Source organism: Rhizobium sp. P1_B8, from assembly GCF_056406515.1.
The window spans coordinates 55,449-111,108 of the sequence record NZ_JBFTZZ010000003.1 but is presented as its reverse complement, the minus strand read 5'-3'; the positions used below and the strand labels follow the sequence as shown (position 1 = coordinate 111,108).

Here is a 55,660-nt window from a genome sequence, read left to right as displayed (position 1 = left end):
GACGCCTCGGCAGCGGCGATGACGGCGCCTTCAACCAAAGGCGCGTTGCAGATGGAGACGAGGGCCGCGCGCGGAAGGCCCAGCATTTCGATCGCCATCTCGCTGTTGGTCTCGGCGCCACCGAGATCGACGAAGACGGCGACGCCGGCATCGGACCATGCGGCCTCGATCGCTTTCAGGATGCCGCCGGCATCGGTGCCGAGGTCGCCGTGGACGTTGCCACCCGACCAGGCGAGCGGTACGCAGTCGCCGACCATCTGCCGCACCATGTCGGCGATCCCCCTTGCCACCAGCGGCGAGTGGGAGACGATCACGATACCCACATTTGCGGTCTTTCCATTCATTGCGGACGGTGCTCCCCGAGATAGCGGCAGATCGCCGTGGTCAGCAGCGCGCAGCTCGACGCGCCGGGATCGACATGACCGATGGAGCGGTCGCCGAGATAGGCCGCGCGCCCGCGCATTGCCTTCATGTCAGCAGTGCGGTTGGCGGAACGCTCGGCCCTGCGGGCGATTGCGCCGAGTGGCGAGCGGCTGGCAAGTGCCGCATGCACGGGATAGAGCACGTCGAGCAGGGTTTTGTCGCCGGCATGCGCGCGACCGCGTCTGGCCACGGCATCGATCGCCTGTTTCAGCACCTGCGAAAAATCGGCCTTTTCATCACTTTTGCGAAGCTCGCGGCCGATCTCCATCAGCAGCGTGCCGTAGAGAGGCCCGGCGGCACCGCCGACAGTCATCACCAGCGTCAGGCCGATCTTTTCCATGGCGTCGGGAAAGGGCAGGCTGGACAGGCTTTCGCCTTCGGCGCTCACTGCCTCGCAGCCGCGCCGCATGTTGGTTCCGTGATCGCCATCGCCGATGGCGCGATCGAGCGCGCAGAGATGATCGCTGTTTGCCGCGATCGTCGCGCGGCACACCTCTATCAATCCTGCCACAAGCACCGGTTCCGCCTGCACTGCCGTCCTCCCTGTCGCCGCGCCTCCCGCGGGCTTCTGAATTTCACGCCGGTCAGGCGAGGCTTGCCGCCACGCCGAACGCGCCGGCAACCGCGACGGCGCCGGGATCGGCGACACCCGCCAGATCCCTTTCGCCGACATAGGAGGCGCGTCCGGCTTTCGCCTTCATCATCGACTTCGTCGACTCCGCACCGGCTGCCGCAGCTCTTGCCGCGGCGGCGACATCGCCGGATGCGAGCGCCTGCAGGGCAGGCGACAACGCATCGACCATCGTCCGGTCGCCGACTCCGGCTCCGCCATAGAACGTCATCCTGTCGAGCCCGGCAAGAAGGGCTGCTGATATATCGGCTTTGTCAGCCATCGCCTTGGCCGCGGCGGTGAAGAAGATCGACAGCAGCACGCCGCTCGATCCGCCCATGCTGGTGCCGAGGATCTCGCCGAGCGAGGCAAGCGTTGCCGCCGGCCGGTCGAGCGGCAGCGTGTCGAGGCGGGCAAGCACACTGCGGGCGCCTGAGGCCACCGTCGAGCCGGTATCGCCGTCGCCGACGCGCCCGTCCAGCCGGTTGAGTTCGCTTTCCTGCGAGATCAGATGCTCGCAGAGCGCCGTGATGAGGCGCCGGTTGCGATCATTTTCTCCGGCCTTGCCGTTGGCGCCGTTCAATCCGGCTGATGTTCTCGGTGCGGCGACGATCCTGATCTCGTGGCGTTCGACGGCCGGCATCCAGGCGTGCGGCACGACCGCTGCCGTCAGCGCCGCCTCGCGCTCGGCATCCAGCCAGATCAGCGACAGCGAGAAACCGTTCATGTTGAGCGCGGTCATCATCGGTGCCGGGCCGATGATCAGCCGGACGCGGCGGCCAAGCGGCGAGGACAGCACTGCATTGGCGATGACGGTCATTTCTAGCGGCGGCACGGCGCCGAGATTGTTGATGAGAAGGGCGTGGCTTCCCCCTTCACGCAGCGTTGGCGACAGGCGTGCCACCATGGTGGCGACGATATCGGTGACCGGCTGCAGCGCGATGCGCTCGACGCCAGGCTCGCCATGGATGCCGAGGCCGAGCTCGCCTTCGTCCGCGCCGAGACGGTCCTCATGCGCCTGGCCGGGCACGCTGCAGGTGGACAGCGACACGCCGAGCGAGACGATGTCGCCGGCTGCTGCCGCGGCATGGGCCGCGACTGTCTTCAGATTCTCGCCTCGTTCGGCGTGATGGCCAGCGATTTTGTGGACGAATAGCGTGCCGGCCACGCCGCGCGGCTGGTTGATGCCAGGGATGGCGATATCGTCGGCGACGATGACCATCTCGACGTCGAAGCCCTCAGCGCGCGCCTTTTCGGCGGCAAGGCCAAAATTCAGCCGGTCGCCGGTATAGTTCTTGACGATCAGCAGGGCGCCCTTCGGGCCGGCGACGGCGCGGATCGCCGTCAGCACGGCATCGACGCTCGGCGAGGCGAAAATCTCGCCGGATACGGCCGCCGTCAGCATGCCTTTGCCGACGAAGCCGGCATGGGAGGGCTCATGGCCGGCGCCGCCGCCGGAGATGATCGCCACCTTCGACTTGTCCCAGTCCGCGCGCAGGATCACCTTGATGTCGGGAAAGCTGTCGAGGCGGGCCAGACGGCCATTGCTGCTCGTCAGAAGCAGACCGTCCAAGGCTTCGGTGACGATGTTTTCCCTGCGGTTGAAGAAGTGTTTCATCGATTGAGACCCGTCTGTTTGTTTTTCATGCCATCATCATGTCTGTTTGCCGGTCAGGAAAGGCGCTGTCCACCCGCGTCGAAATAAAGCGGATCGCGCAATGTCAGGCTGATCCGGTCGCCGGGCGCGATCGCCAGATATGGATCCGCAAGTGTGACGAGCTTGTGATTGCCTGCCCTGATGTGCAGATGGTTCTGGTCGCCGAGATGTTCGATCCAGTCGATTTCGGCATTGGCATTCTTGCCGACAATGATGTCGAGATGTTCGGTGCGCGCACCGATGGTCTTCGTGCCGGGCGGCGGCTGGCCGCCGGGCAAGAGGTCCGCAGGCAGTAGGTTGATGTGCGGCTGGCCGAGGCGGGCGGCGACATGCAGGTTGGCGGGATTGCCGTAGATCTCGCGCGGTGTTCCCACCTGCATCAGCCGTCCCTCGGCGACGATGCCGATCCGGTCGGCCATGGTCATGGCTTCCACCTGGTCATGGGTGACATAGAGCAGCGTCGAGCCGAGTTCCTTCTGGATGCGCTTCAGCTCCAGGCGCAGTTCGGCGCGCAGCTTGGCATCGAGCGAGGACAAAGGTTCATCCATCAGATAGATCGCCGGCCGGCGCACCAATGCCCGGCCGATCGCGACACGCTGCATCTCGCCGCCGGAAAGCCTGGTCGAGCGGTTCTCCAGCTTGTGGTCGATCCTGACCATGCGGGCGACCTCGCGGACGCGGCGGTCGATTTCCTCGGCGCTGAGTTTGCGGACCGGCGCCTTCAGCGGAAAAGCAAGGTTCTCGTAAACCGTCATGTGCGGATAGAGCGAATATTGCTGGAAGACGAAGGCGACGTCGCGTTCGGCGGGGGCTTCGGCGGCGACATTGCGGCCGCCGATTTCGATGCGGCCGCTATCTGGCTTTTCGAGGCCGGCGATCAGCCGCAGCGTCGTGGTTTTGCCGGCACCGGTCGGGCCGAGCAGCACGACGAACTCGCCGTCGCGGATCGAAAGATCAAGATCGGCCAGAGCCTGGGTGTCGCCGAAGCGCTTGGCGAGGTTCCTGAGGACGACATCAGCCATGCCGGGTCTCCTGATAGAGCGAGGACGGGACGGCACGGCCCGATGTGCAGTCGAAGAGCGCGAGTTTCGCCGGATTGAATTCCAGGCCGACCCTCTCGCCGATCTGGAAGCTGCGATTGGCGGGAACGCGGGCCTTGATCAGCCCGCCCGGGGTTTCCACAGCCACGACCTGATTGGTGCCGAGATATTCGCTGCCATAGACGGCGCCGCGGAGCCGCGAGGCGTCGCTGAAGCGGATATGCTCCGGCCGCACACCGAGCGCCAGCTCGCTTTCGGCCATGTCCTGATGGATCTCGGGAACGGCGACATCGACGCCGTCGAGCAGGATGGAGCGGTCGCCGCTCTTCAGACCCGAGGTGAAACGCATGAAGTTCATCGGCGGCGAGCCGATGAAATCGGCGACATACATGGTCGCCGGCTTTGAATAGATCTCCTGCGGCGTGCCGAACTGCTCGATGACGCCGTGGTTCATGACGGCGATCTTGTCGGCCATCGCCATTGCCTCGTGCTGGTCGTGAGTGACGTAGACGGTGGTCGCGTGGATGCGGTTGTGCAGTTCGCGCAATTCGTGGACCATGATCTCGCGGAACTCGGCGTCGAGCGTGCCGAGCGGCTCGTCCATCAGGAAGCATTTCGGACGCCGGACGATGGCGCGGCCGAGCGCCACGCGCTGCCGGTCGCCGCCGGCAAGGCCGGAGACCGAGCGGTTGAGAATATGGTCGATCTGCAGCAGGCGGGCGGTCTCTTCCACGCGTTGACGGATTTCGGCCTTTGCCATGCCCTGCGACAGCAGCGGGAAGCCGATATTCCTACGCACGTTCATATGTGGGTAGAGCGCGAAGAGCTGGAAGACGAAGGCGATGTCGCGGGCGCTGGCGCGGTTGAAGGTGACGTCCTCGCCGTCGAGATAGATCTTGCCACTGCTTGGCAGCTCGAGGCCGGCGATCATGCGCAGCGTGGTGGTCTTGCCGCAGCCGGAAGGCCCGAGCAGCGCCAGGAACTCGCCGTCATGGACGGTGAAGCTGGAATCTTGAACGGCGACGAAACTGCCGAATTCCTTGCGGAGATTTTCGATCCGGATGTCCGCCATGGTTCACTCCGGGAATTTCGAAACGATGATGAACATGACGGTGCCTGCAAGCAGGGTCACCAGCGAATAGGTGTAGAGCACCAGCAGGAAGGGCTGGAACAGCATCAGGAAGCCCAACCCGATCAGCACGGTCGCGATGGTTTCCATCGGGCCGCGGCGCAGGAGGAACGGACGCTTTGGGCGGGCGGGCGCAGGTGTTTCGATCAGATGGCTCATTTGCGGACGGCTCCGAAGGTGATGCCGCGCAGCAGCTGCTTGCGCAGGAGAATGGTGAAGACGAGGATCGGGATCAGGAAGATCGTCGTGCCGGCGGCGACCGCCGGCCAGTCCTGCCCGCCTTCGCCGATGATCGTCGGGATGAAGGGCGGCGCGGTCTGGGCCTCGCCCGAGGTCAGAAGGGCGGCGAAGGCATATTCGTTCCAGGCGAAGATCAGGCAGAAGATCGCGGTCGCGGCAATGCCCGTCGTCGCCTGCGGCAGTACGACCTTGCGGAAGGCCTGCAGTCTCGTATAGCCGTCGATCATCGCCGCTTCCTCGTATTCGCGCGGGATTTCGTCGATGAAACCCTTGAGCAGCCAGACGGCGAGCGAGACGTTGACGGCGGTGTAAAGCAGAATCATGCCGAGCGCCGTGTCCGACAGGCCGAGCTCGCGGTACATGAGGTAGATCGGGATGGCGACGGCGATCGGCGGCATCATGCGCGTCGACAGAATGAAGAACAGCAGGTCGTCGGCGAGCGGCACCTTGAAGCGGGAGAAGCCATAGGCGGCGAGTGTGCCGAGAAAGACCGCAAGGAAGGTGGAGCCGAAGGCGATCACCAGCGAATTGACGAAACGCGGGAGGAAGTTCGACGGGCCGGCGATCACCATGTTGCGCCTGCGCGTTACCTCGTCACAGGCGCCGACCGGCGCCGGCAGCGAAGCGATATAATCAGGCGTCTGCCGGGTGCGCGTGGTGAACAGGTTGCAATAGCCTTCGAGCGACGGCGTGAAGACGATCTTCGGGGGATAACTGATCGAATCCGGCGGCGACTTGATGCTGGTCAGGAAGATCCAGACGAGCGGGATGAGGGTGATCAGCGCATAGATGACGACGATGGTGCCGGCGATGCGCTTGCTGGAGAGGCTCGGTTCGACGACCGAATGGGCTGAGTTGGCGGCGCTCATCGTTGCTTCACCTTGTTCAGTGCCTTGACGTAGATGTTGGCGAGACCGAACACCGCGACGAAGAGGATGATGGCAAAGGCCGAGGCCCGGCCGGTCGCCCAGCTTTCGAAGGCGGCGCGTTTCAGCGTGATCGAGGCGACCTCAGTGACTGAGCCCGGCCCGCCGCCGGTGAGCAGCGTCACCATGTCGAACATCTTGAAATTCTCGATGCCGCGGAAGAGCACGGCGAGCATGATGAAGGGCAGGGCCATCGGCACGGTGATCGACCAGAACTGGCGCCATGGCGAAGCGCGATCGACCTCGGCAGCCTCATAGATATAGTCGGGGATGGAGCGCAGGCCGGCGAGGCAGATCAGCATCACATAGGGCGTCCACATCCAGGTATCGACGATGATAATCGCCCAGGGCGCCAGAGAGACATTACCGAGCATCTGGATATCCGATGTCGGGATGCCAGACACCATCGACACGGCATAGGCGAAGAGGCCGATCTGAGGCTCGTAGAGAAAGCGCCAGAAATTGCCGACCACGGCAGGCGACAGCATCATCGGGATCAGGATGATCGTCGTCCAGAAGGCATGGCCGCGAAACTTGCGGTCGATCAGATAGGCGAGCGTGAAGCCGATCACCGTCTGCAGCACGATCGTCCAGAAAACGAAATGCGCGGTGGTCTGCATCGCCTGCCAGATATCGGGATCGTTGAGGACGCGCTGGTAATTTCCAAGGCCGACGCCCTGGACCGGCGCATTCGGCCGGTTGGCGCGGTAATTGGTGAAGGAGAGGTAGACCGCCCAAAGCAGCGGAAAGATGTTGATCGCCAGCAGCAAGGTGATAGCCGGCGCAATGAACAGCCAGGCGATCGCCCTGTCGGAGAGGCCGCGGACGCGCCGGGCGACCGAGACGGGCGTCGCCCTTGCTGTCGCATCGGCTGCTTTCTCGACGATCGAGGAAGGGGAAATAGTCAAGTTTTCACCCGGTCTTTTGGGATATGGGAAATTTGGCGGCCCGGCTCGTCTGCCGATCCGGGCCGCCATCCTGCCGAGGATGGCGCGCATCAGGGATGCCACGCGCTAGATCTTGCCGTCGTCCTTGAAGACGTCGCTCCAGTCCTTCACCAGACCGTCGAGCGCTTCCTTGGCGGTGCCATTGCCAGCGACCACGTAGTTATGGACGCGCTTCTGCATGGCCTGCAGCAGCGAGGCGTAGCTCGGCTCGGCCCAGAAGTCCTTGACGATCGCCATCGAGTCGAGGAAGGCCTGGGCATAGGGCTGGCTCTTGGCAAAGCCCGGCGCATTGACGACGGAGTTCAGGCAGGAAAAACCGCCGAGTTCCCACCATTTGGCCTGCACATCGGGCTGTGCGAACCACTTGATGTATTGCAGGGCAGCATCGCGCTTGTCGGAGTAGGAGACCACCGAGATGCCCTGGCCGCCGAGCTGGGCGAAGTGCGCCTTTTCAGCCGGATTGGGGAAGAAGCCGATCCTGTCGCCACCGACCTTCTCGTCCTTGTAAAGGCCGGGCCAAGTGAAGGCGAAGTTCATCTGCATGGCGACCTGGCCGGATTTGAAGGCATCGGCGGATTCGACCATGTAGACGTTGGAGCTGCCGGGCGGTGTGCAGCAATCATAGAGCGACTTGTAGAATTCGAGGCCCTTGACCGCGTCGGCCGAGTTGACGAAGCCTTCCATGTCATAGGGCTTTTTCGGGTTTTCGTACTGGAAGCCCCAGTCGTAGAGGACGTTGGTCACGCCCATGGTGATGCCTTCGGAGCCGCGCTCGGTATAGATCGAGGCGCCGTAGACGGTCTTGCCGTCGATCTCACGCTTCTGGAAGAACTCGGCGATTTGCTTCAGCTCATCGTAGGTCTTCGGCGCTGCGAGATCCCGGCCGTATTTCGCCTTGAATTCCTTCTGCAGTTCCGGCTTCTCGAACCAGTCCTTGCGGTAGGTCCAGCCGACGACGTCGCCCATGGCGGGCAGCGCCCAGTAGTTCGGCGTGTTCTTCGGCCATTCCGAGTAGCCGACGACGGTCGCCGGCACGAAGTCATCCATCTTGATGCCTTCCTTGTCGAAGAAGTCGTTGAGCTTGACATAGTGGCCGTTCTCGGCCGAGCCGCCGATCCACTGGCTGTCGCCGATGATTAGGTCGCAGAGCTTGCCATGGGAATTCAGCTCGTTGAGGAAGCGATCGGCATAACTCGTCCAGGGAACGAATTCGAACTTCATCTGCGTGCCGGTCTTGGCGGTGAAATCCTTCGACAGCTCGACGAGCGCATTGGCGGGGTCCCATGCGGCCCAGCACAGCGTCAGTTCATCGGCTTTGGCGAGATTGGGCAATGCCGACGACATGACGAATGCCGTGGCCAGCCCCAATAGGGCTTTCGATGTTTTCTGCATAAGTTCCTCCCAGAACCAAAAGCCGGCTCCCCGCCGGCGTCGCATGTTCACCCACTTCAGAGAATGCTCACATGAACTCCTCAATCATCATGTTTAGCAATATGTTTAGTGATATCTATTTTTATAAACATTGCAAGCGCCAATCGTTGCTGCAATGCGACAAGTGTGGCGCCACATGGGCGGATATTTTTGGGAGCCGATCTTTTCGGCCGATCTCGAAAAATTCTTTGGCGAGCGTACCGATGCAGCGACATCTGGCCTCGCTGCGACATGGATCGCACGGTATGGACTGCGCGCCGTTCCTGTTTTCCCCGGAGCGGATCAAGCTTGGCCTCGCTTCGGCGGGGCCTTTTTCTTGAATCTTTTCTTTAGCAGCCCGTAATCCGGATGCATCGGGAATATTCCTGCGCAGTGCGAGATTTAGCCTTTCCGCCCGGCTGCAACGGGCGTATTCAGCCAGTGCGCGGCTTTCCATGTCCGCGCTCCCCGCGCGGCAGATCTCCGATCGGCTTCTTCCCGTTTCCCTGCCGCGTCTTCCGGAATTTCTATTGGCAGATCCATGACCACGGCAGAGACGAGCGAGAATGGGCAAGAGGCGGCGAGCGGCCGCCAGGCGAAGATCGTGGCGCTGGTCGTTGCCGTTTCCTTCTTCATGCAGATCCTCGACGGTACGATCGTTACCACCTCGTTGCCGCAGATGGCGGCAAGCTTCGGCGTGCAGCCGGTATCGATGAGCATCGGCATCACCGTCTACATGCTGACGATGGCCGCCTTCATTCCGCTGTCGGGCTGGCTCGGCGACCGGTTCGGTGCGCGCCGCATCTTCCTGATGTCGATTGCCGTCTTTACCGGCGCCTCGCTGTTTTGCGGGCTGTCCGGCAGCCTTGCGGAATTCGTGCTGTGGCGCGCCGTGCAGGGGGCGGGCAGCGCGCTGATGACGCCGGTCGGGCGTATCATCGTGCTGAAAAACGCCCGCAAATCGGAACTGGTCCAGGCGATCGCACTGATCACCTGGCCGGCACTGACGGCGCCGGTGATCGGCCCAGTGCTCGGCGGCTTCATCACCACCTATGCCAGCTGGCACTGGAACTTCCTCATCAACATCCCGATCGGCATTCTTGGCATCGCGCTGGTGCTGCGTTTCGTGCCGGAGCAGCGCGAGACCAATCCCGGCCGGTTGGATCTCATGGGCTTCGTCCTCAGTGCTGCGGGCCTGACCTTCCTGCTCGCTGCCCTCGAACTCTCGGTCAAATGGGACGGCGGGCTCTTGCCCGTCATATCAATGCTGGCGGCGGGCATCGTACTGTCGGTCATGGCGACGCGGCATTTCCTCGCCGTCGACAACCCGCTGCTGGATCTTTCAGCCTTCCGCATCCAGACCTTCTCGATGTCGACGCTGTCGGCGGGCACGGCCTGCCGGATGGCGATCAACGCGACGCCGTTTCTGCTGCCTCTGCTGTTCCAGCTCGGCTTCGGCCTGAGCTCGATTGCCGCCGGCACCTATCTGTTCGTTTATTTCCTCGGCAATTTCAGCATGAAGGCGGTGACGACGCCGCTGCTGCGCTTCTTCGGCTTTCGCACCGTGCTTGGGGTCAACGGGCTGATCGCGGCGCTTTCGATCGCCGCCTGCGGTTTTCTTTCGCCGGAGACGCCGCCGGTTTTCATCCATGCGCTGCTCTTTCTCGCCGGCCTGTCGCGGTCGATGGAATTTACCGCGCTGAACACGTTGGCCTTCGCCGATATCGGCCCGGCGCAGCGAAGCTCGGCCTCTACGCTGTCGAGCATGCTGCAGCAGGTATCGATGCTGCTCGGCGTGGCGGTGGCGGCGGCCGTGCTCAACATCGGCTCGGCTCTCAGGGGCGCCGACAATCCCGTTCTTGCCGATTTCCGCTGGGCTTTCGTCGCGGTCGGCGCGATCGGCGTCGTCTCGTCGCTGCGCTTTCTGCAATTGTCGGCAGAGGCAGGGGCCGAAGTATCTGGCCATCGGAAATTCCAGAAAAATTAGCTTATTGGCGGAACCAATCGAGTCGCTCAGCGTTCACGCATTTCATTTCAGGTTTTTCGTTTCCCATCTCTTTCAACGGCTTCCATGGGGAGCCTCCCCAGGCCAGGGTCATGTTCTGAAAATGCCGGCTTCCCGACATCCTCCTTCCGTGCCGCCTGCGACAAGAGCGAGGGATAACCGCTGTTTACCCCAGACGGCCAATGCAATACGACATTCTCATGCGGACGACTCGGACGCTTGCGGGCGGTCGTCGCTGCGAGAGAACGCCGGGAGACTGAATGAGCAATTCTAACGGCGATGCGGATGCCCTGATCCACATCCTCTATATCGACGACGACGAGGGGCTTGCCCTACTGATGCAGAAAAACCTGCGTCGGTGTGGCTTTTCGGTCGAGTGGGCCGAGAGCGGCGATGCCGGCCTTGCGAGACTCGGCGAAGGCGGTATCGACGCCGTCGTGCTCGATCATATCCTGGCCGGCGAGACCGGCCTCGACATTCTGCCCTGCATCACGGCGATGCCGGATCATCCGCCAGTGATCTATGCGACGGGTTCGGACGATACCAGCATCGCGGTCGCGGCGCTGAAGGCCGGCGCCGACGATTACATGCTCAAGGGGATCTCAGCCGATTATTTCGACCTGCTCGCGGCCGCGCTCGAACAGGCGCTGGAGCGGGCGCGTTTTCGCCGCGAGACGGCGCAGGCGCAGGAGGTGATCCGCCAGCAGCGCGACCTTGCCGAAATGCTGCTTGCCGAGGTCAATCACCGCATCGCCAACAGCCTCGGCCTCGTCGGCGCGCTGATCCGCATGCAATCCTCGATGACCAAAGACCAGGTGGCGATCGATGCGCTGCACGAAACGCAGATGCGCATCAACGCCATCGCCAGCGTGCACCGTCGGCTCTACACCAACCGGCAGGTCGGCTCGGTGCAGGTCGACGAATATCTGAACAGCCTGCTCACCGAACTCGAAGCCTCGATGCGCGACGACAAGCGGCCGCATCGGATCGTGCTCACCGCGCAGCCGGTCAACCTGGCGACCGACAAGGTGATCACGCTCGGGCTGATCGTCAGCGAGCTCGTCACCAATGCCTTCAAATATGCCTATCCGGACAGCGTGCCGGGCGAGATCCGCGTCATCGTCGACCAGACGGACGAGGCATTGCGCGTCATCGTCGAGGATGACGGCACCGGTTTCGATCCGTCGAGCCCGGCCAGGGGGACCGGCCTTGGTACACGCATTCTGACGGCCATGGCCGCCAGCTTGAAATCGGATTTCGCCTATGACCCCGGCCATGACGGAACCAAGGCGACGCTGGTGTTCTCATTGCATGAGGGGAAGTAGGGTATTCTCCGTTCAGTGCTGAGTTTGTCGCCATGCGGAACGCCGTTTGTCCTATCACTACAATAGTTTGCCGATGATACATCAAGAAACATGACGCCAGGGGAGGAACATGGCGACGATCCGCACACCGAAGGAAGTCTATGATTTCTGGTTCGTCAGATGCGGCCGGGAGCTGTGGTTCCGCGCGACGCCTGACCTCGATGCAGAGATCAGCACGGTCTTTCGCGATACTCATCTGGCCCTTGCCGCGGATGTTGGCGCCGAATGGCGGGCGGATGCGGAGAGCCGGCTGGCGGCTGTCATCGTGCTCGACCAATTTCCTCGCAACATCTATCGCGGCACGCCGCTTGCCGTTGCGACCGACGGGCTGGCGCTTCGCGAAGCCAAACTCGCGCTGGCATCCGGCGCCGACCGGGTGGTGGAGACCGCATGCCGTACCTTCTTCTACTTGCCGTTCGAACATGCCGAAGACCTTGGCGAACAGGAACGATCGGTGGCGTTGTTTACCGCCCTCGGCGATGAAGAATATCTCGATTATGCGATCCGCCACCGCGACGTGATCGCTGCCTATGGCCGTTTTCCGCACCGCAATGCCATGCTTGGGCGGGAGTCGACGGCTGGGGAGCGCGACTATCTTTCCAAGCCCGGCGCCGGTTTCTAGGCCTCTCCAGGGAGCTTCCGCCTTTCTGTCGCCTTTCTTTACTATGACAAGCTGGCATTCTACCTCGACGACAACCCTTCCGGAGGCGCTTTTGCGGCTGAGACCTATCCTGCTTCGCACCATTCTTCTGCTGACGCTGGCGGTCGCTGGCGCGCATTTCAAGGGTGCTGCGGCCTTTGCGCAGGAGCCACAGGCACCGGCGGCCGCGCAGGCGCCGCTTGCCGATACGCCGCTCGACCAGGCGACAAAGGAGATCGACAAGGCGAAGGTCCAACTGACGGCTCTTCAGGACGGCGTCAAGCAGAATGCCGACAATGACGATGCCCTGGTCGGGCTTGCGACCAAGGCCGACGAGCTCAGCCGCGCCGTCATCACCATATCGGTCAATCTGAGGCCGCGTTTGGACCAGATCAAGAACCGGCTTGCCGAGATCGGCGATCCGCCGAAGGACGGGCAACCGCCGGAGGCCGAGATCGTCACCCAAGAGCGCAACGCGCTCGCCGCCGAGCGCGCGCAGATCAATGCGGTGACGGGCGACGCCGAAAACCTGTCGATCACGGTGACGAAGCTCGTCAACGAGGTCACCGAAATGCGGCGGCGGCTGTTTGCCGACACGTTGCTCAGGCGCACCGAGATCTCTGTCTCGGTGCTGGATGACGCCGGCGGTGCCTTCGTGCATGAGGCCAGCGAATTCTTGCAGGCCCTGTCAAGTTGGGCCACGTTCGTCTGGAAATTCAAGCGTTTCCCGCTGTTTGCCGCGATTTTCCTGTCACTCGCCTCGGCCCTCATCCTGCTTTCCGGCAGTTACCGGCTGTTCGGTTCGTATCTCCGTCGCGACGAAGCAGTCGAGAACCCGTCCTATATCGGCCGGCTGTCGATCGCCTTCTGGTCGACGCTGATCCGCACCCTGGCGCTCTCGGTTCTACTCGTCACGTCGTTCTTCTTCCTCAATGGTTTCAACGTATTGCGACCCGACATCGCACCCGTCATCGGCGCTCTGTTCGGGGCGATCGGGCTCGTCTATTTCGTCGGCCGCTTCGTCAATGCCATCTTCGCGCCGAATGAACCGCGCTGGCGGCTCGTTCGGCTTTCCAATCTCGGCGCGCGCTCGATCGGTTATTGCTTGCTGGCGATGGCCGTCGTCAACGCGCTCGATTATCTGTTCGGTACGATCGGCGAGGCGATGAGCTCGCCGCTGGTGCTGACCGTGGTCAGGAGCCTGATTGCCGCGCTGATCATCGGCCTGATCCTGATTTCGGTCTCGTTCGGCAAACCGATGCTGGCGAAGAACGGCGATCCAGATGCACCGGGCCGGCATTGGCCCCGCGGCATGGCGATCATCCTGCGTGTCGTCGGCGCCGGTCTCATCCTCACCGCGCTGACTGGCTATGTGGGGCTGGCACGCTTCGTTGCCACGCAGCTCATCATCACCGGCGCGGTCGTCGTCACCATGTATGTCGGTCTGCTCTCCGGCAAGGCGATATCCAGGCAGGAAAGCTTCGGCGATACTTTCTTCGCGCGCTTCCTGACGCGCCGTTTCAAGTTGGGGCCTGTGGCGATCGACCAGGCTGGCCTGGTCGTCGGCCTTGCCATCTATGCCGTGGCGCTTATCGTCGGCATCCCCCTGATCCTGCTGCTCTGGGGTTTCCATGTGCAGGACCTGCAGATGCTTGCCTATAGGCTGTTCACCGAGGTCAGGCTCGGTGGCATCAGCATCTCGCTGCTCGGCATCTGCACCGGTATCCTGCTGTTTGCCGGCGTCTACCTGCTGACGCGCTGGCTGCAGCGCTGGCTCGATGGCAATGTGATGGCGCGAAGCCATGTCGATCTCGGCGTGCGCAATTCGGTCAAGACAGGTATCGGCTATCTCGGCGTCGGCATCGCGGCGATCATCGGCGTTTCGGCAGCAGGTATCGACCTCTCAAGCTTCGCGCTCGTCGCCTCGGCACTCTCGGTCGGTATCGGTTTCGGGCTGCAGAACATCGTCTCTAACTTCGTCTCCGGCTTGATCCTGCTTGTCGAGCGGCCGTTCAAGGTCGGTGATCATGTCGTTTCCGGCACGGCTGAAGGCATCGTCAAACGCATTTCGGTGCGCGCCACCGAGATCGAGACGTTCCGCAAGCAGTCGATCATCGTGCCGAATTCCGAGCTGATCAACGGCCTCGTCGGTAACTGGACACACCGCAACAAGATCGGTCGCTCGGAAATTCCGGTTTCCGTTGCCTACAACGCCGATCCGCAGCAGGTAATGGACATCCTGCTGGAACTGACGGCCAAGATACCGCTCGTCATGCGCAATCCGGAGCCGCATGTCGAATTCCTGCGCTTCGGGCCATATTCGCTGGATTTCGAGCTGCGTTTCTTCCTCGCCGACATGGGTGACGGCATGGCGGTGCGCAACAATCTCAGGATCGAGATCCTTAAGCGCTTCAAGGCCGAGGGAATCGAGATCCCGCTGCCACAGACTGATCTTACCATCCATCGGGAGGCTCGTCCCGCGCTTGCCGATGCGGGCAAGGATCAACCCAACGAGCAGGAAAACTCGGCGGATACGCTCATGGGGGAGGAAGAGCAGCCGGTGCGGCAATTGCGCAGTAAGACGGCAGACGGCAATCGGAAAGGCTGAACGGGTCATTCAGCCATCATTCACAGCTATATGTGCATGATCTCCACTATCGGGATCGCTGCCGGGGGCAGCACCGATCGTTCGAGGGGAGGGCGCGCCAGCGCCGCCGCACATGATGGCAAGATTTGCCGCCGTTCTGCTTGTCCCGCTGCTTGCCGCGCCCGCGGTTGAAGCGGCATCCATCACCAACACCGATCCCGCCGCCGTCGTGCTCGTCATCACGGAGAGCGGCCAGCGCGTCGAGGTCGTCGTCGATGCCGGCGCTTCGGAAAGCCTCTGCCCTTCCGGCTGCTTCATGACGACGCCCGACGGCGACCGCATTGGGCTTGACGGCGGCGAGACGATCGACATCGTCAAGGGCTCGGCCGTCGTCAAGTAGCGGCTGCACTGATTAATGCGCTCAGGCTTCTCCGGGGTTGGGAACGGTTTCCAACCGGGCAACCGGGCGCGTCAGTCGCATAATAGCGGAGAATGCGGCGACGGCGATGGTGCTGAGCAATGCTGCGATCGACAGTGACCATGATACGCCGAGATAGCCCATCAGGAAGGCGAGTGCGAACGGCGCCATCGAGGAGACGACGAGACGGGCCGACATGATTTGTCCTTGCCGCCGGCCGTAGCCATCGCTTCCGAAGAGCGCGAGCGGTAAGGTTCCGTAGACGATGCTGTTAAGGCCGGAGCCGAGGCCGAAGACGACGGCGAAGGCCAGCGCGCCGGGAACCGAGGGTGCGGTGGCGATGAGGATGACAAGGGCCGCCGGCAGCAGGATGGCGCAGATGATCGCCAGCATCACTTGCGACAAGCTCTCACCAAAGACCATATTGATGAGGCGGCTCAACACCTGTGACGGGCCGAAGAGCGTTCCGACCACCACTGCCATGGCGCCGAGGCCGAGTGCAGACGTGACAGGCACCATGTGAACCAGAAGTGCCGAGTTCACGAAGCTTTCCAAAGCAAAGCCCGTTACCATCAGGATAAAGGCCGGCCGGCGCACCGACGGCTGAAGGCTCGGCTCGACGCGTTTGGCGGCCTCCTCTCCGGTCCGTCTCCTGGTCTCGCTGACGCCACGGGAGAGCCAGGCATGAATGGGAAGGCAGATGGCGAGATGAAGCGCGGCGAAGATCAGATAGACATTCTGCCATGTGAGATGCGCGTGCAGCGCCGTGGTGATCGGCCAAAAGATGGTCGAGGCGAAGCCGGCGATCAGCGTCAGGTAGGTGATACTACGCTGGGCGACGCGCGGCCTGATCTGCACGAGCAGGGCGAAGGCGGCGCCATATTGCACCAGGTTCGAGGCGATCTCGATGCCGATCAATGCCGCGACGAAAGCGACCTTTCCTGGCGCAAGGGCGCAGGCAACAAGCGCGGCAGCCGCAATCGCCGAGCCTGAAGTCATGATTTTCCCGGCGCCGAAACGATCGATACATCTGCCCATGAGAGGTGCGGCCAGGCCGCCGATCAGAAGGGCTAGGGAGAGCGCAGCGAAGATCCATTCCGACGACCAGTTGAGATCACGGGCCATGTCAGGGGCGAGGATGCTGAAGCTGTAATAGAGCGATCCATAGCCGATGATCTGCGTCAGCCCGAGTGCGGCAATGGCAGCTACCGGCGGTCGTTCGGTGCTGATGATTGTCATAAGGATCTGAGGCTCACGCGCTGTTCAAGCTTCTCCGCTTCTTCTTTGCGCTCACTGTAGCGGTCAGTCAGATGGTTCGAGACATCACGGGTCAGTAGCGTGAACTTCACCAGTTCCTCGCAGACGTCGACAACGCGGTCGTAATAGGATGAGGGTTTCATACGGTCGTCCGCGTCGAATTCCTGGAAAGCTTTGGCGACCGAGGACTGATTGGGAATTGTGATCATCCGCATCCAGCGGCCAAGAATGCGGAGCTGACCCACCGCGTTGAAGGACTGGGAACCGCCGGAGACCTGCATCACTGCCAGCGTTTTACCCTGTGTCGGCCGGACCGAGCCGACCGATAGGGGGATCCAGTCGATCTGCGCTTTCATGATACCGCTCATTGCTCCATGACGTTCAGGGCTGACCCAAACCTGGCCTTCCGACCATGCCGACAATTCGCGCAGTTCCTGAACTTTTGGGTGGCTCGCCGGCTCGGCGTCGGGCAACGGGAGGTCTTCCGGATTGAAGATACGCACTTCACAGCCGAAATATTCGAGCAGCCGTGCCGCCTCCTGTGCGAGGAGGCGGCTATAGGACACCGCTCGCAAGGAGCCATAAAGGATCAGGATGCGGGGCTTGTGCGTCGAGAACGCCGGCCTGAGTGCGTCCATATCCGGTTGACGCAGATGCATCGGCGATACGGCAGGCAGATCAGACAATGCGCTTGCCCCCGGCATCGAGCACCTTCTCGCCATCTTCCTTGGTGAAGGCGCCCTTGTGCGTTTCCGGCAGGATTTCGAGGACAAGTTCCGACGGTCGCGACAGGCGCGTACCGAGAGGGGTGACGACGAAAGGCCGGTTGATCAGGATCGGATCTTTCAGGATCGCGTCGAGAAGCTGATCGTCGCTTAGATCGGGATTGTCGAGGCCGAGTTCGGCGTAGGGTGTATCCTTCTGGCGAATGGCATCGCGCACGGTGAGGCCGGCATCGGCAATCATCCCGACCAGTTCCTGCCGTGACGGCGGGTTTTCCAGATATTCGATGATATCAGGTTCTATGCCGGCATTGCGGATCATCGCCAGCGTGTTGCGGGAGGTGCCGCATGCCGGGTTGTGGTAGATGGTGACGTTCATAGCTTTGCCTCTGACGATAGGGTTGATGAAGCGCCTGGCTGCAGCAGCCAGGTGAACAGGAGAAGGGCTGCGACCGCGCCTGTTATTTCGGCGATCCAGAAGCCGGGAAGATCGACCGGGCGGATGCCGGAGAAGGTATCGGTCAGCGAGCGGGCCAAAGCGACGGCCGGATTGGCAAAGGAGGTCGAAGCGGTGAACCAGTATGCGGCGGTGATATAGAGCCCGACCAGCCACGGCACCGCCTTCTGCTCAAACTTGATGCCGGCGAGGATCACCGCCGCCAGGCCGAAGGTCGCCATGCCTTCGGAAAACCATTGCGCGCCGCCGGTGCGCACCTTGCTCGACATTTCTATAAGTGGCAGGGCAAACATCAGATGGGCCGCGACGGTCCCGACGATGCCGCCGAAGATTTGCGCAGCGATATATCCGGCGAGATCGCGTTTTGCCAGCGAGCCCGACATCGCAAAGATCAGCGAGACCGCCGGGTTGAAGTGGGCGCCGGAGATCTGTCCGAGCACAGTGACCAGCACCACCAGGATGGCGCCGGTCGCGAGCGTGTTGCTGAGCAGAACAAGTCCTACGTCCTGCGTCAGCGATGTCGCCATGATACCCGAACCGACAACTGTCGCGACCAGCATGGCGGTGCCGAGACCCTCGGCGACGAGCCGGCGTGGTAGATCGAAGCCCGTCATCAGCCCATCCTCGTCGTGCCGCGGAACGGCGCATCGCCAATGCGGTCTGCGGTCATTGCAATTCCTCTTTCGTCGCAGGTGCACAGCAGGCGGCGACGGCGGCAGCCGGCGCGCAGATCTGAGGGTTTCCGCTGCAGCAATCCTCCATCAGGAAGCGGATCAGGCCGCCCAACGCCTCGTAATTGGCGGTGTAGATGATCGAGCGGGATTCGCGTTGTTGCGTAATCAGGCCTGAGCGTTCGAGCTCCTTCAGGTGGAAGGAAATATTGGACGGCGAGACCTCCGCCTTCTCCGCGATTGCACCTGCCGCCATGCCATTGGGGCCAGAGACCACGAGCATGCGGACGATGTGCAGGCGAGTCTCTTGCGAGAGAGCACCGAATGCGACGAGGGCTTGACGTTGATCCATATTTCAATGATCCTTGAATTATTGAAATGAGGATTAGCTGATATGAACGCGATCGACAACGGAAAAATTCAAGAGGACGACATCAACCTTGGCCTGCTGCTCAATACGCTCGACGGCGAAAGGGACGCGCCGCTGGTTTTCTATTATGACGGCCGGCCGGTGAAGCCTGGTTATCATATCACCGAGGTCAAAGCGGGCCAGTTCTCGGCCCTCGATTGCGGCGCCAATCCTGAGGCCTGGACGGAGATCTTCATCCAGCTCTGGGACATCGAAGAGGGCGACCGCACACACATGCCGGCCGGCAAGTTCCAGGCGATCATCCGCAAGGTTACCGACCACGTGCAGCTGGATGGTTCGGCGAAGCTGACCTTCGAAGTCAGCGATGGCGTGCGCCCGATGCAACTCTATTGCGCGGCGATGCCGATTCTCAGCGCTGGAACCGTCCATGTTTCGCTTTCGCCACGGCCGGCAAGCTGCAAGCCGCGCGACCGCTGGCTGGCAGAGGAAAACAGCAAGGCGGCGGCCTGCTGTGGGCCGCGAACGGCAACGCGCGGCTGCTGCGCGTAAGGGACACATGATTGTGCGGCAGGGCAGCGCGGGATCGTATTGACTGACCGCCAGTCAGTCATATAAATGGAGGCTGTCGGTTTGATGCCGGCGCCGCCCGTTTCACACCCGGAGATCGCAATGAGCGCAGACCCTGTTGAACTCTCTGTTCCGATACAAAGCCAGCGTTGACGATGAGCTTCTCGATGCCTTGAATGCGCTCGGGCTGAGGCGCGATCTGGCGACTTTCGCTCAGCCCTTCGTGTGCTCAATCACGCCCATCTCGTCGATCGTATTTTCGTCGCCAATCTTCAGCGACTCAATCATTCCTACGCGGCGAGCTGGAGCAGCGAAGCGCCGCCGTTGGCGCAGCTGTCGTCCGATATCCGGGAAACCGACCGTTGGTATACCGACTATACCTCGCGTATAACGCTTCCGGAAATGGAGGAAGTCATAGACTTCACCTTCACCGATGGTGGGCGCGGGCGCATGTCCCGCGAAGAGATGCTGGCCCATGTGGTGACGCATGCCGGTTATCATCGCGGTGAGGTCGGTCGCCTGCTGCCAGAAATCGAGAGCACCGCCATGCGCGACGTTTTTACCGGCTACCTGCACAGGACCGATCCCACGCGCCGTCAATGAGAGTGGAGCAGCGTGTCGATGCCGGCCGATCCTGTTTCTAAACCGAGAACCAAGCCTCCCGAGGAGCGACGCGACGAGCTGATGACCGCGGCCGAACTGCTGTTTCTGGAAAAGGGTGTGGAGCAGACCACGATCGAGGAGATCACGACGGGGGCGGGGGTCGCCAAGGGCACCTTCTACCTGCACTTCTCCTCGAAGGCTGATGTTCTCCAGGCGCTGCGCGCCCGTTTCGTGCAGGGCGTGCTGGATGGCATCGTCGCGGCGGTCGAAGGACGGAGACAAGAGGATTGGCGCGGGAGACTGGCGGCCTGGTCCATGGCGTGCACCACCGGCTATCTCGACGCGGCCGGGCTGCATCATCTCGCCTTCGTGACGGCACCTCCCGCAACAAGGGAAGGGCTTTCGCGCAACATCCTGATCGACCATCTGAATGAATTGCTTGCCGCTGGCGCTGGCGAGAATGCCTGGTCGATCGACGATCCCGGCTTCACGGCGGTCTTTCTGTTCAATGCCCTGCACGGCGTGGTCAATCAGGCCGGCATCGGCGAGACGCCCTCGGCCCGTGCCGAATTGCTGCGTGCGATCGAGGCGCATTTCCTGCGCGCGCTGGGTTTGCCGTCAGGCATTGATTGAGGGCTGGGCATTCCACCATCTCAGCACCCGCATAGCCCGGAGCGTCACCCATCGCGACGGCTTGCCTTGCCCGTCGTCGATCTCGAACCACACCCGACCTGCAGGGCTCCCGTCCAGCTGCCAGCTGCCGTCCTGAAGGCGTCTGGAACGCAGGTGCTCGATCGCCTCGCCGAGACGCGGATCGGGATTATTGCCGGTCAGGATCGCGCTGGAGCGGAAATAGTCGAGCGCACGCAGAATGTCGTAGCGCCAGCGGTTCGGGTGCAGGAAGTGCAGGAAGCGCTCGTCGGCCGGCTCGCCGGTGCCGAGGCGGCGGAAGAGGTTGCGGGCCAGCAGAAACTCCTCGCCCGTCCTACGCGCCTCTTGAGACCGATGCGTGCCGCCGGTCGACCTCTCGTATTCCAGCAAGCCTTCCAGCACGTTGATGGTGCTGGCGAAAGATGAGCGGACAGAGCCATTGATCCGCTCGCAGTTCCAGCCGCCGTCGTCGAGACGCTCGCCGGCCAGCCTGTCGACGATGGGCGAGACGTCAATCCCGAAATAGGCGCCATCGGCAATTGTGCGGCCGTTGATGCACTCCTCGACTTCGCCTTCCCAGTAGGGCTGGCCGCCTTCTTCCCAACGGGCGTTGGCGCCGATCAATTCGACGGTGCGCCTGGCGCACCCGCAGGCGGGATCGAGACCGAACTCCCTCAATTGCGACAGCGAGAAAGTCGTGGCCGTCCACGGCTGGCCACGCTCCTTCCACTCGCGAGCGTCGAAACCGGCGGGCAAGAAGGCGCCGCCCGCCCACTGCCCGTCCTCGTCCTGGCAGGAGAGCAGCCTGGCGCCCCAACCCTCGGTCTCGACTTTGGCCCGCTCGGCCATCCATTCCCTATCTGGGGCATCGAGCAGGTCGCGCATCACCTGCCACCGGATCGACGGATCGGAGTCGAGAAGCCATTCGATCACCGGGTCGGATTGGATCATGGGGCGAACCTGTCGGCGGATCGGGTCGATGGCTCGTTTATAATCGCTTCGGCTGAGCAGTACCACCCGGACAGGCCCACGGGAAATCGTCTAAATCCGACGTGGTCGCGTCAGGCGCTGGCGCTTGCGAAGCCGTGGCCGGACTATGCCAAGGAAAGCACGAAGCTGAAGATCAAAATGCTCGGTTCGACCTATAATGCGACGGTTGTCGGCGAAAGCCCGCTCGATGCCTGGGAATGCGGCGCTTCGCGCCTGATTTCTTAATCATATCCGCAAAGAAATCGGAGGCGGCCCCATTGAGCCGCCTCTTCGTTTAGAACTGGGCGCGCCGATTAATAATTATTCAAATCAATTGATGTATCAGTTTGATCAGGGGACAGATTTTACATCAAAGGTTTGCTATGGCGTTTCTAGGTATTTCGGGGATGCAATATTCCGGGGAAATGTTTGCTGGTGCGCGTATTATTGTCGCGGAAGATTCCAACGTATTCACCTCGATGATCAGCAAACGCCTCAAGGAGCTGTTCGACATCGAGGTCGAGATTTGCCGCAGCTTCGAGGATCTGCAGGTTTCCTACGACAAGTCTTCCGATCCGATCACGCTGGCGATCTCGAACATCAATCTGCCCGGCGCCGAAAACGGCGAAGCGCTCGAATATCTGGTCGATCTCTCCATACCCACAATCGTCTTTACCGGCACCTTCCATGAAAGCATGCGCGACAAGCTGATGGCCAAGGATATCGTGGACTATATCCTCAAGGACAATATCTTTGCCGTCGACCTGCTGGCGGAATCGATCTGCCGCTTCCTCACCAATCACCGCCACCACGTGCTGATCGTCGATGATAGTGCGACCGCGCGCGCCCTGCTGTCGAGCCGGCTGAAGCGCTACAATTTTCGTGTCAGCGTCGCCGAGAGCGGCGGCAAGGCGCTGGAGATCCTGAAGGCCAACCGCGATATCGGCCTGATGATCACCGACTACAACATGCCCGACATAGACGGCTTCGAACTGACGCGGCGCATCCGCGCCAGCATCGGCTCGCACGAGCTGCGCATCATCGGTGTTTCCTCCTCCTCGAACCGGCTGCTTTCGGCGCGATTCCTGAAGGCCGGCGGCAATGATTTCATGCTGCGTCCCTTCATTGACGAGGAGTTCTATTGCCGCGTCAACCAGAACCTCGATACGCTGCTGCAGATTCAATCGATGCGTAAGGAGCGGGCGGTTGCCTGACGGCTCTTCCCGTATCGGTATCGCCAGGGGAGCGGATATCACGCTCGGGGACAGTCGTCGAATTTCTGCAATTACAGGTAATGTCGCTATTATTTGTCCCCTTCACGCGCACAGGCCTCTCGGTTATCGTCCCCGCCGGGGAGAGGGCCGAGTCGAGCCCATCGGACGGATCGGGGAGTAGGAGCTGTGGCTTTTCAAGCGGATTTCCAGCGGGATGGTATCGGGCTGCGCTCCGGCGGGCTCAAGATACTTCTGGTTGAAGATTCCCGGATGTTTTCCGCCGTGCTCTGTCACCGATTCCAGACGGAGCTCGGCCTTGCCGTCAAATCCTGCCCGTCGCTGAAAGCTCTTCGCAAGGAACTTGCTGACGACGGTCACGGCTACACCATGGCCGTCGTCGACCTCAACCTGCCGGATTCGCCCTATGGTGAAGCGCTCGACTGCACGATCGAGCACGATATCCCGGCAATCGTCTTCACGGCGACATTCGATCTCAACACGCGCAACAAGATCATGGAGCGCAATGTCATCGATTACGTGCTGAAGGACAATGAATTCGCGCTCGACAATCTGGTCGCCACCGTCCGGCGGGCGATCTCCAACCGCAAGACGCGGGTGCTCGTCGTCGACGATGTCGTCTCGGCACGCCAGGTGCTCGTCGACCTGCTCAAGGCACAGCAATATCTCGTCGTCGAGGCAAATTCGGGGCTCGAGGCGCTGGCGGCGCTCGAGGCCTACAGCGATATCGAGCTCGTCGTCACCGACCACCATATGCCCGATATGAGCGGCTACGAGCTGACGCGGCGCATTCGCCATCGCTTCGGCTCGGACAGGCTGCGTGTCATCGGCGTTTCCTCCTCCAACGACCGCATGCTTTCGGCGAGTTTCCTCAAGGCCGGCGCCAGCGATTTCGTTTACCGGCCCTTCGTTGCCGAGGAGCTGCAATGCCGCATCGCCAACAATGCCGAAACGCTGGCGCAGATGCGGCAGCTGAGGGCGGCGGCGGCCTGCGACTACCTGACCGGCCTCTATAACCGCCGCTATTTCTACGACAACGGCCCGAAGCTGGTGAACGAGTGCCTGCGGCTGAAGGTACCGAGCTCCGTCGCCATTCTCGATATTGACCATTTCAAACGGCTGAATGACACCTATGGCCACGAGATCGGCGACAAGGTGCTGAAGGCTGTCGCAAACAGGCTGTTTACGATCTTCGAGGGCAGCGACAATCTTCTGTCGCGCCTCGGGGGCGAGGAATTCGCCATCCTCTTCCCGCAGATGGATTCCGCTGCCGCGACCAAGCTCTGCGACGAGATCCGCTCGGATATTTCGCGGCTGAAGGTCACGGCCGATGATGAGGAACTCGGCGTCACGATTTCGATCGGCATTGCCGAGATCGGCGGTTACGAGACCTTCGAGAATTACCTCAACGCCGCCGACCAGTTTCTCTACATGGCCAAACACCGGGGCCGCAACCAGGTCTATTCCGACGCCAGGATGACGGAAGAGGCGGCGCAATAGCGCCATCCGAAGGGCAGAGCCAAGCCGCCGCCTTTCATATCAGGCGGCAGATGGCCGTCTTATCATCTCAAGCGGCGACCGTCTTTTATTGTCTCAGGCGGCGACTGTCCTATATTGTCTCAGGCGGCGACGGCCTGGCGAGCGGTCGCCATGGTCATCTTGCGCTCGGCGCGCTCCTGCTGCGGTGAGCGATGGTAGAGTTCGCGATAACACTTGGAGAAGTGCGAGGCCGAGACGAAACCGCAGGCGACGGCGACCTCGACGACGGGCATCGAGGACTGCACCAGGAGGTGGCGCGCACGGTCGAGGCGGATTTCCAGATAGTAGCGGGCCGGCGAACGGCCCATCTCCTGGCGGAACAGCCGTTCGATCTGGCGACGGGAGAGGCCGGCGCCGTCGGCGATCTCGATCAGCGACAGCGGCTCGGCGAGATTGCCTTCCATCAACTCGATGATCGACAGCACCTTGGCGTTCTGCACGCCGAGGCGGGCGCGCAGCGGCAGACGCTGGCGGTCGTGCGGGTTGCGCACGCGGTCGGTCAGGTGCTGCTCGCAGATGCGGTTGACGAGGCTTTCGCCGAAATCCTCGCCGACGAGGTTCAGCATCATGTCGAGCGAGGCGGTGCCGCCGGCGCAGGTATAGAGATTGCCGTCGATCTCGTAGAGATCGGCATAGACCTCCGCCTGCGGGAAGGCTTCCGAAAAGCCCGGCAGGTTTTCCCAGTGGATGGCGCAGCGCTTGCCGTTCAGGAGACCGGCCTGGGCAAGCACATGCGCGCCCGTACAGAGGCTGCCGACGGCGACGCCGCGATTGTAGCATTCACGCAGCCAGGCATTGACCGATTTGTTGTTGAACTGCTCGACATCGATGCCGGAACAGACGAGCACCATGCCCGGCCGGTTTTCGCCGCCGAGATGGCGGCGCTCCTCGGCAAGCGAGGAATTGGCCTCGACGCCGATGCCGCAGGAGGAATAGACTTTTTCCCCATCGACGGAGGTCAGTCGCCAGGTATAGGCCTGATAACCGAGCATGCGATTGGCGATGCGCAAGGTGTCCACGGCCGCCGAAAAGGGCAGCATGGTGAATTGCGGTACCATAAAGAAGACCAGCGAACGCTTCTTGATCTGCATCCTGTTCATAGCGAAATCCATGCTCGAGGGACGATGACACATTCGTTGCGCGGAATGCGTCGCGCCGATGTCCTGAAAGCGACACTGGCATGGAAAAATGCGGCCGGGAAGAGCAAATATGCGACATCGGCCACGATTTGGCCGATCAAACTGCCGGAATGGCTGCGGATAGGGCTGATGACGGGCTGATAGGCGACTGAAATTCAAGACTGAAAAGGGCTTGGGAATGGACGGTCAGGCCACGAAAAAGGCGGCGTTGCGCAAAGCAGACGCCGCCCTTATCTTGGGTGGAATGTCGCATTCATTACAGCCGGCTGATGTTCATTGCGCTGTCGTTGAAATTTCGTCAAAAGGCATGCGGGAAGCACACCTGGCGCTGCATGACCCACGCCAAGATGGTGCAGTGTTTCCTGAAGAGTATTCTAGTCGGAGCTTTCACAACGACTCGTCGCATTTAATCCAAAAGGCAGCATTGAATGAAGGACCTCGCTTTTCAGGGCACGTGGCGAGCATATCAGCAGAAGATACTTGATGATCTTGCAAATCTCATAGGCGATGACGGATTGCATATTGTCGCGGCACCCGGCTCCGGTAAAACGGTTTTAGGTCTTGAAGTGATGTGCAGGCTCGGCGAGGCGACTTTGATTCTGGCTCCGAGCAAGACCATCCGGGACCAATGGGCGCATCGGCTGCGCACGATGTTCCTGCCCGCCGACCTTGCGGAACCGGAGTGGATTTCCCACGATGTGAGAGCGCCCGGAACCGTCACGATCATCACCTATCAAGCGCTGCATGCGGCGTTCTCGGGCCATCCGTCCGAAGAAGAAATCCTCGACTGTGAAGATGAGGGCAGCGGCGGGGCGGAATCCGGCGAACCAGGCAAGCAGGAAACGGAGAAGGCGAGAAAGAAAATCATCGCGAAGCTGCGCGAGGAGAAGGTTCGCACCCTTGTGCTCGATGAAGCGCACCATCTTAGAAACGAGTGGTGGAAGGCGCTGACGATGCTCAAGGAAGCACTAGGCCAAACCACTGTCGTCGCGCTGACAGCTACGCCTCCTTATGATGTAGATCCTCAGGAATGGGACCGCTATCAGGCGCTTTGCGGGCCGATCGACGGTGAAATTTCCGTGCCGGAACTTGTGTTGCAAGGCGATCTTTGCCCGCATCAGGATTATGTCCACTTCAGCCTGCCGAGTGCGCTGGAAGCACAGAAGTTGGCCGAGTTTCGCGCGCAGATCGGAGACTTCATCGAAACGCTGCTTGAGACTGCAGAATTCAAAGAGGCAATTCTGCGCCATCCATGGATTACGCAGCCGATCGAGAATGTGGAGCATATACTGGACGATGCACGCTTTTTCTCCAGCATGCTCATCTTCCTGAATTCACAATATGTCGACCTGCCGCAGTCGACTCTCGACATTCTCGGCGTCAAGGCGCGTGAAATACCGGATCTGACGGTTGAATGGATAGAGGTATTGCTGAACGGCGTTATCTACACCTATCGCAATGATTTCGAAGAAGCTGAACAGGCAATCCGCTGCCAGCAAGACAGGCTGAGGGAAATTAGGGCAGTGGAGCACAGCAGAGTGCGACTGACTGATCCACGATCGGTTCAGAAGGTGCTGGTATCAAGCGCGAGCAAGCTCAACGCGATCGTCGATATTTCCCGGCTCGAAAGCGCGTCGATGCGTAACGAACTCCGTATGGTTATCCTTTCCGACTATATAAGGAAGGATGCGCTGCCCACTGCCCCCGCGGACCTTCAGCCCATCGAGAGAATGGGCGTCGTGCCAATCTTCGAGACGCTGCGGCGGTCCGAACTTGATCTCAAGCTTGGAATTCTGACCGGGAGTCTGGTTGTCATTCCGGCGGGGTCAAAAGGAATTCTTGACGAGATCGCAGACCGTCTTGGCATAGGTGCAGAACATATCCGTTATCAGCAGACGGCATTCGATGCCGGCTTTCTGAGCGTGGAACTTGGCGGCGAGCTGAGCCGCAATATTGTCCATATGATCACTGAACTGTTCAGTCGCGGCGGGATCACGGTCCTGGTCGGCACCCAGGCTTTGCTGGGTGAAGGATGGGACGCACCGTCCGTAAACACTTTGATTCTGGCAAGTACGGTGGGATCATACGTGCTCTCCAATCAGATGCGCGGTCGTGCCATTCGCATCGATCCTCGAAGCCCTCAGAAGGCCGCGAACGTCTGGCATCTGGCGGTCATCGACCCTGAAAAGCTCGAGCAGAGAATACCGCTGCGCTTCGGGAGGAAATCGACCGACAGAAAAGCGCCCGATCCCTATGACACCATGACAATAGACCTGGGCAGCGACGTCGATGCGCTAAAACGCCGATTTTACGCGTTTGAGGCTTTGTCCTTCGGCGAGCCTCCGCTGATCCAAAGCGGTTTTCAACGATTGATGCTGGGTACTGCCAAATGGAATGCGCGCGGTATTGATGACATCAACAAAATGATGGAACGCAGGGCTGCAGACCGCAAATCACTGAAATCCCGCTGGCATAGCGCGCTGCACAGCAAACGCGCCGTTGCGAGGATGCAAGAAACATTGGAGAGCAACTATGCCCCTAAGGGGCTAGTTAACTGGAATACGACAAAGTTTCTGTTTGCGCACAGCGCCGCGCTCGCCGGCATGATCTTGAACGGATTTTTGCACAGCTTTCGCGTTACGCACATCCGATCGCTCCAACAACTGGAGTTGGTCCTGTTCGTTATGTTCGCAATACTGGCCATCTTCTGCTTGCCGGGCGCACTCAAAGCTAGTTTGTTGTTGCTGCGGAACGGCTCCCTGGAAGGGAGCATGAAGCAAGTGGGAATAACCGTTCTGGAGACGCTGCATCATATGGGCGTCATAAGGACCGAGTTGGGAAAAGTGAGTGTCGAGGCGACGCTCGACCAAAACGGCATGATTTACTGCCGGCTTGAGGGTGCCACGACAATTGAGCGGTCCCGCTTTCTCGACGCTCTACGGGAAGTCCTCATTCCCCCACAGAATCCCCGCTACATTCTCGTCAGGTCGTCAAAATTCTGGCGGCTGAACCGGGTGGATTATCATGCAGTACCGTCGATCATCGGCCGGAAAAGGGAGGATGCCATATATTTCGCCCAGCTGTGGAATCGTTACGTCGGTTATTCGGAACTTGTATACACGCGCAGTGCCCAGGGTCGCCTGAAACTGCTCCAATTCCGCGCGAAGTCATTCGCTTCCGCGTTTACAAGGAAAACCGATAGAATTAGCCGGTGGGAGTAATTGGGAAAGCCTGATGCGCTCCCCACTTGCCGCGGCGCGTTTGCGCCTGATGTGCAGTTGCGGGGCCATCCAATGCCGGAAGGCGAGCGACAATCGACAAGTAGATTCGGGAATTCGGAAGACGAAAAAGGCGGCGTTGCGTAGTGCAGACGCCGCCCTTATCTTGAGAGGGATGTCGCATTCATTACATGGTCCGGTGTTTGCTGTCGTCCGTGCTCGGCCAGCCGATGTCCTTGCGGATGTCGAAGGGCATGGCTTCGATTTCACGAGCCGTCTGCCAGCGTGTCCAGGCGAGGGTGAGCTTGCGGGCATAATGTGCCAGATCGAAGCGGCCTTGGCCGGAGGTGAGGGACTTACCACCACCGCGATAGGTGAGCGTGGTCATTTTCCGGTTCCTTTCTAGGGTCAGGGGCATGGTCGTCAATGGGAGGTTCGTCCATGTCCATAATCACAATATGGGCCTTGGGAACTCATCATTCAAACGAATAGAACTTATGGATAACATCAGAGATATTGAATGATGGCGGTGCGCCCGCTAGTCCCGCTGGAGGCCACTATAGGGTCGGTCATCCTCATGGGCCTCCTGGCTTTCCGTGCAAGGAGATCTGCGGAGCGGAGCATAATACCGAAAGGAGTGTGCTGTTTTCGGACGACGTCATGCTCTGTTTGATTTAGTGGGCGGCGGATCAGACCGGTGACGAGTATCGCGCTGGCGATCGAGACGACTTTGCCGGAGGCGATGATAGTGGCCGTGATGCCGACTCGCGAGCCTTCTGCGAGCCACTCAGCGCGGGCATACGTCCCAGAAGCCCGTCGTCTTGTCGGGTGAGGTGTAGTACCAGCACTGACCGGACTGAGGCGGCGTACCTGCCAATGAAACGGCGGCAGCTCCGGCGACGAAGCCGATGGCGGCGCCTGCGGCGATGGCGGTACCCGGACGCCAGTAGCGGCGAGGGGTCACCACCACGACGCCGCGCCGGACGGGCGGCCGAACGGCAGGACTGGTGCGTCCGACCGCAGCGCATCCGCGCGGTCCGCAAGCCGCAGCGCCGCAGCCCCTCGGGCCGCAGGCCGCAGCGCCGCGACGGGCTTCGGCCGTCGCCGGTACGAGGAGGGGCGCGCAGACCGTCATCAGCACGGCAAGTGTCGCAAGCACATGCGATAGGTTGACCGGGAACTTCATTTCATTTCCTCCCATTGCTTTCGTGTCTTGTTTAAGGGCCTGAAGAATGCCGCGCTCAGGCCGGGTTCGTGGCGCTCGCCGCACTATGCGTCGCGAGCGTCTGCTGGGCAGCGGCGGCAACAGCGTCGTCCTTTCCGCCCGAGACCTGGACGGTTGGCACGGCGAGCTTGATGCCGTTTTCGTTGAACGCCTGATGGATCATCCGCAGGGCGCGCCGCTTCAGCGTGAACTGCTGGCCCGGAAGCGTCATGACCTTCATCCGCAGGAGCAGGCCGGAGTCACCCAGGCTGTCGATCCCCTGCATTTTCAGCGGCTCGATCGTCGTCGGTTTGAATTCCGGATCCTCGAACAGTTCCAGGCCGATTTTCTTGATGATCTTGCGGGCCTTCTCGATGTCGGAATCGTAGGTGATGGTGATAGTCATCTTCTCGATCACCCAGTCGCGGCTCATGTTCTGGACTGCTCCGAGCTCGCTGAAGGGGACGATGTAGACGGCGCCGCGGTGGTGCCGGAGCTTGATGGATCGCAAACTGAAGGACTCGACGGTGCCCTTGTAGCTGCCGCTCTGAATATATTCGCCCACCCTGAAGGCGTCGTCGAGCAGGTAGAACATCCCGCTGATCACGTCCTTGACCACGGTCTGCGCACCAAAGCCGATGGCGACGCCAACTACGCCGGCACCGGCGATCAATGGGCCGATTTCCACACCGAGCGATGACAGCGCCATCATGATCGCGATGGCGACGAAGAGGATCATGAGGAAATTGCGAAGGATCGGCAGCAGGGTCCTGAGACGCGTGCGCCGCCGCTCCCGTTCGCTGCCGACTTCAAGGACGGCCTCGGTGTCGCCCAGCTTGCGATCGATCAGCACTTTCACCACATTCCAGGCGAGATCGACAACCAGGAGAATGATCCCGGCGCTGAAGAGACCGCGCACGAGGCGGAGAAGCGGCGAATCCTGCATCGTCATCTGCGTCAGTCTGACGTCCAAGGCGTCCGCAAGCAGAACGATCGCACCGACGATCAGCGCCGCCCTTATGCCGCGCTCGATAATCACCGAAGCGACGGTGCTTCTTTGCTGGCCGTCCTCCTGGTCCGCGGAAGAGTGCAGGATATTGTTAACCGACGCCTTGGTGAGGGCGATGGCGCCGGGCAACGCCGCGCAGACCACCGCGATCCAGAACAGCTTCATGGCTCCCACCACCCACAGCAGCCAGACGCCAGCGAAATAGACCGTCCAGAGCCAGTTCCGGGCGCGTAGTCCGATCCGGCTGGCTTGGCCGGCAGACAATCCGGACGGGCGTCTCCAAACGGCTTCGATGCCGATGACGAGCAGCACGAGGCCAAGCGAATAGGCGACCAGTTGCCGGGCCGGGTCGGAAAAGCCGAGAGTGCCGAGCAGGCGGATGGTCACCCAGCCAAAGGCATACCAGCCGACGAGATAGCCCAGGCGTTTCGCCCAGTGGCGGGCGGCATCCTTCGTGATCGGGACGACACGGAATCGACCCTCTTCCTCTGCCCGGGGCGCGAGAAGCACGTCGAAAAGCGCGCTCGCCAGGCGGAAGACGACGATCGCGAAGAGATAGCCGACGACGATCTCCCGGATAACAGGCGGCCATTGGAACAGCAGGAAGAAGCCGATGCTGCCAAGCCCGAAGGAGAGGACGTAACATGCCGCCCACAGAAGCCTCGCGGCCAGTGCCACCACCCTCTCGCGGACCGTGGCAAAGGGCGCGCGCGCCATCCATGCGCGCCAGCCGGCGCTGATCCACCAGAACAGCAATTGCGCGGCCAGACCGACAGCGACGAAGGCCGCGACCAGGAAGATCGGCCTCGTCCCGCCATTCGCCTGGACGTCCTGGTTGAGTATGCCCGCACCACGCATCGTCTCCGAAGGAAAAGACTTGATAGCCCCGAGAAGGCCGGAAACGTGGACACGGAACCGCATCGCGAATTCCGAGAATGAAGGGTCGGCGTTCGGGGTTTCCAAGGGCGGTTTCGCCGCAGCCTGGGCTGCTTGGGACTGCTGTTGCAGGAAGCGCTGGACGTCAGGATCCGAGAACATCCCAATGAAGCGTTGAACGCTTTCAGGCTGCGCGTTCGCAGGCGTCACGCTCTGAGCCACGGCAATGGAGGCACAAAGGAGAACGGCCGCCAGGGTGGCCGCCGTGAGAAGCGATCTAACCATGCGGATCTTGGAAACTCGTGGCATTGTCTATCCTGATCTTTGTGAACTGTCAGTTGCCAATTCCTGAACCGCTATTGCCTGCACGACTCCTTCGATCGGCCTCCGGCAGTGCAGTCGGGCGCCCGCTGCTGTTTGCCCATAGGACCCGTGAGGCCGCTGACCTGGCCGGCATAATTATCTCTGGTGTCGGCATCGACGACTGCGACCGGGGCGGCAAGGATCAGGCCGGCTGCGCTGCCCGCTGCGGCGGCCGTGCTCGTTGTTGCGGCAAGGATCTTGTCCCCGAGCCCGACCTTGCTGTCAGTAAGCGTCTGGCCGTCGGAAATCCGCGCTCCGATCAGCTGAACAACCTCGGGCGATTCTGCAAATTTCCCGTGGTTCAGTCTGTCGCCCGCTTTGACTTTGGTGAGGTCGATCACCGTGATCTGGCTGTCGGCCAGTTCCTTCTTGAAGGGAGCCTGCTCGGGATCGATGGCGCCGAGTCTCGCGACGTCACCCCATACCCTGCGGGATACTGCGAGCGCGCGGTCATCTCGCGAGACGAACAAGGTGAACTGCGGATGCTGCTTGCCCATGTCGACGATCTGCTGGCGGAAGACATCGACATCCACGTCGGGCGAGGCCAGCATCACATTCTCGAACTTGGCAGGGAGGCGGCCGTTGCGGATCGCCATCTGGCGAAGCGCTTCCAGCGCCAGCCAGTTCCCCATGGAATGCGCGAGGATGGACACCTCCTTCACTTCAGGATCCCTGGCGAGATATTGGAAGAGCATCTCCAATGCGTTGCGCGTGTAGTTCGTGCTCTCCCTGTCATATCCGTATGCAAGCAGACTGCCGCGCGACGGCCATGTCACGAGCACGGGAGCACTATGGACGCCGGAATCCTTGACGATCTGAGCGAAGCGATAAACGGAGTCTTCGAAGCGGTTGTTGAAGCCGTGGATGAACACCAGCACGCTGCGGTCGTGGCTCTTCCTGACCGAGGCGCTCAGCCATTTCTTGGCGTCGTCGCGCGTGATCTCGTCGGCTTTCAAGGTTGCGAAATCGGTTGCGGGATTGGATGGAAGCCTCTTCGGCCAGGCGACTTCGCCGACCTTTCGGACGTTTGCAGGGGGGATGGATACGGTGATGTCGGCAAAGGCCGGGGCGAGTGCGCGCTCGCCTGTAAACATTTCGCCCCGTATCGTGGAGCGGCTGCGCGTCGTGGTCACTAGCATGTCGACCTTGGTGGAATTCGGCGCGCTGTCGGCAACGGGGATGAGCACATTCTTCGGGTGGCCGCCACATCCGACCAATACGCAGAGCAGCAGGAGAGCCAAGATCCATTCCAGACCTGGGTAAAGTCTCGGTTGAATTCGGCCATCATGACATCTTGCTGTGCTCACTGCGGCTGCTCCTCATAACTCTGCCGAGTTCAAGCAGGCCTCGACGCCGCACGCCGCGGCGGTCGAAGTCTGCACAAGGCCAGACTACGCGAAGATCGGAGACGTTACCCGTATAATCGGGGTATGTTACGCAGAGACAGTGTCAGCGGGGTTGCAGATCCGAGAAGGTGGGAGCAGCCGACGCCGATTTATCGGGCACCGCCGCTCCCGCCTCGCGAACTGGCATCCGGACCTTCAACCCGGACGACAATTGGGACGTGACTGCTGATTGAACACGGTCGCGCGTGTTGGGAACCAAGTCTGCTCCACCTCGTTGCCGCTTCGTACCTGACAATGATGCAAAGGAGGAAACGATGATTTCCGCAGAGCAGATCCGTGAACATATGGAAGTGCGGGCTGCCGACGGCACCCATGTCGGCACAGTCGATCATCTCGACGGCCCCACGCGCACCAAGCTGACGAAGCTCGATTCGGAGGACGGCAAGCACCACTTGATCCCGATCGATTGGGTCGATCACGTGGATGCTCACGTCCATCTGTCGAAGAACGCCAGGGATGTTCGAAGCCAGTGGGCCACCATCAACTGACAGCCGGTCGGCTGCGGCTTGCGGGCCGCAGCCTCCTTAGAACAGGATAGTTAGAGCATGATGACTTTGACGCCGGCCACCGCCCGTTCAAGCGATAGGAGATCGATATGCCAGCCAAGTCCAGGGCCCAGCAGAAGGCCGCAGGCGCCGCCCTCTCGGCCAAGCGCGGCGAGACACCCAAGAGTGAACTCAAAGGTGCCTCGAAACAAATGGTCGAATCCATGAGCGAAAAGCAGCTCGAAGAGTTCGCCTCAACCAAGAGGAAGGGCAAACCCCAGCACGTTTCGAAATGAGGGTGCCGAGCACCGCCATGTGTTGCTGAACGTTTCCGCCGCTTAACAGCTACGGGGCGGTGACCTTGAAAGCGGGCTGCCTCTGCCGCCGGCGCCGGCCGCCTATCAACCGAGATTGGCGGTTCGTCCGCGGTCGGTGTATGGTTCCGACAATCGTTTCGCGGCAATTGCCCATCAGCTAGAAGAGCGCATCGCGCTAAAACGGAGTCCGAGATTGGCCGTCGCTTTTACCAAGGAAGAGAGTTTCGAAACCGCTTCGGAAACCCTGCGTCCGATTTCGGCGCATCCGAACCTTGTTACGGAAGCAGGACTGAAGGCTCTCGAGCTGCGCTTCAAAGAGGCTCGCGAGGCCTATGATGGCGCGAGCACCATCGACGACGTGAACGAACGGCGGCGGCAGACAGCCAATCCCTTGCGTGATCTTCGCTACTTAGCCGCAAGACTTCGCACCGCCCAGCTCGTGCCTGACCCTACGTCAATCGACACCGTCGCCTTCGGCAGCACGGTGACTTTCCGCCGTGACGACGGGCGCGTGCAGACCTATCGTATCGTCGGAGAGGACGAAGCCGATCCCAAGGCCGGATCGATTTCCTACGTTTCCCCGGTGGCGCGGTTGCTGATGGGCAAGGCTGTCGGCGATTTGGTGGAGACAGGCGGCCAGGAACTGGAAATCATCGCCATCGCATAGGAACGCGCTATTTGCGTAGCCATCCCCGTTATTTTGGTACTATCCGGTACTTTATTTATCGAGCCTTTACCATCCGTGGCTAGAACGATGACATTCCACCATCGAAAGTCATGCTCATGGTCAGCGCAATTTCCAGTTCTGCATCCACCATTTTGAGTTCAGCCGCTACAATCTCGTCTTCCAGTTCGTCGGATCAGCTTGCCTCTCTCGAGGCACAGCTTGCCGAAAAGAAGGCAGCCCTGTCGGAAACGCAGGACGAGCAAGAGAAGGCCACGATCGAAAAATCCATCGATAYGCTGGAAGCGAAGATTGCCAAGCTCGAAGCGAGCGAGAGCAGCCAAACTCAGGCGTCTGCTGCATCGAAGCCTGCCGGTGACGCTCCGAAAGAATTTTCCGGCGAAAGCGAGCGTATCGGCACGACGAATTTTGACGAGACCAGTGAGTTCGGCAGCCGCACGGCTTACGTTTGATAAAAGCGACCCGGTTCTGCTGCATTCTTGAGTGACGCGTCAAAGACGGCGCTTGGCCACTGTGACGACTTCGCGCGTCAGATCCGCCAGGCGATCGGCGGCGAGGCGGTTTATCTGCCAGTAGAGCGGGACATCGAGCGGTGTGTCGGGCACCAGCTCGACCAGCCGTCCGGACGCGAGATGCTCGCGGGTCAGCTGGGTCGGGTTCATCCCCCAACCCATGCCCGAGAGGCTGGCTTCGACGAAACTTTGCGGCGACGGCAGCCAATGGGTAGGATAGTCGAGATCGCGTCCGAACATCCGCCGCACCCAACTGCTTTGTAACCTGTCCTTCTGATTGAAGGTCAGCGCCGGGGCGTTGCGGATTGCCTCTGATGTCACGCCATGCGGAAAGTGCCGTGCGACGAAATCGGGCGTTGCGGTTGCGTGGTAACGCAGAATGCCGAGTGCAAAACGTCGGCATCCGCGGACCGGCTTTTCCAGGCTGGTGACAGCGGCGATCACCCGCCCGCGCTGTAGCCATTCGGCGGTGTGGTCCTGGTCGTCGACGGCGACGTTCAGCAGATAGGAAGAGCTCCTGGCGAAACTCGACATGGCCTCGACGAACCATGTCCCGAGGCTGTCGGCGTTCGTCGCGATTTGAAGCGTGACCCTTTGGCGAGGTTCGTCGGGATCGATGAGGGCCGGCAGCTGCCCGAAGAGTTCTGCTTCGAGCATGCCGACATTCTCCATATGGCGGCAGAGCCATTCTCCCTTTTCCGTCGCCGTGCACGGCGTGCCTCTGACGATGAGGACGACGCCGAGACGCTCTTCGAGCTGCTTCACGCGCTGCGAAATGGCCGACGGGGTCACGCTCAGGACGGTCGCGGCTCTCTCGAAGCTGCCTGTCTGGACAATGGTTGCGACGGCACGAAGTGCGGGATAGTCGAGCATGGATTAGTTTCACTTAATCTAGGTAAGTCAGATTAACTAGCCTAATTCTCCCAATCGCGATAGCGCAACCTTACCGAAATGAGGGGCGTCGGCCGAAGAGATGAATTTTTCGATCTATATAACCGGCTTGATGATGGGCCTCAGCCTGATTGTCGCCATTGGCGCGCAGAACGCCTTCATCCTCCGCCAAGGCTTGCGAAACGAACATATCTTTGCCGTCTGCCTCGCATGCGCGGTATCGGATGCCGCGCTGATCGTACTTGGTGTGACCAGCCTCCAGCAGATCGCCAGGTTCATGCCCTGGCTCGACCCGGTCATGCGCTATGGCGGAGCCGCATTTCTGGTCTGGTACGGGGCAAGAAGCCTCTATTCCGCCTTGCGGTCGTCCGCTGCTCTGACGGCCGGGGAAGCAAAGTCGTCGAGTTTTCGGCAGACGCTGGCGACCTGCCTCGCACTCACCTGGCTCAATCCCCACGTCTATCTCGACACGGTCGTGCTGCTCGGCACGATATCGACGCGATATCCGGGAGAGCAGGTTTCCTTTGCGGCAGGGGCGGTGACGGGTTCCTTCCTGTTCTTCTTTTCGCTCGGATATGGCGCAAAGCGGCTGCGGCCGATCTTCTCGAAACCCTCATCCTGGCGCATGCTGGAAACGCTCGTCGCTTTCACGATGTGGATCATAGCGTTCAAACTGCTGGGCGGGATGTGATCGGCGTTCGACCGTCGATCATCCGCTGCGGCGCAAGTCGAGTAAGACGTTGCGAGTTGGCCCGGCATCGATGTGCCCAGATCCTGAGCGGATTCAAAGGGATGAAGCGTCTCTACCGCGTCCCATCGCACGCGCGGCGCTCCGGGACGGTCAACTCTAGCTCGCGCTGGCAATCTGCCAGCAGATGTGGCGGAAAGCGCCTTAGCTCTCGGAGCGCATGCTCATGGTTCGCATCCCTGCGCCTCTGCGACTTGAATGCGGAAAGGGCCTGTACGATATTCCAGATGTTTGTTTGAGGCATGTCGGGCCTCCTTTGCTGCATTTAGCTGCCGACGCCCGAAATATGAGGGTCAATTGACATTCAATCAAACAAAATGATATGGGGTTATGAATCAGAAAAATTGAAAGATGCGACGATGAGCATTCCCTTTCGCCGTCCCATTCCGCTGCTTGATAACGAGGTGCTGCGTACCTTCGTGGCTATCGCAGAGACAGGCAATTTTTCCACCGCCGCAGAGGCGGTCTTCCGCACGCCATCGGCGGTGTCGATGCAGATCAAGAAACTTGAAGAACAACTGGGGGCAACACTGTTTCTGCGCGACGCCCGCTCGGTATCGCTGACGCGCCACGGCGAGATGTTGCTGTCCTACGCGCGCAACATCCTGGCGCTGTCGAACGAGGCGGTGTCGCGCTTCATCATGCCCGAGCTTAGCGGCGTCGTGCGGCTCGGCGCGCCTGAGGATATCGGCGAACGGCTGCTGCCGAGCATCCTGAAGAGTTTCGCCGAGAGCTATCCCGGCATCATGGTCGATGTGACGATCGACATGAGCATCGGACTGAAGAAGCGCATGGAGGAGCAGCGGCTCGACCTCGCGTTGATCAACTGTGCGACACGGCCGTTTCCGACGGGCGGCGAGGTCGTGTTCCGCGAGCGGCTGGTCTGGGCTGGCGCCAGGTGCGGTTCGGCGCATCGCCGAGATCCCCTGCCGATCTCGATCTGGGAGGATGGCTGCATCTGGCGCCAGGAGGCGCTCTCCCAACTCGAACGCAACAAGCGGCATTATCGCGTCGCCTATCTCAGCGGCCACACGATGGCGCAGCGCGCCGCCGTGCTTTCTGATCTCGCCATCGCGCCACTGCCGCTGTCCTATGTCAACGAGGACATGGCGATCCTCGGGCCTCAGGAAGGGCTGCCGGAACTCGGCGCCTTCGATATCCGGCTGCTAACCGCCTCGCAGGTGTCGGGGCCGATCGAGACGGTGGCCGACAGCATTCGCGGCGCCTTTGCCGAGAGAGCAAAGGCGGTCGCCGCCTAATCCCCGAAAATCCGATTCGATTTTCGCAAAGGATTATGCGCGGATAGTCTGACAGGTATCCTTCTAGCCGGTGAACCTTTTGGTTTGTCGTGCGTTATCGGCGCGGACGGCAATTGTCGCCGTTCGGGGTTGATTTCAAACAAGGATATCCGAGATGACGACAACGGCCAAAATTGCCGCAGCCTTGATGGTTCTTCTTGCCCTTTCCTCCTGCGGAAACACGATCCGCGGCATAGGAAAGGATACAGCAAATACCGTGAACGCCACGCAGGATGCCGGCCGCTCAGTCGACCGCGCCGCGAAGAAGTAACGACCGTTCAGATCGCTGCCATAATCGCCGGATCAGGTGCTGACCGGAGTCGGATCATCCTAACGGATGACCGGGGCCGGACCATCCTAACGGAGGACCGGGGGATAAACCTTTTCCAGCCCGCCGGATCGGTCGAGACCGGTCCGGAAGGCTTGGTAGGCGGGATGTTGGCTGGAGCGGGCGGTTTCCATCAGTCGGATCTGTAACCGGTCCGGCGCCTGGGTTCCGAGCCAAATTCCCAGATTTTCGAGCTTCAGCGAGTTCAGGAAACGCGATCCGGCGGCAAGATCGAGATGGCGGCGCAGGCCGTCGAGCAGGTTGTCGTCCTGGGCGGCGTTTTCCATCAGTAGCCCCACATACGACTTGTCGGTCTCCGACAGCGCGGCAAGCTTTTCCGCAACGGTATCGCGGTCGGGAAAGGGAACATTGCCTGTCATCGAATCGTCCATGCTTGCTCGTGTCTTGTCGTTATAAGCTCGCCTTGACCTTCTCGGCTACATCGACAGGCACCCATTTCGTCCACAGGCCCTCGTAATTGCGAAGGAAATAGATCGCGGCATCCTCGTTGCTTTCGCGGTTTTCGTCCTGCCAGGCGAGCACCTGGTTGATCGTCTCATTGTCCCATTTGCGGGTCTTGAGATAGGTCGTGACAGGTCCGGCACGGCTGGCGAAAGACCGGGTCATCAGTGTGAAGGCGCGCGAGACCGGGTAGGAATTCAGCTGCGGCCTGGCGCAGCCGGCAACTGCGGTACAGCGGTCCCATTCGTTCTTGTTGTGGCCGACGCCGAAGCTCAGGCGCGTCATGTCATATTTGCCGAGGATGGCGGTCGGCGCCCAGTAATAACCGAGCCAGCCGACCTTGTTTTCGAAAGCGCGGGCAATCGAGGCATCCAACTGTTCGGGACTGCCGGTTTCGACAAGCTCGAAGCTTTTCTTGTCGGCAGCAAGCGCCTTGAACAGGTTGGTGGTTGATATCTGGCAGCTCCAGTCGGCGGGACAGTTGTAGACTGCGCCCTTCGATGGGTCGTCCTCGGCGGGGAAGAGCTCGGGATGTCTCAGCGCGTCTTCGACCGAGCGGATGTCGGGGTGGGCGTCGGCGATGAATTTCGGGATCCACCAACCCTCGACGGCGCCGTCAGCCAGGATTTCGGCCCCCTGCACCAGCCGGCCGCTGTTGACGGCTTGATCGAGCAGGGCCCTGACGGAATTGATCCAGTATTCCGAGGCGATGTCAGGGGTGCCTTTCTCATTCATCGAGGCAAAGGTCGGCAGGGTGTCGCCATCGACAATGGTGACGGAACAGCCGTAGCCCTTTTCCAGGATGATCTTGTCGAAGCTCGCCGCAATTCCTGCCGAGGCCCATTTCATTTCGGCGATCGAAACGGTGCCGCATTCGGCTGCTTCAGCCGGCGCAACGGTAGAAAGAGCCGCGGCAAAGACGGCCGGAATCAGAAACGTCTTCATCGTCATTCCCCGAATTCTTCTTAGGCGGACGCGCAGGCTCTGAAATCAACCGACATATATCTCTGGCACCTGAGGGGAAAACGCCTGCCGGGCGATACAGCAACAGGCTTTCCGGTTCATGGCACCGTCCGTCCTTGCGGCTCCGGCAACTCGTCGCAGGCCATGTTCAACAATGGCGCATTATGACGGAGCCTACGCGTTCGCTCGCAGAAATCAACCATCTTCTGCTCATGGTTGCGTGACTAAATGATTGAATTCGAAGAATTTATGTGAAGATCCCGAAAATGGCGCCCCTGGGCGAAATGCACGCTCTTCGCGATCGGCGGCGGATCTTCGGCAGAAATTTCGACGAGAATGTCAAAAAAGATCAAAATTAACATTTGCGTAAGCCTTCAATAACCCTCCGGTAAGAATGTGCCGTTATCAGTTGGGTCGTGGCAGCAATGACCGCCGCTTCTCTGGTTCAGGTAGTGCGTACCGGAGAAAGCGAGCTTCGCCGTGTAGGGGCGAAGACGCCTGAGTTTTCGGCAAACCGCGCAGAGCCAAGGCCATGCGCGGTTTTCGCGTTTGCGGCACGGAACTTTGGGGCAAGTCTTGACCCGGGATTACCGCCTATTGTAGGCCTCGCCTGAACGAGAGGCGGATGCGGGCCACCATGCCAAGAGCGATCATGCTGCAGGGAACCGGCTCCGATGTCGGCAAGACGGTTCTGGTTGCAGGCCTCTGCCGGCTGGCGGCCAATCGCGGGCTGACGGTCCGGCCGTTCAAGCCCCAGAATATGTCGAACAATGCGGCGGTCGCCGATGACGGCGGCGAGATCGGCCGGGCGCAGTGGCTGCAATCGCTGGCCGCGCGCACGCCATCCTCGGTGCACATGAATCCGGTGCTGCTTAAGCCGCAATCGGAGAATGGCAGCCAGATCATCGTGCAGGGCAGGGTGTTCGGCCAGGCGAAGGGGCGCGACTACCAGCGGCTGAAGCCACAGTTGCTCGGCGCCGTGCTCGAGAGCTTCGAAAAAGTGGCTGCGGGCGCCGACCTCGTTATCGTCGAGGGTGCCGGATCGCCGGCAGAGATCAATCTCAGGGCCGGCGATATCGCCAATATGGGCTTTGCGACGCAGGCGGGCGTGCCTGTCGTGCTCGTCGGCGATATCGACCGCGGCGGCGTCATCGCCTCGCTGGTCGGCACGCATGCAGTCCTCGACGATGGCGACCGGGCGATGATTGCGGGTTATATCATCAACAAGTTCCGCGGCGACGTCTCGCTGTTTGACGACGGCATCCGCGCCATCGAGGGCTTTACCGGCTGGCCGTGCTTCGGCGTCGTGCCGTGGCTGCCGGGTGCGGGACGCCTGCCGGCCGAAGATTCGGTCGTGCTCGAACGGCTGGCGAGGGGCGGGACGGGCGCGCTGAAGATCGCCGTGCCGGTGCTGCCGCGCATCGCCAATTTCGACGATCTCGATCCGCTGAGGACCGAGCCGGATGTCGAGCTGGTGTTCGTGCGATCAGGCGAGCGGATACCTGCCGATGCGAGCCTCGTTGTGCTTCCCGGCTCGAAATCGACGATATCGGATCTCGCCGACTTCAGGGCTGAGGGCTGGGACCGCGATCTCAAGGCGCATGTCAGGCGCGGCGGCCGGGTGATCGGCATCTGCGGCGGCTACCAGATGCTCGGCCGGACGGTGCATGATCCGCTCGGCATCGAGGGCGGGACGCACGAGACGCCGGGGCTTGGGCTGCTCGACATCGAGACCGAGATGGCGTCGGAGAAGACCGTGCGCAACAGCCAGGCTCGCTCGACCGAATATGGCGCGCCGCTTGCCGGCTACCAGATCCATCTAGGCATCACCCGCGGCCCGGATTGCGATCGGCCTTCGGCGATCATTGACGGCGCGCCCGACGGCGCGCTGTCGGCCGACGGTCGGATCATGGGCACCTACCTGCACGGGCTCTTCGGCAGCGATGCCTATCGCGCCCGGCTGCTTCAAAGCTTCGGCCTATCAGGTGGGCGGAGGAATTACCGCGAGAGCGTCGAGCAGGCGCTCGACGACGTCGCCGGGGAGTTGGAACGCCACCTCGATCCACGCTGGCTGGCCGAACTGCTCGGCTAAGCCGGATGCGTTATCCGGTCTCGTCGTTCGGCTATTGCCAAATTAGTTGACTGAGTCCATTAATTTCACGACGGACCCGGTTGAGAGCGACGAAAACCATGAGCATATTGGATAGATTTTCACTGGCAGGTCAGGTGGCGCTCGTGACCGGCGGCGGCCGTGGTCTGGGCTTCGAGATGGCGCGCGCCCTTGCCGAGGCCGGCGCGCATGTCATCGTCAACGGACGCAGGGCGGCGACGCTGGAAGGCGCCGTCGGGACCATCCGTGCCGCTGGCGGCACGGCGGAGGCCGCCGCATTCGATGTCGCCGACCGCGAGGCACAGCGTGCTGCGATGGCCGATATCGACAAGATCCATGGTCGTCTCGATATTTTGATCAACAATGTCGGCGCCCGCGACAGGCGGCCGCTGGCCGAATTCGACGATGATGCCATCATCGAGCTGCTGCGCACCGACCTAGCAGCGGCGATGACGCTTTCGCGCGACGCTGCCGTGTTGATGAAGCGACGCCATCACGGCCGCCTGATCGCGGTGACCTCGATCAGCGGCCATGTCGTAATGCCCGGCGACTGCGTCTATCCGGCAGCAAAGCAGGGACTGACCGGACTGATGCGCGGCATGGCAGTCGAATTCGGCCCGCACGGCATCACCAGCAACGCAATTGCGCCCGGCTGGTTTGCCACCGAGACGAACGCGGCGATGGCTGCGAACGAGGAATTGATGCCCTTCGTGCGCCAGCGCATCCCGGTTCAACGCTGGGGACGGCCGGACGAGATCGCCGGCGCGGCGCTCTTTCTCGCAAGCGCCGCCGCTTCCTTTGTCAACGGCCACGTACTGACGGTCGACGGCGGCATGACGGTCAGGATGTGAGCGGAGTCCGCAGCTGCCGTGGCGCCGGCGTGCTTTTTCGCGTCTGCTGCCAGTCGGCCGAAGTTTAATGTCGACTTCTTAGGCGCGCCTGACAGGTGGGCTAAGTTCGCGGACGAGCTGCTGCAGGCTGCGCTGATCTTCCGCTCCCGTCTTGTCGTAGATGGCGGCCAATTGCGATTTCACGGTGCCGTCGGCAACGCCCTGTGCATTTGCGATCTCGGATCGCGTCATGCCTTCGGACACGTAGCCGACCACGCGCCGTTCGGCAGGCGTGAGAGCAAAAAGGGCAGCAACGGCTTCGACGGCCGACTGGATCACCGTTCCAGCCGCGGCGAGAAAGATCGCCGCCGCCGCCCGGCTTTCGAAGCGTCCCCTTTCGGTGCGCCGCTGCAACGGCAGAACGTGAGCGACGGCGGGGCGTTCGGCCGAGGCAAGGGGAACATCGATCCCAGCGGCTGCGAGACTGATTTCGTCGCGCGCGCCAAGCGTCACGGCGTTGGAAAGGGCGGCGCCTGCATAACTGTAGCGAGCAGCCAGCCGGCCTGAAAGCGAGTGCACCACCTGCTGCTCGCGCAGCCGTGCTTCAGCGGCTTCATTGGCGAAGAGGATTGTCATGTCTTCTGCAACGATGAAGACCGCATGGTCGAGAGCGTCGATGACCTCCCTGAGGACGGCGGCTTCGGCGCGCTCCATCTCGAACATATCGTGGATCGTCACGGCACGGCGGATATGCGGGCCGAGCAGCCCGACGATGTCGAAGACGCGTCGTTCGCTCGGTTCGTATTGCACCGAAATGTTGATCGTTCCGACCCGGGTCGGGCGCTTCAGCACGGCCATGTCGATCGAGTTTAAAACCCCATACCTGGCATGAAAGTTCTGGTATAGCGCACCGCTCTTCCAGATGGCTTCGCCATCGGGTCCATAGAGGGAAAACATCCGCTCCAGCGTATCGGGCTGATCGATCTCCATTCGGTGGAGAAGGTGGAAGAACGGGACGTCCTTCGCATGCGCCACGAGGGTGCGGACGGCCTCTCCGTCGTCGCAGGCGATCTGGGCCAGACGTGCGGACCGGGTGGTGGTGTCGAAGACCGCAAGCGTGGTTAGAAAGCCATTGACCTGGCCATTGATCAGACGAAGAGCGTTCGGCCAGGCATCCTCCCGAGCCACGCAATCATAAATAGCGCCAATAATTTCCGACAGCTGCTGTTCCATGATCACAATCCTGCATCAGCCCGGCCAGCACGGTCAATTGTCGCCGGCCATGGCGCCTTCATTTCCGGGATTTGCGGAAGATTTCATCCCCCACGCGGGAGATGTTTCATCACGCGGATTTTTTACAACGCAATGCCGGCCGGAATCCAATCGGCTTGGACAACCAGAAATTGGAGGGCAATCTTCATGAAAGCGACAAAAGCGCCAATCGCGGCGCTTCTCATTATGGCAGCTCTTCCGGCTGCAGCGCTTGGCGGCGGCCTGCCGGAACAGGTCCGGGAGGCCAATGCGCGCTTCCGGGATGTCAACCAGGCCGTCAAGGAAGGCTATTCGCCGATCCCATGCACCAGCGGCATAGATGGAGGTGCGATGGGTATCCACTATGTCAGTGCCGACCTCATCAAGGATGAGGCCATTGATCTCTCCAAGCCGGAGGCTGTGATGTACGAGCCTGACGAACACGGCAAGATGAAACTCGTCGCTGTCGAATACATCACGACGAAAGGCCCCGCCAATCTCGGCGGCCAGCTGTTCAGTTTCACGAACGCACCGAACCGCTATGGCCTTCCGGCTTTCTACGAGCTGCACGTCTGGGCATGGAAGAACAATCCGAAGGGACCGTTCGCCGACATGAACCCCGACGTCAGCTGCCGGCATGCGCACGGTTGATGAAGCGCTGCGTCACTCAAAACATCATGGAAGGATAAAACAATGCCGCAATTCGTTGTCGAACGAAACATTCCAGGTCTCGGGGACATGGACAAGGAAAGCCTGCGAGAGATCTCGGCGAAATCCAACGCCGTCGTGGCCTCTCTCGGCGAACCCTATACCTGGATCACCAGCTATGTGACCGGGGACAAGATGTACTGCGTTCATGAGGCCGAGAGCGCCGATGCGGTCTATCGGCACGCAGAAAAGGGTGGCTTTCCAGCGGACCGCGTGACGGAGATCACCACGCTCATCGGCCCTCATTCGGCCGCGCGTTAAGACCGCGTTCGATAGGGCGCGCCAACCACGCTCTGTCGCTTTTCAATCCACGCATAACCCTTTCACCAAACCAATCTCGATTCCGAGGTCTGCGCTGGGGCGCGGGAGCCGGCCGGCGGACGAGGCGCCGACCGGCTCGCAGGGCGCACCGATCTTTGTGATCGGCGCACGACTCGATGGGGACGATCATGAACGAGAAGCTCTTGTCAGGCGGGTTCGAACTGCGACTGCGCAAAGCGGTGCTGCTGCTGTTGTCTCCGGCTCGTAGCCTCATGCTGTGGCGACGACGGCGATCGGTGGAAAATCGGCTTGGGGCGTTGTCGGACCACATGCTGAAGGACATTGCGGTGTCGAGAGGCGAGATCCCGTTCGTCGCCTCGCGGGACGGAGACTGGAACAGATTCCGCTAACCGAGCAGCCCTTTACATATCTCAGTGAAGCCGAACGGTTGAGGAAAAGCGCTGGCGCTCCTTGTTGTCATCATTGGATTCCCTATCACTTCCATTCGCCCAGGAGTGGTATAGCGACGCGAAGCAGGCTAATGAATGGGATGCGTGATATCGCTCTTTCAGCGCGTATCTGCGGTTCGTGTTGCCGGGCTTTGGTGGCGAAAACGGTCATTCCCGGTTCCCGGTCCCATGCGGAGGTTCGAAAATTAACGATCATATTCAGTGGCTTATAGAGCAGGGACTCACCAGCGAGCATATTGGCGATCTCGTCGCCGGCCTGTGCGAGCGGCTGATCGCCGATGGCATTCCGATCTGGCGGGCCAGCATTACCATGCCATCCCTTCATCCCATGTATCGCGGCGTCTCGGCCAATTTCGTGCGGGGCGGTGCAACCGTTCTCGAAAATGCAGCGCATGGCAGCGTAGAAGAGCGCAACTTCGAGAAAACACCGATATTTTACCTGCTGAACCGCGGCGAGAGAACAGGGCGCTGGATATTGGCCAGGGGCGAGGGGCTCGACTATCCGCAGCTCGCGGAATTTGCGCTTGCCGGCGGCACGGACCATCTGGTCAGCCTTTGCGAATTTCCGAAGGAGGTCGCGTTGCGCGGGCTTGGTTTCTCCCTGACCAGCGATGCGCCGGGCGGATTTTCCGATGATCAGCTGGCGATCGTCAAAGCGCTTGTCCCGGCGCTGGGTCTGGCGGCTTACCGTGTGGCGGCATCGAAAACCGCCACCGATATCCTCGCGGTCTATACCGGCGCCAGGACGAGCGCGCGCATTCTGGCCGGGGAGACCCAGAGGGGAACCGGCGGCTCCATCAATGCGGCGATCCTGATTGCGGACCTCAGAAATTTCACGGCCTTGACCGAGGTCTATCAACCCAGCGAGATCGTCGGGTTTCTGAACGAACATTTCGAGCTGATCGACCGGCATGTCGAGGAAAATTCCGGCGAGATCCTCAAGTTCATGGGCGACAGCGTGCTTGCGATCTTTCCAACCGACGCCGAGGATCCGCAGAAGGCCTGCATGGCCGCGCTGGCTTCTACGAAGAATCTGCTGAAAGCAAACGAGGCGCTGAACCGTGAGCGGACGAAAAACGGCGGCCCCGATATCGGCGTCGATGTCGTCCTGCATCTCGGCGAGGTTTTCTATGGGAACGTCGGCGCCCGTGGCAGGCTCGATTTCACGGTGATCGGCAGGGCCGTCAACGAGGCCTCGCGGCTCGAAAAGCTCTGCGGCACGCTTGAACAACACCTGCTGATGTCGGAGAGCTTCGCGGCCACCTGCGCCGTGGCCTGCGAGTATCTAGGATCGTTTGAGCTGCGCGGTGTTTCGAAGCGGGCCGACGTGTTCAAGCTCGCCGACGCCGTATCCTGAAGCGTCGATCCGATCGGCGCGGCGACGGATCAGATCTCGCCTGAGACCTCGCGGCGACGGCGGTCGAGTTCTTCGCTGTAGCGGCGCAGCGTATAGCTTTCGCTGAGCTGGCCGATCACCTTGCGTTCGATCAGGTTGTTGACGACGGCGAGTGCTTCGCTTTCGCTCTTGTCGAAGATCGCCGCCGCCTGCCTGGCATTCATCTGCGGCTGCAGGAAGTCGTTGCGGTAGTGGATGAAATCGGCAAGCGTCTTGCCCTCGTCCTGGGCGTCGGTCGGGTTGGCGTAGATCTCCGGCACCAGCACGAGGCCCGCATATTTGTCGCTCTCCTCGACGAGGATGACGCGCTGGGTCGAGCCGATCGGGAAGGCCTGCTTGAATTCCTCCAGAGAGATGCCCGCCCTTGCCGTCTTGACATCGGCGCGCATCAGCTTGTCGACCGTCAGATTGCGGATCCAGCCGACATCATGGGCGCTGCGGATGCTTTCGCCGCGAAGATGAAAGCGCCATGTGGCGAAGGAGTAGCCGAAGGTCGAGCGGACGACGAGCGAGGAGGTGATGACGGCGGCGAGCACCAGTGCCGTAATCGGGAAATCGCCGGTGATTTCGAGCGCCAGGAACGTCATGGTCAGCGGCCCGCCGATGACGGCGACGGCGAGCGAACTCATGCCGACCACGGCATAGATGACGGGCGTCAGCGTCGCATCGGCAAAATAGGGGCCGCAATAGGCGAAGAGCTTGCCGAGCAGGGCGCCCATGAACAGCGAGGCGAAGAACAGCCCACCCCTGAAGCCGGAGCCGATCGAGATCGCCGAGGCGAAGGATTTCAAGAGGAAGAGGCCGATCAGCGTCGGGATCGCCACCTCACGGGAAAGGTTGAGATGCAACGCGCCGTGGCCGGCCGAGAGCACCTGCGGTGAGATCATCGCCAACAGCCCGACGATGATGATGCCGAGTGCCGGGCGGAAGGGTGGGGCGATCGAGCTCTTGCGCGCCAGCTCTTCGACAAAGGCGACGCCCTGCATGATCAGGATGCCGACACCGGCGCAGAAAGCACCGAGCAGCAGTGCCGGGATATAATCGGCTGGCACGACCGAGCCGAAGCTGCCGATATCGATGGTGAAATCGCTGCCGGCAAGCAGCCTTGCGATCAGGGTGGAGACAAGGGCGGAGACGACGACAGGCGTCAGCGACACGATCGTATAGGTGCCGATGATCAGCTCGAAGGCATAGAAAGCGCCGGTCAGCGGCGCGTTGAAGGCGGCGGCGATGGCGCCCGCCGCGCCGCAGCCAACGAGGGTGCGCAGGTCCGAGCGGCGAAGCTGCAGCTTCAGGCCGAATTTGGAGGCGAGGCCGGCGGCAAGCTGGGTATAGCCGGCCTCCAGGCCGACGGAGGCGCCGAAACCGTTGGAGATCAGGTTCTGCACGGCAACGATGATGCTGTCGGTCAAGGACAGGCGGCCGCCATGCAGCGCATTGGCCTCGATCGGGTCGACCATCGGCTTCTTGCGTCGTTTCGCCAGCACTAGGAGCAACATGCCGAGCAGGGCGCCGCCAATGACGGGGGCAGTGAGCAGCAGCATCTTGTTCTCGATCTCGGACGAGCTCAGCCGTTCGCTGTCTGATATGCCGAAGACCAGCTGATGCAGCTCGTTGGAGACGTAACTCATGCCGGTGACGGCGAGACCCGAGATGATGCCGACGACGGCGCCCGCCAGCGACAGGCCAACCTCGCTACGGCGGGTCAGCGCCCGCAGGCGTCCCGGATCGAAGAAAACACGCAGCGCACGAAAACGGCGCCGATCCAATTTCATAAGCATGGCTAGACAACTAGGCGGGGAGAGGCCCGGTCAAGGGCAGAGATGGTCGCGCAGTCCGCTTGCGACGCAATTGCGGCGAAAAGCCGGCGGCGGGGACAAATTTTTATGACGTAAGTCTATGATAAATGACGATATTTTAGGTAGAGTAAGTCGTGTTGGCGGAGTTGCTTCCTCTGGCCGGCCATTGCCCGGTCGCCAAGGCCGGTTGACTTCACCTCTGAGCTTGCCTAACCATCCCTCAACGGATGGTCGCCCGACCATCCTGACATAACGGATGGTTCCGGATCGGTATTACGCCCTTCCGGATGAAAAGGGAATGTGACGGGGCGGACCCAAGCCGGGCGCCTTCATCACAGCCGACCCCGCGACTGTAGTGCGGTCAGGGTCGTCCATCCGGCGTGAAGCCTTTTCTGCCGACAGCCTGCAATCCTGCAGGCGGGCGGGACGGACGACATGCCGGAAAAGCCACTGGATATGCATGGTGATCAACCGGGGTCGGACGCCTCTCAAGTCTACGAATCGTCCACTTTTTCACCGATGCAGCCGGGAAGGCGAGGATGATCCGCTGGCACGATCAGGGCGACCGGTTTCCGGTCTGCCCCGATCGCGGCCGATAACTGCGAGCCAGGAGACCTGCCATGCGTGCCGGGCGCGAAGCCCACACCTGGGCACTATGCCCGTTGCCAGCACGGAGGTTGTCTTGGCTGAACGATTGAATTCAGCGCAGCCTGGTGCGGCGCGATTTGGCGGGGCCCTACAGCCGCCGGCGTCTTCCGTTGCGGCTTGCGCGGCATCTATTCAGAAGGCAACGCCGGCATGACGGCTGCCCCCTCCAACACCGTCTTCATCCTTGGCGGCGCGCGCTCCGGCAAGTCCCGGTTCGCCGAATCCCTCGTCACCGCGACCGATCTGGATCGCCACTACCTTGCCACCGGACGGGCCTGGGACGAGGAGATGCAGGCGCGCATCACGCAACACAAGGCCGATCGCGGTCCGTCCTGGACGACGCATGAGGAGCCGCTCGATCTTGTCGGCAAGCTTACCGCCATCGACGGCGAAGGGCGCATCGTGCTGATCGATTGCCTGACGCTCTGGGTCACCAATCTGATGATCGAGGAGCGCGACATGGCGGCGGAATTTGCCGCACTTGCCGATTTCCTGCCCGCCGCGCAGGCGCGGCTCGTTTTCGTTTCCAACGAGGTCGGTCTCGGCATCGTGCCGGATAATCGTATGGCGCGGGATTTTCGCGATCATGCCGGCCGGCTGCACCAATCGATCGCGGCGAGGGCCGCCGAAGTTTATTTCATCGCGGCAGGCCTGCCGCTGAAAATGAAGGGTTAAGTCCATGAACCAGCAGAAGATTCCCGCAACCGTCATTACCGGCTTCCTCGGTGCCGGCAAAACGACGATGATCCGCAACCTGCTGACCAATGCCGGCGGCAAGAAGATTGCGCTGATTATCAACGAATTCGGCGATCTCGGCGTCGACGGCGACGTGCTGAAGGGCTGCGGTGCAGACAATTGCACCGAGGACGACATTATCGAGCTCACCAATGGCTGCATCTGCTGCACGGTCGCGGACGACTTCATCCCGACGATGACGAAGCTGCTCGAACGCGAACAGCGGCCCGACCATATCGTCATCGAAACCTCGGGCCTTGCTTTGCCGCAGCCGCTGGTCGCCGCCTTCAACTGGCCCGACATTCGCACCCAGGTGACCGTCGACGGTGTCATCACGGTGGTCGATAGTGCTGCCGTTGCCGCCGGCCGTTTTGCCGACGACCATGATGCCGTCGATGCGCGCCGTGCCGAGGATGAATCGCTCGATCACGAAAGCCCGATCGAGGAGCTGTTCGAGGACCAGCTCACCTGCGCCGACCTCATCGTGCTCAACAAGACCGACCTAATCGACGCTGCGGGCCTTATCAGGGTGCGCGACGAGGTCGCCTCCCGCACGGTGCGCAAGCCCGTGATGATCGAGGCGAGAAATGGCGAGGTGTCAGCCGGCATCTTGCTCGGCCTTGGCATCGGCACGGAGGACGATGTCGCCAATCGCAAGTCGCATCACGAGCTGGAGCATGAGGATGGCGCGCCGCACGATCACGACGAATTCGACAGCTTTGTCGTCGATCTCGGAGCCATTGCCGATCCCGCCGGTTTCGTCGAAGCGCTGAAGGACATCATATCAGCCCATGACGTGCTGCGTCTCAAGGGTTTCGTCGACGTTTCAGGCAAACCGATGCGTTTGCAGCTCCAGGCCGTCGGCAGCCGCATCGACCATTATTTCGACCGCGCCTGGGCAGCCGGAGAAAAGCGCGGCACACGCCTCGTTGTCATTGGCCTGCACGAAATGGACCAGGACGCGGTGAGGGCGGCGATCGAAGCGCTGGCATAGACCGATGCATCTGCTTCTGGCCCAGCAGGGAACGATCAGCGACGGCGAGGAGGCAATCGACCTTGGGCAGACGCCGGGCGATATCCTGTTCCTGTCGGCGGCCGACAGCGAGCTTGCCGCGATCGCAGCCGCCCATCGCGATCGCCGGACAGCACCTTCGCTGAGGCTCGCCAGTCTGATGAGCCTCAAGCATCCGATGTCGGTCGATACCTATGTCGAGCGCACCGCGCGGCATGCGAAGCTGATCATCGTGCGTGCGCTCGGCGGCGCCAGCTATTTCCACTATGCGCTGGAAGCGCTGCATGCGGCTGCGGCTCGCGCCGGTGCACTGATTGCGGTCTTGCCGGGTGATGCCAGGCCAGATGCGGGGCTGGTTCCTTTCTCCAATGTTGATCTCGACGATCTCAACGCGCTCTGGGCCTATCTGATCGAGGGCGGCGATGCTAATGCGCGGGCGTTTCTCGATTATGCCGGGGCGATGCTGTCGGGCACAGAGAAGCCGGCACCGGCTGTGCCTTTGATGAAGGCAGGTATTTGGTGGCCGGGGCGGGGGTTGATCGGGGTCGAGGAGTGGCGGCGGGTCGTTTTAGATATGTCTTCGGGTGCGGGGATGGTAGCGGAGGAGGGATTTGAATCCCCTACAGTCGCCATCAGCTTCTACCGCGCCCTCGTCCAAAGCGGCGAGACCGGGCCGATCGAAGCGCTTGTCGAGGCGCTGGCCGCACTCGGCCTCTGGCCGCTGCCGGTCTTTGCCTACAGCCTCAAGGATCCCATCTCCACAGGCATTCTCGAAAGCGTATTTTCGGCGCTGAAACCCGATGTCGTCATCAACACGACCGGCTTTGCAGTCTCGGCACCGGGTGCAGACCGGCAGCCGACGGTGCTGGAGGCGAATGAGGCGATCGTGCTGCAGGCGATCCTGTCGGCCTCGTCGAAGGAGGCATGGGCGGCTTCCCCGCAGGGCTTGTCGGCGCGCGATCTCGGCATGAACGTGGCACTGCCTGAAGTCGATGGCCGGGTGCTGGCGCGGGCGGTCTCCTTCAAGACGGCGGCGCGCTACGATGCGCTGGTCGAGACGAACATCGTCGCCAGCCAGGCCGATGCCGGCCGGGTGCGCTATACGGCGGAGCTTGCCGCCAATTGGGCGCGGCTGCGGAAGACTTTCGCCGGCGACCGGCGCATCGCGCTCGTCATGGCGAACTACCCGAACCGGGACGGCCGGCTCGGCAACGGCGTCGGCTTGGATACGCCGGCCGGCACCGTCGAGGTGCTGAAGGCTGTGCGGGCAGCGGGGTATCCGGTCGCCGAAATTCCGGCCGACGGCGATGCGCTGATCCGCCACCTGATGGAAGGGCCGACCAATTCCGGTTCCGACGGAAAGATCATCCGCGAGACGCTTTCCCTGAGTCTGTACAACAGCTTCCTGGAATCTCTTCCCAGTAAGATTCAGGATGAGGTGAGAGCCCGCTGGGGCGATCCCGAAGATGATCCGTATTTTCGCGAAGGCGTCTTCGCCCTGCCTTTTGCGCGCTTCGGCGAGGTGCTCGTCGGCATCCAGCCAGCACGCGGCTATAATATCGATCCGAAAGAGAGTTATCATTCGCCGGATCTCGTGCCGCCGCACGGTTATCTCGCCTTCTACGCTTTCCTGCGCCGCGAGTTCGGCGCCCATGCGATCATCCATATGGGCAAACACGGCAATCTCGAATGGCTGCCGGGCAAGGCGCTGGCGCTGTCAGAAAGCTGTTATCCCGAGGCGATCCTCGGGCCGCTGCCGCATCTCTATCCCTTCATCGTCAACGATCCGGGCGAGGGCACGCAAGCCAAGCGCCGAAGTGCGGCCGTCATCATCGATCATCTGACGCCGCCGTTGACGCGGGCCGAAAGCTACGGGCCGCTGAAGGATCTGGAGGCGCTGGTCGACGAATATTACGAGGCGTCGGGCGGCGATCCCCGCCGCATTCGTCTGCTCAGCCGCCAGATCCTCGAGCTCGTTGCCGATATCGGCCTCGACCGTGATGCCGGTATCGCGAGCGGCGAAAGCGAGGGCGAGGCGCTGAAGAAGCTCGACGCCTATCTCTGCGACCTAAAGGAGATGCAGATCCGCGATGGACTGCATGTGTTCGGGGTCTCGCCTGAAGGACGGCTCTTGACTGACCTGACCGTGGCGCTGGCGCGGGTGCCGCGCGGGCTTGGCGAGGGCGGTGATGCGAGTTTGCAGCGGGCGATCGCGGCGGATGCGGGATTGGGCGGCGGCGTGCGGGGTGCCTCCTCCTTCGACCCTCTCGACACCGACATGGCTGCCGTTTGGGCCGGTCCGCGTCCTGATATCCTCGCAGATGTTCTCGATGCCCCATGGCGAACCAACGGCGACGCCGTCGAGCGCATCGAACTGCTGGCAGCGAAGTTCGTTTCCGGCGAAATGGAGTGCCCAGCAGACTGGAAGGCTACGCGGGCTGTACTCTTGGAGATCGAAACCCGTCTCAAACTTTCCATCCTCGCCTGCGGCCCCGCCGAGATCGCAGGTCTGCTCGCTGGCCTCGACGGTCGCTTCGTCGCACCTGGCCCATCCGGCGCACCGACGCGCGGGCGGCCCGACGTGCTGCCGACGGGCCGCAATTTCTATTCGGTCGACAGCCGCGCCGTGCCGACGCCGGCCGCCTACGAGCTCGGCAAAAAATCGGCGGAACTGCTGGTGCGCCGCTATGTGCAGGATCATGGCGAGTGGCCTGTCTCCTTCGGGGTGACGGCCTGGGGTACGTCAAACATGCGCACCGGCGGCGACGATATCGCCCAAGCCTTGGCGCTGATCGGCGTCAAGCCGCTCTGGGACATGAGTTCGCGCCGCGTCACCGGCTACGAGATCATTCCGCCGGCGATGCTCGGGCGGCCGCGCGTTGACGTGACGCTCCGGATTTCCGGCTTCTTCCGCGATGCCTTTCCCGAGCAGATCGCGCTGTTCGACAAGGCAATCCGTGCCGTCGGCGCGCTTGAAGAGGACGAGGCCGACAATCCGATCGCAACGCGCATGCGCGGCGAGGCGGCAAGGCTTGGCGCGGCCGGTCTGGACGAAGTCTCGGCAAAGCGCCGGGCGGGCTACCGCGTCTTCGGCTCGAAGCCCGGCGCCTATGGCGCCGGCCTGCAGGCGCTGATCGATGAAAAGGGCTGGGAGCGGCGCGCCGATCTCGCCGAGGCCTATCTCGTCTGGGGCAGCTATGCCTATGGCGCAGGCGAGGAGGGCAGGGCCGAACGCGGCTTGTTCGAGGAGCGGCTGCGCTCGGTGCAGGCTGTGATCCAGAACCAGGACAATCGCGAGCACGACCTGCTCGACAGCGACGACTATTACCAGTTCGAGGGCGGCATGGCCGCCGCCGCCGAGCAGCTCGCCGGCGCGCGCCCTTCGATCTATCATAACGACCATTCCAGGCCGGAAAAGCCGGTGATCCGCTCGCTGGAAGAGGAGATCGGCCGCGTCGTGCGCGGGCGCGTCGTCAATCCGAAATGGATCGCAGGCGTCATGCGCCATGGCTACAAGGGAGCGGCAGAGATTGCCGCCACCGTCGACTATCTCTTCGCTTTTTCGGCGACGACGGGTGCGGTCGGCGCGCATCATTTCGAGGCCGTTTATCAGGCCTTCGTCGCCGATGCCGGCGTGCGCGATTTCATGATCGAGAAGAATCCGGCTGCATATAACGAGATGAAGGAGCGGCTGCTTGAAGCAATCGACCGCAGTCTCTGGACGCCGCGCAGCAATTCGGCCCGGTTCGACCTGGCCGCCAGACAACAGAATGAGGTGAACCAATGAGCGACGAGACCACGAACAGCGAGTTCGGAGAAGCCGGGAGCGGCAAGGACGACGCCCGCCACGCCGAGAAGATGGCGAAGAAGAAGGCCGCGCGCGACAAAATCATGGCGACCAAGACCGACGGCAAGGGCCTGATCATCGTCCATACCGGCAAAGGCAAGGGTAAGTCATCAGCCGCCTTCGGGATGATCTTCCGCCATATCGCCCACGGCAAGCCGTCGGCCGTCGTGCAGTTCATCAAGGGCGCGATGTGGACCGGCGAACGCGACCTGATCGAGAAGCATTTCTCCGATCTCTGCCAGTTCCACACGATGG

At 61.5% G+C, this 55,660-nt stretch carries 55 protein-coding genes, 1 pseudogene and 1 riboswitch (2 of these 57 only partly in view); of the genes and pseudogenes, 30 read left to right on the top strand and 26 right to left on the bottom strand.

Features of this window, described 5'->3' with window-relative positions; all coding sequences use genetic code 11:
• The 9 genes from dhaM to AC1D2N_RS06130 form a co-directional block, all read right to left on the bottom strand.
• Positions 1-344, bottom strand: partial view of a dihydroxyacetone kinase phosphoryl donor subunit DhaM gene (gene dhaM / locus AC1D2N_RS06170; protein WP_028733133.1) — the 5' portion only. The gene continues 55 nt to the left of window position 1, outside the view; only the first 344 of its 399 coding nucleotides appear in the window; it begins with the start codon at positions 342-344; its stop codon lies off the left edge, out of view.
• A complete protein-coding gene (gene dhaL, locus AC1D2N_RS06165; RefSeq protein ID WP_028733132.1) occupies positions 341-955 on the bottom strand; it encodes a dihydroxyacetone kinase subunit DhaL in 615 nt (204 codons plus the stop codon). Before dhaL ends, dhaM begins: the two co-directional genes overlap by 4 nt.
• A gap of 52 nt (positions 956-1,007) precedes the next feature.
• On the bottom strand, positions 1,008-2,651 hold the full coding sequence (locus AC1D2N_RS06160; protein WP_130729097.1) for a dihydroxyacetone kinase subunit DhaK: 1,644 nt from the start codon (positions 2,649-2,651) through the stop codon (positions 1,008-1,010).
• 53 nt (positions 2,652-2,704) lie between these two features.
• Positions 2,705-3,712 carry an ABC transporter ATP-binding protein gene (locus tag AC1D2N_RS06155; RefSeq protein WP_028733130.1) on the bottom strand — a complete coding sequence of 336 codons (1,008 nt, stop codon included), beginning with the start codon at positions 3,710-3,712 and terminating at the stop codon, positions 2,705-2,707.
• Positions 3,705-4,802: an ABC transporter ATP-binding protein gene (locus AC1D2N_RS06150; protein WP_130729096.1), complete on the bottom strand. Its 1,098-nt coding sequence runs from the start codon at positions 4,800-4,802 to the stop codon at positions 3,705-3,707. The genes AC1D2N_RS06155 and AC1D2N_RS06150 overlap by 8 nt, the downstream gene beginning before the upstream one ends.
• Before the next feature lie 3 nt (positions 4,803-4,805).
• Positions 4,806-5,018 (bottom strand): hypothetical protein, encoded by a 213-nt coding sequence (locus AC1D2N_RS06145; protein WP_018447247.1) that lies wholly within the window; start codon positions 5,016-5,018, stop codon positions 4,806-4,808.
• Positions 5,015-5,968 carry a carbohydrate ABC transporter permease gene (locus AC1D2N_RS06140; RefSeq protein ID WP_018242446.1) on the bottom strand — a complete coding sequence of 318 codons (954 nt, stop codon included), beginning with the start codon at positions 5,966-5,968 and terminating at the stop codon, positions 5,015-5,017. Before AC1D2N_RS06140 ends, AC1D2N_RS06145 begins: the two co-directional genes overlap by 4 nt.
• Positions 5,965-6,933 carry a carbohydrate ABC transporter permease gene (locus AC1D2N_RS06135; protein ID WP_112906592.1) on the bottom strand — a complete coding sequence of 323 codons (969 nt, stop codon included), beginning with the start codon at positions 6,931-6,933 and terminating at the stop codon, positions 5,965-5,967. Before AC1D2N_RS06135 ends, AC1D2N_RS06140 begins: the two co-directional genes overlap by 4 nt.
• Before the next feature lie 105 nt (positions 6,934-7,038).
• A complete protein-coding gene (locus tag AC1D2N_RS06130; RefSeq protein ID WP_018242444.1) occupies positions 7,039-8,364 on the bottom strand; it encodes an ABC transporter substrate-binding protein in 1,326 nt (441 codons plus the stop codon).
• A gap of 71 nt (positions 8,365-8,435) precedes the next feature.
• Between AC1D2N_RS06130 and AC1D2N_RS06125 the strand changes: the two genes are divergently transcribed.
• The 6 genes from AC1D2N_RS06125 (at position 8,436) to AC1D2N_RS06100 (ending at position 15,378) form a co-directional block, all read left to right on the top strand.
• Positions 8,436-8,723, top strand: coding sequence for a hypothetical protein (locus AC1D2N_RS06125; protein ID WP_165406177.1), 288 nt, complete (start codon positions 8,436-8,438; stop codon positions 8,721-8,723).
• 200 nt (positions 8,724-8,923) lie between these two features.
• Complete coding sequence (locus AC1D2N_RS06120) at positions 8,924-10,369, top strand: MFS transporter (protein WP_130729094.1); 1,446 nt, start codon at positions 8,924-8,926, stop codon at positions 10,367-10,369.
• A gap of 278 nt (positions 10,370-10,647) precedes the next feature.
• Positions 10,648-11,712 (top strand): histidine kinase dimerization/phosphoacceptor domain -containing protein, encoded by a 1,065-nt coding sequence (locus AC1D2N_RS06115; RefSeq protein WP_130729093.1) that lies wholly within the window; start codon positions 10,648-10,650, stop codon positions 11,710-11,712.
• A 109-nt stretch (positions 11,713-11,821) separates the two neighbouring features.
• Positions 11,822-12,373, top strand: coding sequence for a DUF924 family protein (locus AC1D2N_RS06110; RefSeq protein WP_018447254.1), 552 nt, complete (start codon positions 11,822-11,824; stop codon positions 12,371-12,373).
• A 91-nt stretch (positions 12,374-12,464) separates the two neighbouring features.
• On the top strand, positions 12,465-14,999 hold the full coding sequence (locus AC1D2N_RS06105; protein WP_130729092.1) for a mechanosensitive ion channel family protein: 2,535 nt from the start codon (positions 12,465-12,467) through the stop codon (positions 14,997-14,999).
• Between the two features lie 112 nt (positions 15,000-15,111).
• Positions 15,112-15,378, top strand: a complete 267-nt coding sequence (locus AC1D2N_RS06100; RefSeq protein ID WP_018242438.1) for a hypothetical protein — start codon at positions 15,112-15,114, stop codon at positions 15,376-15,378.
• A 21-nt stretch (positions 15,379-15,399) separates the two neighbouring features.
• On the opposite strand, the gene arsK is transcribed toward AC1D2N_RS06100, so the two are convergent.
• From arsK to AC1D2N_RS06075, 5 genes are read right to left on the bottom strand one after another with little or no spacing between them, the layout of a single operon-like run.
• Positions 15,400-16,635, bottom strand: a complete 1,236-nt coding sequence (gene arsK / locus AC1D2N_RS06095) for an arsenite efflux MFS transporter ArsK (protein ID WP_130729091.1) — start codon at positions 16,633-16,635, stop codon at positions 15,400-15,402.
• Complete coding sequence (gene arsH / locus AC1D2N_RS06090; protein ID WP_165406176.1) at positions 16,632-17,357, bottom strand: arsenical resistance protein ArsH; 726 nt, start codon at positions 17,355-17,357, stop codon at positions 16,632-16,634. Before arsH ends, arsK begins: the two co-directional genes overlap by 4 nt.
• Positions 17,332-17,754, bottom strand: a complete 423-nt coding sequence (gene arsC / locus AC1D2N_RS06085) for an arsenate reductase (glutaredoxin) (protein WP_130729090.1) — start codon at positions 17,752-17,754, stop codon at positions 17,332-17,334. Before arsC ends, arsH begins: the two co-directional genes overlap by 26 nt.
• Complete coding sequence (locus AC1D2N_RS06080) at positions 17,751-18,446, bottom strand: aquaporin (RefSeq protein ID WP_018242434.1); 696 nt, start codon at positions 18,444-18,446, stop codon at positions 17,751-17,753. The genes arsC and AC1D2N_RS06080 overlap by 4 nt, the downstream gene beginning before the upstream one ends.
• 52 nt (positions 18,447-18,498) lie before the next feature.
• A complete protein-coding gene (locus tag AC1D2N_RS06075; RefSeq protein WP_018242433.1) occupies positions 18,499-18,855 on the bottom strand; it encodes an ArsR/SmtB family transcription factor in 357 nt (118 codons plus the stop codon).
• Between the two features lie 42 nt (positions 18,856-18,897).
• Between AC1D2N_RS06075 and AC1D2N_RS06070 the strand changes: the two genes are divergently transcribed.
• The 3 genes and pseudogenes from AC1D2N_RS06070 (at position 18,898) to AC1D2N_RS06060 (ending at position 20,676) form a co-directional block, all read left to right on the top strand.
• Positions 18,898-19,422: a DUF6428 family protein gene (locus tag AC1D2N_RS06070; protein WP_018242432.1), complete on the top strand. Its 525-nt coding sequence runs from the start codon at positions 18,898-18,900 to the stop codon at positions 19,420-19,422.
• A 133-nt stretch (positions 19,423-19,555) separates the two neighbouring features.
• Positions 19,556-20,043 (top strand): annotated as a pseudogene (locus tag AC1D2N_RS06065) (DinB family protein).
• An 18-nt stretch (positions 20,044-20,061) separates the two neighbouring features.
• Entirely contained in the window at positions 20,062-20,676 is a 615-nt protein-coding gene (locus tag AC1D2N_RS06060) for a TetR/AcrR family transcriptional regulator (RefSeq protein ID WP_018242430.1), read from the top strand.
• Here AC1D2N_RS06060 and AC1D2N_RS06055 read toward each other — a convergent pair.
• Positions 20,662-21,645: a hypothetical protein gene (locus AC1D2N_RS06055; protein WP_018242429.1), complete on the bottom strand. Its 984-nt coding sequence runs from the start codon at positions 21,643-21,645 to the stop codon at positions 20,662-20,664. The genes AC1D2N_RS06060 and AC1D2N_RS06055 overlap by 15 nt on opposite strands.
• A 401-nt stretch (positions 21,646-22,046) precedes the next feature.
• Here AC1D2N_RS06055 and AC1D2N_RS06050 point away from each other — a divergent pair, with 401 nt between their 5' ends.
• Together AC1D2N_RS06050 and AC1D2N_RS06045 are read left to right on the top strand one after the other, a co-directional pair.
• Positions 22,047-22,877, top strand: a complete 831-nt coding sequence (locus AC1D2N_RS06050) for a response regulator (RefSeq protein ID WP_032980464.1) — start codon at positions 22,047-22,049, stop codon at positions 22,875-22,877.
• Positions 22,878-23,063: 186 nt separating this feature from the next.
• Complete coding sequence (locus AC1D2N_RS06045; protein ID WP_018074553.1) at positions 23,064-24,395, top strand: diguanylate cyclase; 1,332 nt, start codon at positions 23,064-23,066, stop codon at positions 24,393-24,395.
• A 119-nt stretch (positions 24,396-24,514) separates the two neighbouring features.
• On the opposite strand, the gene AC1D2N_RS06040 is transcribed toward AC1D2N_RS06045, so the two are convergent.
• The gene (locus AC1D2N_RS06040) at positions 24,515-25,534 is read right to left on the bottom strand and encodes a GlxA family transcriptional regulator (RefSeq protein WP_018242426.1); all 1,020 of its coding nucleotides are present in this window, start codon (positions 25,532-25,534) and stop codon (positions 24,515-24,517) included.
• Between the two features lie 217 nt (positions 25,535-25,751).
• Here AC1D2N_RS06040 and AC1D2N_RS06035 point away from each other — a divergent pair, with 217 nt between their 5' ends.
• Entirely contained in the window at positions 25,752-26,057 is a 306-nt protein-coding gene (locus AC1D2N_RS06035) for a hypothetical protein (protein ID WP_245493210.1), read from the top strand.
• Positions 26,002-28,794, top strand: coding sequence for a DEAD/DEAH box helicase family protein (locus AC1D2N_RS06030; RefSeq protein ID WP_130729089.1), 2,793 nt, complete (start codon positions 26,002-26,004; stop codon positions 28,792-28,794). Before AC1D2N_RS06035 ends, AC1D2N_RS06030 begins: the two co-directional genes overlap by 56 nt.
• A gap of 184 nt (positions 28,795-28,978) precedes the next feature.
• Here AC1D2N_RS06030 and AC1D2N_RS06025 read toward each other — a convergent pair whose 3' ends face one another.
• The 4 genes from AC1D2N_RS06025 to AC1D2N_RS06010 all read right to left on the bottom strand — a co-directional run bounded on the left by AC1D2N_RS06025 (position 28,979) and on the right by AC1D2N_RS06010 (position 33,550).
• A complete protein-coding gene (locus AC1D2N_RS06025) occupies positions 28,979-29,179 on the bottom strand; it encodes a hypothetical protein (protein ID WP_018447267.1) in 201 nt (66 codons plus the stop codon).
• 399 nt (positions 29,180-29,578) lie between these two features.
• The gene (locus AC1D2N_RS06020) at positions 29,579-29,977 is read right to left on the bottom strand and encodes a hypothetical protein (protein WP_018242420.1); all 399 of its coding nucleotides are present in this window, start codon (positions 29,975-29,977) and stop codon (positions 29,579-29,581) included.
• 55 nt (positions 29,978-30,032) lie between these two features.
• On the bottom strand, positions 30,033-32,189 hold the full coding sequence (locus tag AC1D2N_RS06015; RefSeq protein WP_130729088.1) for a mechanosensitive ion channel family protein: 2,157 nt from the start codon (positions 32,187-32,189) through the stop codon (positions 30,033-30,035).
• Positions 32,190-32,236: 47 nt separating this feature from the next.
• Positions 32,237-33,550, bottom strand: coding sequence for an alpha/beta hydrolase (locus tag AC1D2N_RS06010; RefSeq protein WP_018242418.1), 1,314 nt, complete (start codon positions 33,548-33,550; stop codon positions 32,237-32,239).
• A gap of 353 nt (positions 33,551-33,903) precedes the next feature.
• Between AC1D2N_RS06010 and AC1D2N_RS06005 the strand changes: the two genes are divergently transcribed.
• From AC1D2N_RS06005 to AC1D2N_RS05990, 4 genes are all read left to right on the top strand, one after another.
• A complete protein-coding gene (locus tag AC1D2N_RS06005; protein WP_130729087.1) occupies positions 33,904-34,137 on the top strand; it encodes a DUF2171 domain-containing protein in 234 nt (77 codons plus the stop codon).
• Positions 34,138-34,244: 107 nt separating this feature from the next.
• Positions 34,245-34,430, top strand: coding sequence for a DUF3008 family protein (locus AC1D2N_RS06000; RefSeq protein WP_028733115.1), 186 nt, complete (start codon positions 34,245-34,247; stop codon positions 34,428-34,430).
• 214 nt (positions 34,431-34,644) lie between these two features.
• A complete protein-coding gene (gene greA, locus AC1D2N_RS05995; protein WP_477980925.1) occupies positions 34,645-35,118 on the top strand; it encodes a transcription elongation factor GreA in 474 nt (157 codons plus the stop codon).
• Positions 35,119-35,228: 110 nt separating this feature from the next.
• Entirely contained in the window at positions 35,229-35,588 is a 360-nt protein-coding gene (locus AC1D2N_RS05990) for a hypothetical protein (RefSeq protein ID WP_477980923.1), read from the top strand.
• Between the two features lie 39 nt (positions 35,589-35,627).
• On the opposite strand, the gene AC1D2N_RS05985 is transcribed toward AC1D2N_RS05990, so the two are convergent.
• Positions 35,628-36,521: a LysR family transcriptional regulator ArgP gene (locus AC1D2N_RS05985; protein ID WP_028733113.1), complete on the bottom strand. Its 894-nt coding sequence runs from the start codon at positions 36,519-36,521 to the stop codon at positions 35,628-35,630.
• A 100-nt stretch (positions 36,522-36,621) separates the two neighbouring features.
• On the opposite strand from AC1D2N_RS05985, the gene AC1D2N_RS05980 reads away from it, so the two are divergent.
• Positions 36,622-37,230 (top strand): LysE/ArgO family amino acid transporter, encoded by a 609-nt coding sequence (locus tag AC1D2N_RS05980; protein ID WP_032998455.1) that lies wholly within the window; start codon positions 36,622-36,624, stop codon positions 37,228-37,230.
• Positions 37,231-37,342: 112 nt separating this feature from the next.
• Here AC1D2N_RS05980 and AC1D2N_RS05975 read toward each other — a convergent pair whose 3' ends face one another.
• On the bottom strand, positions 37,343-37,531 hold the full coding sequence (locus AC1D2N_RS05975; RefSeq protein ID WP_018242412.1) for a hypothetical protein: 189 nt from the start codon (positions 37,529-37,531) through the stop codon (positions 37,343-37,345).
• A gap of 73 nt (positions 37,532-37,604) precedes the next feature.
• Here AC1D2N_RS05975 and AC1D2N_RS05970 point away from each other — a divergent pair, with 73 nt between their 5' ends.
• Positions 37,605-38,546 carry a LysR family transcriptional regulator gene (locus AC1D2N_RS05970; protein WP_018242411.1) on the top strand — a complete coding sequence of 314 codons (942 nt, stop codon included), beginning with the start codon at positions 37,605-37,607 and terminating at the stop codon, positions 38,544-38,546.
• A 154-nt stretch (positions 38,547-38,700) separates the two neighbouring features.
• The gene (locus AC1D2N_RS05965; protein ID WP_003540537.1) at positions 38,701-38,856 is read left to right on the top strand and encodes an entericidin domain-containing protein; all 156 of its coding nucleotides are present in this window, start codon (positions 38,701-38,703) and stop codon (positions 38,854-38,856) included.
• An 86-nt stretch (positions 38,857-38,942) separates the two neighbouring features.
• On the opposite strand, the gene AC1D2N_RS05960 is transcribed toward AC1D2N_RS05965, so the two are convergent.
• Together AC1D2N_RS05960 and AC1D2N_RS05955 are read right to left on the bottom strand one after the other, a co-directional pair.
• A complete protein-coding gene (locus AC1D2N_RS05960; protein ID WP_197729029.1) occupies positions 38,943-39,305 on the bottom strand; it encodes a hypothetical protein in 363 nt (120 codons plus the stop codon).
• Between the two features lie 19 nt (positions 39,306-39,324).
• Positions 39,325-40,326 carry a glycine betaine ABC transporter substrate-binding protein gene (locus AC1D2N_RS05955; RefSeq protein ID WP_018242409.1) on the bottom strand — a complete coding sequence of 334 codons (1,002 nt, stop codon included), beginning with the start codon at positions 40,324-40,326 and terminating at the stop codon, positions 39,325-39,327.
• A 649-nt stretch (positions 40,327-40,975) separates the two neighbouring features.
• Between AC1D2N_RS05955 and AC1D2N_RS05950 the strand changes: the two genes are divergently transcribed.
• Together AC1D2N_RS05950 and AC1D2N_RS05945 are read left to right on the top strand one after the other, a co-directional pair.
• The gene (locus AC1D2N_RS05950; protein WP_130729482.1) at positions 40,976-42,430 is read left to right on the top strand and encodes a cobyric acid synthase; all 1,455 of its coding nucleotides are present in this window, start codon (positions 40,976-40,978) and stop codon (positions 42,428-42,430) included.
• A 98-nt stretch (positions 42,431-42,528) separates the two neighbouring features.
• The gene (locus AC1D2N_RS05945; protein WP_130729084.1) at positions 42,529-43,299 is read left to right on the top strand and encodes an SDR family oxidoreductase; all 771 of its coding nucleotides are present in this window, start codon (positions 42,529-42,531) and stop codon (positions 43,297-43,299) included.
• Between the two features lie 78 nt (positions 43,300-43,377).
• On the opposite strand, the gene AC1D2N_RS05940 is transcribed toward AC1D2N_RS05945, so the two are convergent.
• Positions 43,378-44,511, bottom strand: coding sequence for a helix-turn-helix transcriptional regulator (locus AC1D2N_RS05940; protein WP_130729083.1), 1,134 nt, complete (start codon positions 44,509-44,511; stop codon positions 43,378-43,380).
• A 186-nt stretch (positions 44,512-44,697) separates the two neighbouring features.
• On the opposite strand from AC1D2N_RS05940, the gene AC1D2N_RS05935 reads away from it, so the two are divergent.
• From AC1D2N_RS05935 to AC1D2N_RS05920, 4 genes are all read left to right on the top strand, one after another.
• On the top strand, positions 44,698-45,180 hold the full coding sequence (locus AC1D2N_RS05935) for a hypothetical protein (RefSeq protein ID WP_130729082.1): 483 nt from the start codon (positions 44,698-44,700) through the stop codon (positions 45,178-45,180).
• A 42-nt stretch (positions 45,181-45,222) separates the two neighbouring features.
• Positions 45,223-45,498, top strand: a complete 276-nt coding sequence (locus AC1D2N_RS05930; protein ID WP_018447280.1) for a DUF4242 domain-containing protein — start codon at positions 45,223-45,225, stop codon at positions 45,496-45,498.
• A gap of 188 nt (positions 45,499-45,686) precedes the next feature.
• Positions 45,687-45,908 (top strand): DUF1127 domain-containing protein, encoded by a 222-nt coding sequence (locus AC1D2N_RS05925; RefSeq protein WP_028733107.1) that lies wholly within the window; start codon positions 45,687-45,689, stop codon positions 45,906-45,908.
• Positions 45,909-46,086: 178 nt separating this feature from the next.
• Positions 46,087-47,325: an adenylate/guanylate cyclase domain-containing protein gene (locus AC1D2N_RS05920; protein ID WP_342637218.1), complete on the top strand. Its 1,239-nt coding sequence runs from the start codon at positions 46,087-46,089 to the stop codon at positions 47,323-47,325.
• Between the two features lie 29 nt (positions 47,326-47,354).
• Here the strand turns inward: AC1D2N_RS05920 and AC1D2N_RS05915 are convergent, their stop codons facing one another.
• Positions 47,355-49,145 carry a chloride channel protein gene (locus AC1D2N_RS05915; protein WP_130729081.1) on the bottom strand — a complete coding sequence of 597 codons (1,791 nt, stop codon included), beginning with the start codon at positions 49,143-49,145 and terminating at the stop codon, positions 47,355-47,357.
• Between the two features lie 258 nt (positions 49,146-49,403).
• A riboswitch (cobalamin riboswitch) is annotated at positions 49,404-49,800 on the top strand.
• A gap of 161 nt (positions 49,801-49,961) precedes the next feature.
• Here AC1D2N_RS05915 and cobU point away from each other — a divergent pair.
• The 4 genes in view from cobU to cobO are tightly spaced (at most 4 nt apart) and all read left to right on the top strand, a layout consistent with a single transcriptional unit that may run on beyond the window.
• A complete protein-coding gene (gene cobU / locus AC1D2N_RS05910; RefSeq protein WP_115157661.1) occupies positions 49,962-50,486 on the top strand; it encodes a bifunctional adenosylcobinamide kinase/adenosylcobinamide-phosphate guanylyltransferase in 525 nt (174 codons plus the stop codon).
• A 4-nt stretch (positions 50,487-50,490) separates the two neighbouring features.
• Positions 50,491-51,540, top strand: coding sequence for a cobalamin biosynthesis protein CobW (gene cobW / locus AC1D2N_RS05905; protein ID WP_018242397.1), 1,050 nt, complete (start codon positions 50,491-50,493; stop codon positions 51,538-51,540).
• Between the two features lie 4 nt (positions 51,541-51,544).
• Positions 51,545-55,345 carry a cobaltochelatase subunit CobN gene (gene cobN, locus AC1D2N_RS05900; RefSeq protein WP_130729080.1) on the top strand — a complete coding sequence of 1,267 codons (3,801 nt, stop codon included), beginning with the start codon at positions 51,545-51,547 and terminating at the stop codon, positions 55,343-55,345.
• Positions 55,342-55,660 carry the beginning of a cob(I)yrinic acid a,c-diamide adenosyltransferase gene (gene cobO / locus AC1D2N_RS05895; RefSeq protein ID WP_130729079.1) on the top strand. The gene runs 332 nt beyond the window's last position, so the window shows 319 of its 651 coding nt (coding positions 1-319); it begins with the start codon at positions 55,342-55,344; its stop codon lies off the right edge, out of view. The genes cobN and cobO overlap by 4 nt, the downstream gene beginning before the upstream one ends.

Bases quoted from the DNA above. Each gene is read 5' to 3' on its own strand.
- AC1D2N_RS06160 (WP_130729097.1), bottom strand. From the start codon at position 2,651: ATGAAACACTTCTTCAACCGCAGGGAAAACATCGTCACCGAAGCCTTG.
- AC1D2N_RS06155 (WP_028733130.1), bottom strand. From the start codon at position 3,712: ATGGCTGATGTCGTCCTCAGGAACCTCGCCAAGCGCTTCGGCGACACC.
- AC1D2N_RS06150 (WP_130729096.1), bottom strand. From the start codon at position 4,802: ATGGCGGACATCCGGATCGAAAATCTCCGCAAGGAATTCGGCAGTTTC.
- AC1D2N_RS06145 (WP_018447247.1), bottom strand. From the start codon at position 5,018: ATGAGCCATCTGATCGAAACACCTGCGCCCGCCCGCCCAAAGCGTCCG.
- AC1D2N_RS06140 (WP_018242446.1), bottom strand. From the start codon at position 5,968: ATGAGCGCCGCCAACTCAGCCCATTCGGTCGTCGAACCGAGCCTCTCC.
- AC1D2N_RS06130 (WP_018242444.1), bottom strand. From the start codon at position 8,364: ATGCAGAAAACATCGAAAGCCCTATTGGGGCTGGCCACGGCATTCGTC.
- AC1D2N_RS06125 (WP_165406177.1), top strand. From the start codon at position 8,436: ATGAACTCCTCAATCATCATGTTTAGCAATATGTTTAGTGATATCTAT.
- AC1D2N_RS06120 (WP_130729094.1), top strand. From the start codon at position 8,924: ATGACCACGGCAGAGACGAGCGAGAATGGGCAAGAGGCGGCGAGCGGC.
- AC1D2N_RS06115 (WP_130729093.1), top strand. From the start codon at position 10,648: ATGAGCAATTCTAACGGCGATGCGGATGCCCTGATCCACATCCTCTAT.
- AC1D2N_RS06110 (WP_018447254.1), top strand. From the start codon at position 11,822: ATGGCGACGATCCGCACACCGAAGGAAGTCTATGATTTCTGGTTCGTC.
- AC1D2N_RS06100 (WP_018242438.1), top strand. From the start codon at position 15,112: ATGATGGCAAGATTTGCCGCCGTTCTGCTTGTCCCGCTGCTTGCCGCG.
- arsK (WP_130729091.1), bottom strand. From the start codon at position 16,635: ATGACAATCATCAGCACCGAACGACCGCCGGTAGCTGCCATTGCCGCA.
- arsH (WP_165406176.1), bottom strand. From the start codon at position 17,357: ATGCCGGGGGCAAGCGCATTGTCTGATCTGCCTGCCGTATCGCCGATG.
- arsC (WP_130729090.1), bottom strand. From the start codon at position 17,754: ATGAACGTCACCATCTACCACAACCCGGCATGCGGCACCTCCCGCAAC.
- AC1D2N_RS06080 (WP_018242434.1), bottom strand. From the start codon at position 18,446: ATGACGGGCTTCGATCTACCACGCCGGCTCGTCGCCGAGGGTCTCGGC.
- AC1D2N_RS06075 (WP_018242433.1), bottom strand. From the start codon at position 18,855: ATGGATCAACGTCAAGCCCTCGTCGCATTCGGTGCTCTCTCGCAAGAG.
- AC1D2N_RS06070 (WP_018242432.1), top strand. From the start codon at position 18,898: ATGAACGCGATCGACAACGGAAAAATTCAAGAGGACGACATCAACCTT.
- AC1D2N_RS06060 (WP_018242430.1), top strand. From the start codon at position 20,062: ATGCCGGCCGATCCTGTTTCTAAACCGAGAACCAAGCCTCCCGAGGAG.
- AC1D2N_RS06055 (WP_018242429.1), bottom strand. From the start codon at position 21,645: ATGATCCAATCCGACCCGGTGATCGAATGGCTTCTCGACTCCGATCCG.
- AC1D2N_RS06050 (WP_032980464.1), top strand. From the start codon at position 22,047: ATGGCGTTTCTAGGTATTTCGGGGATGCAATATTCCGGGGAAATGTTT.
- AC1D2N_RS06040 (WP_018242426.1), bottom strand. From the start codon at position 25,534: ATGAACAGGATGCAGATCAAGAAGCGTTCGCTGGTCTTCTTTATGGTA.
- AC1D2N_RS06035 (WP_245493210.1), top strand. From the start codon at position 25,752: ATGGACGGTCAGGCCACGAAAAAGGCGGCGTTGCGCAAAGCAGACGCC.
- AC1D2N_RS06030 (WP_130729089.1), top strand. From the start codon at position 26,002: ATGAAGGACCTCGCTTTTCAGGGCACGTGGCGAGCATATCAGCAGAAG.
- AC1D2N_RS06025 (WP_018447267.1), bottom strand. From the start codon at position 29,179: ATGACCACGCTCACCTATCGCGGTGGTGGTAAGTCCCTCACCTCCGGC.
- AC1D2N_RS06020 (WP_018242420.1), bottom strand. From the start codon at position 29,977: ATGAAGTTCCCGGTCAACCTATCGCATGTGCTTGCGACACTTGCCGTG.
- AC1D2N_RS06015 (WP_130729088.1), bottom strand. From the start codon at position 32,189: ATGCCACGAGTTTCCAAGATCCGCATGGTTAGATCGCTTCTCACGGCG.
- AC1D2N_RS06005 (WP_130729087.1), top strand. From the start codon at position 33,904: ATGATTTCCGCAGAGCAGATCCGTGAACATATGGAAGTGCGGGCTGCC.
- AC1D2N_RS06000 (WP_028733115.1), top strand. From the start codon at position 34,245: ATGCCAGCCAAGTCCAGGGCCCAGCAGAAGGCCGCAGGCGCCGCCCTC.
- AC1D2N_RS05985 (WP_028733113.1), bottom strand. From the start codon at position 36,521: ATGCTCGACTATCCCGCACTTCGTGCCGTCGCAACCATTGTCCAGACA.
- AC1D2N_RS05980 (WP_032998455.1), top strand. From the start codon at position 36,622: ATGAATTTTTCGATCTATATAACCGGCTTGATGATGGGCCTCAGCCTG.
- AC1D2N_RS05975 (WP_018242412.1), bottom strand. From the start codon at position 37,531: ATGCCTCAAACAAACATCTGGAATATCGTACAGGCCCTTTCCGCATTC.
- AC1D2N_RS05970 (WP_018242411.1), top strand. From the start codon at position 37,605: ATGATATGGGGTTATGAATCAGAAAAATTGAAAGATGCGACGATGAGC.
- AC1D2N_RS05965 (WP_003540537.1), top strand. From the start codon at position 38,701: ATGACGACAACGGCCAAAATTGCCGCAGCCTTGATGGTTCTTCTTGCC.
- AC1D2N_RS05960 (WP_197729029.1), bottom strand. From the start codon at position 39,305: ATGGACGATTCGATGACAGGCAATGTTCCCTTTCCCGACCGCGATACC.
- AC1D2N_RS05955 (WP_018242409.1), bottom strand. From the start codon at position 40,326: ATGACGATGAAGACGTTTCTGATTCCGGCCGTCTTTGCCGCGGCTCTT.
- AC1D2N_RS05950 (WP_130729482.1), top strand. From the start codon at position 40,976: ATGCCAAGAGCGATCATGCTGCAGGGAACCGGCTCCGATGTCGGCAAG.
- AC1D2N_RS05945 (WP_130729084.1), top strand. From the start codon at position 42,529: ATGAGCATATTGGATAGATTTTCACTGGCAGGTCAGGTGGCGCTCGTG.
- AC1D2N_RS05940 (WP_130729083.1), bottom strand. From the start codon at position 44,511: ATGGAACAGCAGCTGTCGGAAATTATTGGCGCTATTTATGATTGCGTG.
- AC1D2N_RS05935 (WP_130729082.1), top strand. From the start codon at position 44,698: ATGAAAGCGACAAAAGCGCCAATCGCGGCGCTTCTCATTATGGCAGCT.
- AC1D2N_RS05930 (WP_018447280.1), top strand. From the start codon at position 45,223: ATGCCGCAATTCGTTGTCGAACGAAACATTCCAGGTCTCGGGGACATG.
- AC1D2N_RS05925 (WP_028733107.1), top strand. From the start codon at position 45,687: ATGAACGAGAAGCTCTTGTCAGGCGGGTTCGAACTGCGACTGCGCAAA.
- AC1D2N_RS05915 (WP_130729081.1), bottom strand. From the start codon at position 49,145: ATGCTTATGAAATTGGATCGGCGCCGTTTTCGTGCGCTGCGTGTTTTC.
- cobU (WP_115157661.1), top strand. From the start codon at position 49,962: ATGACGGCTGCCCCCTCCAACACCGTCTTCATCCTTGGCGGCGCGCGC.
- cobW (WP_018242397.1), top strand. From the start codon at position 50,491: ATGAACCAGCAGAAGATTCCCGCAACCGTCATTACCGGCTTCCTCGGT.
- cobN (WP_130729080.1), top strand. From the start codon at position 51,545: ATGCATCTGCTTCTGGCCCAGCAGGGAACGATCAGCGACGGCGAGGAG.